General features: G+C 65.9%; 42 protein-coding genes, 12 tRNA genes and 1 other RNA gene (2 of these 55 running past the window's edge). 36 read left to right on the plus strand and 19 right to left on the minus strand.

Annotated features, from left to right (window positions below):
- Positions 1 to 1372, minus strand: partial view of a DUF2235 domain-containing protein gene (locus MRBLST15_RS19155; RefSeq protein ID WP_414716164.1) — the 5' portion only. 101 nt of this gene lie to the left of the window's left edge; the window shows 1372 of its 1473 coding nt (coding positions 1–1372); the start codon lies at positions 1370 to 1372; its stop codon lies off the left edge, out of view.
- 220 nt (positions 1373 to 1592) lie between these two features.
- Between MRBLST15_RS19155 and MRBLST15_RS19160 the strand changes: the two genes are divergently transcribed.
- Positions 1593 to 2846: a zinc-dependent metalloprotease gene (locus tag MRBLST15_RS19160; RefSeq protein WP_367787406.1), complete on the plus strand. Its 1254-nt coding sequence runs from the start codon at positions 1593 to 1595 to the stop codon at positions 2844 to 2846.
- Between the two features lie 87 nt (positions 2847 to 2933).
- On the opposite strand, the gene lpxH is transcribed toward MRBLST15_RS19160, so the two are convergent.
- From lpxH to MRBLST15_RS19205, 9 genes are all read right to left on the minus strand, one after another.
- Positions 2934 to 3680, minus strand: coding sequence for a UDP-2,3-diacylglucosamine diphosphatase (gene lpxH, locus MRBLST15_RS19165; RefSeq protein WP_367787408.1), 747 nt, complete (start codon positions 3678 to 3680; stop codon positions 2934 to 2936).
- A 17-nt stretch (positions 3681 to 3697) separates the two neighbouring features.
- Positions 3698 to 4237, minus strand: a complete 540-nt coding sequence (locus tag MRBLST15_RS19170; protein WP_025878111.1) for a phosphatase PAP2 family protein — start codon at positions 4235 to 4237, stop codon at positions 3698 to 3700.
- Complete coding sequence (locus tag MRBLST15_RS19175; RefSeq protein WP_367787410.1) at positions 4218 to 5363, minus strand: glycosyltransferase family 4 protein; 1146 nt, start codon at positions 5361 to 5363, stop codon at positions 4218 to 4220. Before MRBLST15_RS19175 ends, MRBLST15_RS19170 begins: the two co-directional genes overlap by 20 nt.
- Positions 5364 to 5528: 165 nt before the next feature.
- Complete coding sequence (locus MRBLST15_RS19180; RefSeq protein WP_367787412.1) at positions 5529 to 8498, minus strand: TonB-dependent receptor domain-containing protein; 2970 nt, start codon at positions 8496 to 8498, stop codon at positions 5529 to 5531.
- Positions 8499 to 8813: 315 nt separating this feature from the next.
- Positions 8814 to 10340 (minus strand): exopolyphosphatase, encoded by a 1527-nt coding sequence (ppx, locus tag MRBLST15_RS19185; protein WP_312705687.1) that lies wholly within the window; start codon positions 10338 to 10340, stop codon positions 8814 to 8816.
- 357 nt (positions 10341 to 10697) lie between these two features.
- A complete protein-coding gene (gene ppk1, locus MRBLST15_RS19190; RefSeq protein ID WP_025878118.1) occupies positions 10698 to 12785 on the minus strand; it encodes a polyphosphate kinase 1 in 2088 nt (695 codons plus the stop codon).
- A 4-nt stretch (positions 12786 to 12789) separates the two neighbouring features.
- Positions 12790 to 14121 (minus strand): phosphate regulon sensor histidine kinase PhoR, encoded by a 1332-nt coding sequence (phoR, locus tag MRBLST15_RS19195; RefSeq protein ID WP_025878120.1) that lies wholly within the window; start codon positions 14119 to 14121, stop codon positions 12790 to 12792.
- 105 nt (positions 14122 to 14226) lie between these two features.
- Positions 14227 to 14916, minus strand: a complete 690-nt coding sequence (phoB, locus tag MRBLST15_RS19200; RefSeq protein ID WP_089239076.1) for a phosphate regulon transcriptional regulator PhoB — start codon at positions 14914 to 14916, stop codon at positions 14227 to 14229.
- 116 nt (positions 14917 to 15032) lie between these two features.
- Positions 15033 to 16733 carry a M48 family metalloprotease gene (locus MRBLST15_RS19205; RefSeq protein ID WP_367787416.1) on the minus strand — a complete coding sequence of 567 codons (1701 nt, stop codon included), beginning with the start codon at positions 16731 to 16733 and terminating at the stop codon, positions 15033 to 15035.
- Positions 16734 to 16825: 92 nt separating this feature from the next.
- Here MRBLST15_RS19205 and grxC point away from each other — a divergent pair, with 92 nt between their 5' ends.
- From grxC to MRBLST15_RS19235, 6 genes are all read left to right on the plus strand, one after another.
- Complete coding sequence (grxC, locus tag MRBLST15_RS19210; protein WP_025878124.1) at positions 16826 to 17116, plus strand: glutaredoxin 3; 291 nt, start codon at positions 16826 to 16828, stop codon at positions 17114 to 17116.
- Positions 17113 to 17505: a carboxymuconolactone decarboxylase family protein gene (locus MRBLST15_RS19215; protein WP_265951479.1), complete on the plus strand. Its 393-nt coding sequence runs from the start codon at positions 17113 to 17115 to the stop codon at positions 17503 to 17505. The genes grxC and MRBLST15_RS19215 overlap by 4 nt, the downstream gene beginning before the upstream one ends.
- Before the next feature lie 350 nt (positions 17506 to 17855).
- Positions 17856 to 18860: an isocitrate dehydrogenase gene (locus tag MRBLST15_RS19220; RefSeq protein ID WP_099819170.1), complete on the plus strand. Its 1005-nt coding sequence runs from the start codon at positions 17856 to 17858 to the stop codon at positions 18858 to 18860.
- 182 nt (positions 18861 to 19042) lie between these two features.
- Positions 19043 to 19786 (plus strand): cysteine hydrolase family protein, encoded by a 744-nt coding sequence (locus MRBLST15_RS19225; protein WP_367787419.1) that lies wholly within the window; start codon positions 19043 to 19045, stop codon positions 19784 to 19786.
- Between the two features lie 53 nt (positions 19787 to 19839).
- On the plus strand, positions 19840 to 20748 hold the full coding sequence (locus MRBLST15_RS19230) for a LysR family transcriptional regulator (protein WP_367787421.1): 909 nt from the start codon (positions 19840 to 19842) through the stop codon (positions 20746 to 20748).
- 26 nt (positions 20749 to 20774) lie between these two features.
- Positions 20775 to 21536, plus strand: coding sequence for a sulfite exporter TauE/SafE family protein (locus MRBLST15_RS19235; protein WP_367787423.1), 762 nt, complete (start codon positions 20775 to 20777; stop codon positions 21534 to 21536).
- Positions 21537 to 21540: 4 nt separating this feature from the next.
- On the opposite strand, the gene MRBLST15_RS19240 is transcribed toward MRBLST15_RS19235, so the two are convergent.
- Positions 21541 to 22173, minus strand: a complete 633-nt coding sequence (locus MRBLST15_RS19240) for a flavin reductase family protein (RefSeq protein ID WP_265951475.1) — start codon at positions 22171 to 22173, stop codon at positions 21541 to 21543.
- A 96-nt stretch (positions 22174 to 22269) separates the two neighbouring features.
- On the minus strand, positions 22270 to 23028 hold the full coding sequence (locus MRBLST15_RS19245) for a Bax inhibitor-1/YccA family protein (RefSeq protein ID WP_367787425.1): 759 nt from the start codon (positions 23026 to 23028) through the stop codon (positions 22270 to 22272).
- 181 nt (positions 23029 to 23209) lie between these two features.
- Here MRBLST15_RS19245 and MRBLST15_RS19250 point away from each other — a divergent pair.
- The 17 genes from MRBLST15_RS19250 to MRBLST15_RS19330 all read left to right on the plus strand — a co-directional run bounded on the left by MRBLST15_RS19250 (position 23210) and on the right by MRBLST15_RS19330 (position 34200).
- A tRNA-Pro gene (locus MRBLST15_RS19250) sits at positions 23210 to 23286 on the plus strand.
- 38 nt (positions 23287 to 23324) lie between these two features.
- Positions 23325 to 23401: transfer RNA gene (locus MRBLST15_RS19255), tRNA-Arg, on the plus strand.
- Positions 23402 to 23577: 176 nt separating this feature from the next.
- Positions 23578 to 23654, plus strand: a tRNA-His gene (locus MRBLST15_RS19260).
- A 79-nt stretch (positions 23655 to 23733) separates the two neighbouring features.
- Positions 23734 to 23809: transfer RNA gene (locus tag MRBLST15_RS19265), tRNA-Lys, on the plus strand.
- 149 nt (positions 23810 to 23958) lie between these two features.
- Positions 23959 to 24034, plus strand: a tRNA-Lys gene (locus MRBLST15_RS19270).
- A gap of 255 nt (positions 24035 to 24289) precedes the next feature.
- Positions 24290 to 24619, plus strand: coding sequence for a hypothetical protein (locus MRBLST15_RS19275; protein ID WP_367787427.1), 330 nt, complete (start codon positions 24290 to 24292; stop codon positions 24617 to 24619).
- A 124-nt stretch (positions 24620 to 24743) separates the two neighbouring features.
- A tRNA-Leu gene (locus MRBLST15_RS19280) sits at positions 24744 to 24828 on the plus strand.
- A 191-nt stretch (positions 24829 to 25019) separates the two neighbouring features.
- A complete protein-coding gene (gene tig / locus MRBLST15_RS19285) occupies positions 25020 to 26315 on the plus strand; it encodes a trigger factor (RefSeq protein ID WP_099819176.1) in 1296 nt (431 codons plus the stop codon).
- Positions 26316 to 26391: 76 nt separating this feature from the next.
- Positions 26392 to 27018: an ATP-dependent Clp endopeptidase proteolytic subunit ClpP gene (gene clpP, locus MRBLST15_RS19290; RefSeq protein ID WP_025878142.1), complete on the plus strand. Its 627-nt coding sequence runs from the start codon at positions 26392 to 26394 to the stop codon at positions 27016 to 27018.
- 126 nt (positions 27019 to 27144) lie between these two features.
- On the plus strand, positions 27145 to 28434 hold the full coding sequence (gene clpX, locus MRBLST15_RS19295; RefSeq protein WP_099819177.1) for an ATP-dependent Clp protease ATP-binding subunit ClpX: 1290 nt from the start codon (positions 27145 to 27147) through the stop codon (positions 28432 to 28434).
- Positions 28435 to 28576: 142 nt separating this feature from the next.
- Positions 28577 to 31030: an endopeptidase La gene (gene lon / locus MRBLST15_RS19300; protein WP_265952229.1), complete on the plus strand. Its 2454-nt coding sequence runs from the start codon at positions 28577 to 28579 to the stop codon at positions 31028 to 31030.
- A 218-nt stretch (positions 31031 to 31248) separates the two neighbouring features.
- On the plus strand, positions 31249 to 31521 hold the full coding sequence (locus MRBLST15_RS19305) for an HU family DNA-binding protein (RefSeq protein WP_004146343.1): 273 nt from the start codon (positions 31249 to 31251) through the stop codon (positions 31519 to 31521).
- Positions 31522 to 31532: 11 nt separating this feature from the next.
- Positions 31533 to 31607, plus strand: a tRNA-Val gene (locus MRBLST15_RS19310).
- A gap of 25 nt (positions 31608 to 31632) precedes the next feature.
- Positions 31633 to 31709, plus strand: a tRNA-Asp gene (locus MRBLST15_RS19315).
- 89 nt (positions 31710 to 31798) lie between these two features.
- Positions 31799 to 31875 (plus strand) — tRNA-Asp (locus MRBLST15_RS19320).
- Between the two features lie 107 nt (positions 31876 to 31982).
- Positions 31983 to 32059: transfer RNA gene (locus MRBLST15_RS19325), tRNA-Asp, on the plus strand.
- A gap of 185 nt (positions 32060 to 32244) precedes the next feature.
- Entirely contained in the window at positions 32245 to 34200 is a 1956-nt protein-coding gene (locus tag MRBLST15_RS19330; protein ID WP_265952233.1) for a peptidyl-prolyl cis-trans isomerase, read from the plus strand.
- Positions 34201 to 34384: 184 nt separating this feature from the next.
- Here MRBLST15_RS19330 and MRBLST15_RS19335 read toward each other — a convergent pair whose 3' ends face one another.
- Positions 34385 to 35587 carry a lytic transglycosylase domain-containing protein gene (locus MRBLST15_RS19335; protein ID WP_265952234.1) on the minus strand — a complete coding sequence of 401 codons (1203 nt, stop codon included), beginning with the start codon at positions 35585 to 35587 and terminating at the stop codon, positions 34385 to 34387.
- On the minus strand, positions 35584 to 36348 hold the full coding sequence (gloB, locus tag MRBLST15_RS19340; protein WP_367787432.1) for a hydroxyacylglutathione hydrolase: 765 nt from the start codon (positions 36346 to 36348) through the stop codon (positions 35584 to 35586). The genes MRBLST15_RS19335 and gloB overlap by 4 nt, the downstream gene beginning before the upstream one ends.
- A gap of 11 nt (positions 36349 to 36359) precedes the next feature.
- On the opposite strand from gloB, the gene MRBLST15_RS19345 reads away from it, so the two are divergent.
- From MRBLST15_RS19345 to dnaQ, 3 genes are read left to right on the plus strand one after another with little or no spacing between them, the layout of a single operon-like run.
- Positions 36360 to 37004, plus strand: a complete 645-nt coding sequence (locus tag MRBLST15_RS19345) for a hypothetical protein (protein ID WP_367787434.1) — start codon at positions 36360 to 36362, stop codon at positions 37002 to 37004.
- Between the two features lie 12 nt (positions 37005 to 37016).
- Complete coding sequence (gene rnhA / locus MRBLST15_RS19350) at positions 37017 to 37469, plus strand: ribonuclease HI (RefSeq protein WP_025878155.1); 453 nt, start codon at positions 37017 to 37019, stop codon at positions 37467 to 37469.
- Between the two features lie 4 nt (positions 37470 to 37473).
- Positions 37474 to 38202, plus strand: a complete 729-nt coding sequence (dnaQ, locus tag MRBLST15_RS19355; RefSeq protein ID WP_367787437.1) for a DNA polymerase III subunit epsilon — start codon at positions 37474 to 37476, stop codon at positions 38200 to 38202.
- 199 nt (positions 38203 to 38401) lie between these two features.
- On the opposite strand, the gene MRBLST15_RS19360 is transcribed toward dnaQ, so the two are convergent.
- Entirely contained in the window at positions 38402 to 39106 is a 705-nt protein-coding gene (locus tag MRBLST15_RS19360) for a PP2C family protein-serine/threonine phosphatase (RefSeq protein ID WP_099819184.1), read from the minus strand.
- A gap of 168 nt (positions 39107 to 39274) precedes the next feature.
- Between MRBLST15_RS19360 and MRBLST15_RS19365 the strand changes: the two genes are divergently transcribed.
- Positions 39275 to 39365 (plus strand) — tRNA-Ser (locus tag MRBLST15_RS19365).
- Between the two features lie 359 nt (positions 39366 to 39724).
- Complete coding sequence (locus MRBLST15_RS19370; protein WP_032977378.1) at positions 39725 to 40129, plus strand: DUF6165 family protein; 405 nt, start codon at positions 39725 to 39727, stop codon at positions 40127 to 40129.
- 116 nt (positions 40130 to 40245) lie between these two features.
- Here MRBLST15_RS19370 and MRBLST15_RS19375 read toward each other — a convergent pair whose 3' ends face one another.
- Positions 40246 to 41292 carry a glycosyltransferase family 9 protein gene (locus MRBLST15_RS19375; RefSeq protein ID WP_100463383.1) on the minus strand — a complete coding sequence of 349 codons (1047 nt, stop codon included), beginning with the start codon at positions 41290 to 41292 and terminating at the stop codon, positions 40246 to 40248.
- A 20-nt stretch (positions 41293 to 41312) separates the two neighbouring features.
- Here MRBLST15_RS19375 and MRBLST15_RS19380 point away from each other — a divergent pair, with 20 nt between their 5' ends.
- Genes MRBLST15_RS19380 through MRBLST15_RS19390 form a run of 3 tightly spaced genes read left to right on the plus strand, consistent with a single transcriptional unit; the run spans position 41313 to position 43215 of the window.
- The gene (locus tag MRBLST15_RS19380; protein ID WP_089239126.1) at positions 41313 to 42062 is read left to right on the plus strand and encodes a 3-deoxy-D-manno-octulosonic acid kinase; all 750 of its coding nucleotides are present in this window, start codon (positions 41313 to 41315) and stop codon (positions 42060 to 42062) included.
- The gene (locus MRBLST15_RS19385) at positions 42062 to 42829 is read left to right on the plus strand and encodes an MBL fold metallo-hydrolase (protein WP_265952237.1); all 768 of its coding nucleotides are present in this window, start codon (positions 42062 to 42064) and stop codon (positions 42827 to 42829) included. The genes MRBLST15_RS19380 and MRBLST15_RS19385 overlap by 1 nt, the downstream gene beginning before the upstream one ends.
- Positions 42826 to 43215, plus strand: a complete 390-nt coding sequence (locus MRBLST15_RS19390) for a DUF4440 domain-containing protein (protein ID WP_265952238.1) — start codon at positions 42826 to 42828, stop codon at positions 43213 to 43215. Before MRBLST15_RS19385 ends, MRBLST15_RS19390 begins: the two co-directional genes overlap by 4 nt.
- Before the next feature lie 78 nt (positions 43216 to 43293).
- On the opposite strand, the gene ffs is transcribed toward MRBLST15_RS19390, so the two are convergent.
- Positions 43294 to 43390: signal recognition particle sRNA small type (gene ffs / locus MRBLST15_RS19395), an RNA gene on the minus strand.
- Between the two features lie 299 nt (positions 43391 to 43689).
- Between ffs and MRBLST15_RS19400 the strand changes: the two genes are divergently transcribed.
- Both MRBLST15_RS19400 and MRBLST15_RS19405 read left to right on the plus strand, forming a co-directional pair.
- Positions 43690 to 44007, plus strand: a complete 318-nt coding sequence (locus tag MRBLST15_RS19400) for a DMT family transporter (RefSeq protein WP_265952239.1) — start codon at positions 43690 to 43692, stop codon at positions 44005 to 44007.
- 368 nt (positions 44008 to 44375) lie between these two features.
- A complete protein-coding gene (locus MRBLST15_RS19405) occupies positions 44376 to 53612 on the plus strand; it encodes an autotransporter-associated beta strand repeat-containing protein (protein ID WP_367787441.1) in 9237 nt (3078 codons plus the stop codon).
- A gap of 57 nt (positions 53613 to 53669) precedes the next feature.
- Here MRBLST15_RS19405 and MRBLST15_RS19410 read toward each other — a convergent pair whose 3' ends face one another.
- Positions 53670 to 54113, minus strand: coding sequence for a GNAT family N-acetyltransferase (locus MRBLST15_RS19410; protein ID WP_265952241.1), 444 nt, complete (start codon positions 54111 to 54113; stop codon positions 53670 to 53672).
- 123 nt (positions 54114 to 54236) lie between these two features.
- On the opposite strand from MRBLST15_RS19410, the gene MRBLST15_RS19415 reads away from it, so the two are divergent.
- The gene (locus MRBLST15_RS19415) at positions 54237 to 55031 is read left to right on the plus strand and encodes an isocitrate lyase/PEP mutase family protein (protein WP_265952242.1); all 795 of its coding nucleotides are present in this window, start codon (positions 54237 to 54239) and stop codon (positions 55029 to 55031) included.
- 329 nt (positions 55032 to 55360) lie between these two features.
- Here MRBLST15_RS19415 and MRBLST15_RS19420 read toward each other — a convergent pair.
- Positions 55361 to 55453: transfer RNA gene (locus MRBLST15_RS19420), tRNA-Ser, on the minus strand.
- A 140-nt stretch (positions 55454 to 55593) separates the two neighbouring features.
- Between MRBLST15_RS19420 and dnaX the strand changes: the two genes are divergently transcribed.
- Positions 55594 to 57553, plus strand: partial view of a DNA polymerase III subunit gamma/tau gene (gene dnaX / locus MRBLST15_RS19425; RefSeq protein WP_367787443.1) — the 5' portion only. 119 nt of this gene lie beyond the right edge of the window; 1960 of the gene's 2079 nt are visible here — the first part of the coding sequence; its start codon is at positions 55594 to 55596; its stop codon lies beyond the right edge, outside the window.

Raw genomic sequence — 57553 nt, forward strand, 5'->3', positions numbered from 1 at the left:
CGGCGGTGTAGGTCAGGGCGGTATCGCCCAGCGCATCGAAATTCCAGTGTGCGGACTGCATCAGGTAACGGCGGCGCAGCAGCGCTTCCTGCGTCGGCGTCAGCGGCTGGCCGGCGATCAGGCGGCGCGCGATCGGCTGCAGCGCGCTGGGCAGCTCCCAACCCGCCACCGCGGCGGCATCGGCGGTCCAGGTCACGCCGGCATCGACGGCGTGCTTCTGCATCACCTGCAGCGCAACCAGCTGATAGCGCCAGTCGATGGGCCGGTGCAGCACCACCGCAGCGGTGGCGTACAGCACCGGCGACATCAGCACGCTGCGGCTGCCCGCGCGTCGTTGCTGCTGCCACTGGTGCCAGACATCGACCCACACTTCCTTCGGGCTCAGCCCCAGCTGCTGCCGCCAGCGTTCGGCGTCAGCCTGTGCCTCAGCATAGGCGGTCGTCGCCTGCAGCAGGGCCAGTGGCGGCGTCTGGTAGTCCTCCACGCTGGGCCGGCGCAGCAGCTGCCGTCGCGGCCGGCTGAGCAGCTTGGGCCCTTCTTCCACCTGGTCGTAGCCACCGCCGATGTTGGCGTGCACGCCGGGCAGTGCGATTTCAGGATGGGCCGGTGCCACCGTGGTCAGCGCATAGTGCTGGCGATGCTCGTCGCGCGCGCTGAGCTGCAACACGGCCTCGGCGATGCCTGCGGGCAGGGCGATGCGGGGATGCTCGTCGGTGCGGCCACCGTTGACGGCGACCACCGTGTCGAACAGACCGATGAAGCGCAGTGTCGGCCGCGGCAGGGCGAAGTCGGCGCTGCACGAAAGCCCGGCCTGCTGCAGCAGCTGCCGCCAGCGCGCGGCATCCCACCCGCGCAGGTGGTTGGCCACATCGCGCGCGGAGGCCGCGCCCCGCGAATAGCCGAACAGATCCAGCTGCACGCTGTGCAGCGGCGCGCGCCACTGCGACGCAAGTGCCGACAGTGCCGCCGGCAGCAGCACCTGCAACGCACGCTGCACCTTCGCCTGCACGCCACTGGCGCCAATCCCGAAAGCCAGACCGATCAGGTCGTCCTCGGCGTTGTCGCGGGTGCCGACACCTTCAACATAGATCGCCAGCGAAGGTGCGCTGCCTGGTGTGCGCCGGCTGTCCGGATACAGCTGGTGCAGGCGCGCGATGTTGGTGGCGCCGTTGTCGTAGCTGCTGGTCAGCCGGCTCTGGTAGGTCGAATCGTCATCGGCGCGGAGCAGGGCGGGGCGCGGTCGCGGCACCTGCCGGTGACCCTGCGCCAGGTTGTGCGCGTTGTTGCGGGTGCCGTCGAAGAACAGGCCGATCCGCAGCAGGCCCGGATCAGCCGTCGTGTCACTGCCGTGCTGCGCTGCCGCCATGTGCATCCCCTGTCGTGGCCACGTCACGGTAGCGCGAAAACCGTGTGTTGGCGAAGTGTACTGACGCTTTTGACCTGGCTGAACGTAGATGCGGTCGATCACAGATCGCGATTTCCATTCCCCTGATCTATTGAATTCACACGCCCTGCGCAGGCCTGATGGCCGAACCCGGCACCCCGGGTCGTGCTGCATCAACGCTGTCTACTTCACTCCAAGGAGCGACAAGATGATGTCCAGATCGATAGGTAAAGCGACAGGTGGTCTGTTGTTGGGATTGTCGGTAGCGGCGGCCGCGAGTGCGGCGCCGTTGTTCGAGCCGGTCACCGTGCTCAGTCGTGCATCGGCCACCAACGAGCCGGCACTAGGGCGGTTGCTGGCCACCCCGTCCACCGCCGCCGTGCAGGAAGTGCGTGTCGATGCCGCCGCCACCGCGCAGCCGCAGCTGGAATTCGAGCTGCTCGGGCAGAAGGTGCAGGCTGTGCGCAGCAAGGTCGAGGCACTGCCGGATGGTGGCAGCGTCTGGTATGGCCAGCTGCGCTCGCCCTCCGATCGCCTGCAGGCGGCCACGTCCAATGGACAGGACGATCCGGGCAACTCGCTGATCCTGGTGCGCTCGGGCAACACCCTCACCGGTTCGATCCGCAAGGACGGCAAACTGTATCGCCTGCGTCCGCTCGGCAATCGCCACGTGCTGGTCGAGGTGGATGAATCGCGGATGCCGGCGGACCATCCGGCCGATTACAACCAGTTGCCGAAGATCGCCATGCCGGCCAATGATCGCCTCGGCACCGCGCAGGCCTCGTCGGGAAGTCCGGCGACCATCCGCGTGCTGGTGGTAGCGACCAACGCTGCAGTGACCGCCTACGGTGGCAACATGCAGTCGCTGGTGCAGTTGGCCGTTGCCGAATCCAACCAGGGGTATACCAACAGCAACGTGGGCCTGACCCTGCAGCTGGCCGGTTATGAAACCACCAGCTACACCGAGTCCGGTAATTTCACCACCGACCTGTCGCGCTTCCGTGGCACCAGCGACGGCTACATGGACAGCATCCACACCAGCCGCAACAGCACCGCCGCCGACGTTGGCGTACTGCTGATCAACAACACCAGCTACTGCGGACTGGCCTCGGGCATCGGTTCCACCGCATCGACCGCGTTTGCCGCGGTGTACTGGGATTGCGCCACGGGCTACTACTCGTTCGCCCATGAAATCGGCCACCTGCAGAGCGCACGGCACGATATCGCCAGTGATCCGAGCACGTCACCGTATGCCTATGGCCATGGCTATCGTTATGAGCCGGCCAGCGGATCGCGCTGGCGCACGATCATGGCCTATGACTGCTCGGCCGGCTGCCCGCGGCTGAACTACTGGTCCAATCCGAACATCAGCTACAACGGCGTGCCGATGGGCATCGCCAGCAGTGCCGACAACCAGCGCGTGCTGGTCAACACCAAGGCCACCATCGCGGCCTTCCGCTGAGGCCAAACGCCGATCAAGGTCGGCGTCTACCAGAGCGCGTGCATCTGCTCTGGTAGATGCCAACCTTGGTTGGCACCCAGCGACCCATCAGACGCGCGCGAGCGTATCCAGGGTCCAGCCGTTGGCATCCACACGCAGCACCGAGCCCTGTTCGTACCAGTCGCCCAGCACGATGCGGGTGCAGCTGCGTCCGCCGGCCTGCAGGGTGTGGATCGCCGGGCGATGGGTGTGGCCATGGATCATCGTGTCCACGCCGTGGCGTACGTAAGTGGCTTCCACTTCGGCCGGGGCCACGTCGGTGACGGTTTCGAACTGCGCACGGTCGCCCTGTTTCATTTCCGACTGGCGCGCCTGGCTGGCATCGCGCGCTTTCTGCGCGAAGGCGATGCGCGCGTCAAGCGGCTGCGAAAGGAACTGCGCCTGGAAGACAGGATCGCGGGTCTGGGCGCGGAACTGCTGGTAGGGAATGTCATCGGTGCACAGCAGGTCGCCGTGCTGCAGCAGCACCGGGCGGCCGTACAGTTCGATCATGCACGGGTCGGGCAGGATACGCAGGCCGGCGCGGCGGGCATAGTCTTCGCCCAGCAGGAAGTCACGGTTGCCGCGGATGAAGAACACCGGCACGCCGCTGTCGGACAGTACCTTCAGTGCATCGGCGACCGCATCGGCTGCGGCCGAGGGGGTGTCATCGCCGATCCAGGCTTCGAACAGATCGCCAAGGATGTACAGCGCGTCGGCGCCGGGCGCCTCCTCGCGCAGGAAGCGCAGGAACAGGTCGGTGATGGCCGGACGGCTGGGGTCCAGATGCAGATCGGAGATGAACAGCGTGGTCATGCGGATATTCTAGGGCATCACACTGGCAGCGGCAGCCAGGCCAGGCTGGCCGAGGCCAGCAGTGCAGCGATGCCGGTGGCCGCCAGAACGTCGCTCGGGTAGTGCAGGCCCAGTACGACGCGCGACAGGCCGACGCCGAAGGTGAACGGCACCAGCAGTGGTGCCAGCCACGGGTAGTAGGCCAGCGCGACGATGGTGAACGACACCGCGTGCAGGGTATGCCCGGACGGGAAACTGAACTCATCCAGGGGCGCCACCCAGGCACGGATGCGCAGGTCGGCCGCGTACGGCCGTGGTCGCCGGGTCCAGCGTTTCAGGCCCTTGTACAGCAGCAGTGCGGCCAGGCCGGTGGCGGCCATGTGCACCGATGCACGCAGGCCATCGAAGCCATCAATGAGCACCAGCGCGCCCATCAACACGTACCAGAACACGCCATCGCCGAGCCGGCTGATGATCGAGAAGACGCGGCGCACGCGGCGACGTCGGCAGTAGTGGTTGGCACGGCGACACAAGCGCGCTTCGCGACCGGCCAGCAGCTCAAGCGGCGTGGTGCGCATGTCCGCTCCTCCGCGCGCTGGCCAGTTCCGCCAGAAGGCTTTCGAACTCTGCCACCACCTGCTGTGGGTGCAGCCGCTTCATCGCCCGCGCCGCGTTGCCGCCCAATTCGCGGCGCAGGGCATCGTCGGCTGCCAGTTGAACCGCTGCCTGCACGAACTGCTCGTCGCCATTCACTGCCGCACCGTTCTCGCCGTTGCGCAGGTACTCGCGCGCCGCGCCGTAGTCGAAAGCGACCGTGGCCAGGCCGCTTGCCATGCTTTCCAGGGTCACGTTGCCGAAGGTCTCGCTGCGGCTGGGGAACAGGAACAGATCGCCACTGGCGAAATGGCGGGCCAGGGCATCGCCGCGCTGGATGCCGCAGAAGATGAAATCGGGATTCTCATGGGCCAGCTTCTCGCGCGCCGGGCCATCGCCGACCCAGATGAAGCGTGCTTTCGGACGCACCTGCTGCAGCTTGCGGAAGGCCTTCACAGCCAGGCCCAGGTTCTTTTCGGCGGCGATGCGGCCAACGTAGATCGCCGCCAGCCCCGTACCATCGATACCCCATTCTTCGCGCAGCGCCGGGTCGCGGCGCGACGGGTCGAACTGTTGGCTGTCGACCGCGCGCGCGAGCAGGCGCACACGCTCGAAGCCCTGCTCGGTGAGGAATTCCTGCAGTTCGCGGGTAGGCACCAGGGTCGCATCGGCCTGGTTGTGGAAGCGGCGCATCCAGCGCATTGCCGCCGACTGCAGCCACGCCACCCCATAGTCGGGCAGGTATTCGTCGAAGCGGGTGTGGAATCCGGTGGCCACCGGAATGCCCAGACGGCGCGCGGTGCGCAGTGCCGACCAGCCCAGCGGACCTTCGGTAGCCACGTAGATCGCATCCGGGCGCTGCTGCCGCCAGTGCCGGCCCAGCCGGATCGGTGCGGGCAGGCCGAAGCGCAGGCCGGGATAACGCGGCAAGGCCGCGCCCGGAACCAGCAGGGTGCGCGGTGCCGCCTCCAGCGCTTCACTGGCCTGTCGCGGGCGGATCAGGTCGACCTCGTGGCCGGCGGCGCGCAATCCCTGCTCCAGGCCCTGCACGGTCAGTGCGACGCCGTTGATCTCCGGCGGGTAGGTTTCGGTGACGATGGCATAGCGCATGGCGGGCCTCCGGTTTTACGCATGCTCGGGCCTGGCGATGTAGCCGACATGACCGCTTTGCGACAGCGCGATGACGGCCGGGCAGGACGGGCCTGCGCAGTTCATGGGCACAAAAAAACCACGGCCCCGAAGGGCCGTGGTCGTGGTGTTGCGTCAGCGTATGGATCAGAAGCGCTGCTGGTACTTCATGTACATGAAACGACCGATGTCGTAGCCACCGTAGTAGGAGAACGACGAATTCGGCTTGCTGTACATCACCGGGCCTTCCTTGCCGAACACGTTGTTGGCGCCAACCGACACGGTGGCATCCCACGGCAGGTTGTAACGGAACTGCACGTCGTGGAAGGTGACCGCACCACGCTGGTTGTAATCGCGGGTGCCCTTGATCCACGGAGCCATGAAGCCCGGATCGGAGCACTCATCCGCGTAACGGGTGGCGTTGAGGCAACGCTCCTTCACGCCGGAGTAGTAACGCGCGGTCCAGCTGACGCCGAAGTCACCGATATCCCAACCCAGCACCAGGTTCGAACGCACCCGGAAGGCCAGGCTGGTGCTGGTGCCGATGGTGTTGGCCACGCCGTTGATCGGGGTAGGCACCACGCCGGTATCGTTGGTCGAACGGTACACGTTCTTGCTGACGTAGGTGCTGGTCCAGCCAGCGCTCAGCTTGCCGTAGCTGGTATCGACGCGGTAGCTGACGTCCAGGTCGTAGCCTTCGGTCTCGGCGAAGCCGGCGTTGCGGTTGCCGAACTTCAGGCCAGTGACGATGCCGGTGGCTGCGTCGCGGGTGAAGCGGCTGCAACGTGCTGCGATACCCTGCTCGTAGCAGTCGGTGAGGATCTGGTTCGGGCTGTCATCGACGATGGTGTTGTCGATGCGGATCTTCCACCAGTCCAGCGCAACGTTGAGGTTGCTGACGAAGGTCGGGCTCCACACCAGGCCCAGCGTCTTGCTGGTCGAGGTTTCCGGGGTCAGCTGCGGGTTGGAACCGGATACGAACGGCGTCGGCGTTGCATCCTGCGCGGTGGTCACCGGCGTGTTGCCCTGGCGCAGCTGACGGAAGTTGCCGGCATCGGCGATATCGCGTGCGCAGCGTGCGCGGACTTCAGGACTGTTCTTGGAAGCGCCGAACACGGTGTCGCAGGGATCGCTGAACTGCGCGAAGGTTTCCGAACCGCCGCCGTACAGGTCACTGATGGTCGGTGCGCGGAAGCCTTCGGCCCAGGTGCCGCGGACCAGCAGCTGGTCGATCGGCTTCCACTTGAAGCCGAACTTGCTGTTGAGGGTGTTGCCGAAGGTGTTGTACTCGGAGAAGCGCGTTGCGGCGCTGATGCTCAGTTCCCTGGCACCCGGCAGGTCGGCCAGGATCGGCACGTTGAGCTCCAGGTAGGCTTCCTTCACCGTGTAGCTGCCACCGGTCGGGCCAGCGGCCAGGTTGGTGGTGGCACCGGTCTGGGCCAGCGCGTCAGGCGTGTACTGGCCATCTTCCTTGCGGCTTTCGACGCCGAAGGCAAAGCCCAGGTCGCCGGCCGGCAGGGTCATGATGCTGCCCGACAGATTGGCGAACGCGTTCTTGGTGGTGGTGCGGCCGGTGGTTTTTTCGGCCGGGAACAGCCAGGCCAGCAGCTCTTCGTTGCCGGTCAGGCCGTTCGGGTCATTCTTGCCAAACGGCACCAGCGGGTTCCACGGTTTGCAGCCATCGATGACCGCGCCCTGGCGGCCGCACATCACCTTGCCGGTGGCCGGGTCGAGGAACGACGGGCCCACGGCATCACGCACGCGCTTCTTGTGCAGGTTGCCGGTGGCGGTGGCGGTCAGCTCGTTGCGGTTGTACTGGTAGCCCACGTCCCAGTCGAAGTAGCGCTGGCCAATCTCGAAGGTGCCATCCAGCGACACCACCGCACGATAGGTCTTCAGTTCGCTGGTGCTCACGCGCGGCACTTCCCACGTGCGGCGGTTCCAGGACACTGCGGTCGGGTTGGCGTAACCATGCTGGCTGCCGAACGGGTTGAAGTAGCTGTCCCTGGACATCTGGCCCGTGGCGTTCGGGTCATTGGGAATCGACACCGAGCTGGACTGGGTCGGGTAGCCGGCGATCTGGCGCTCGGAAGAACGCTTGTTGTAGCCGAACTCGGTACGCAGGTTGATGTCGTCGGTCAGCTTGAAACGGCCATCGAAGTACACCGAATCACGCTTGATCGGGTACATGACGTGCATCTGGTCGTTGGCATTGCTGACGTCACCGGTGAACGGTGTCGCATCGGTCAGGTGGTAATTGGCCGGGTTGGTCGGGTCGGCACCGCGGTTGAGCGAGTAGCCGCAGCCCAGCCGGGTATCGGTGCAACCCGGGCGACCCTTCAGGCCGGTGATCTGGCCGTACTGGCTCAGCGTGGTCCAGTTGGAGGGGTCATTGGGGTTGTGGTCGCTGGTACCGTACTTGCTGAACCAGCGGTCACGTGCCCACACGCTCTTTTCTTCGGAGTGTTCCAGCGCCAGCGTCAGCGACACGCGGTCGTTGCTCCAGCCGCCCACCACGTCGAAGCGGTCGCGCGCGCCGTCGCCTTCGCTGTACTGGCCGTGGTAGACGTTGGCGGTCACGCCGTTGACGTTGGAACGGGTGATGATGTTGACCACGCCGGCCATCGCATCGGAACCGTAGATGGCCGAAGCGCCATCCTTCAGCACTTCGATGCGCTCCACCGCCGACACCGGCAGCGAGGACACGTCCTGCAGGCCCGAGGTGCTGATGCCCAGGCGCTTGCCGTTGACCAGCACCAGGGTGCGCTGCGCGCCCAGGTTGCGCATGTCGATATAGGTGCCGCCGGTGTTCTCGCCCGAGCTCAGCGCGTTTGCGCGGCTGATCGCCGGGCTGCCCATCGCGGTCACGTTCTGCAGGATGTCGGCAACGGAGCTGAAGCCCTGGCGTTCGATATCGGTACGGCTCAGGGCCAGCACCGGCTGCGCCGTTTCAACGTCCACCTGGCGGATGCGCGAACCGGTGATCTCGATGCGGTCCAGGTTGGTCGGCGAGGCGGTGCTGCTGCTCTGGGCGAACGCCGGCAGCGCTGCCAGCGTCGCGGTGGTTGCCAGGGCATAGCGGATGGCCTGCCCCAGTGCGGTGGTGCGTGAAGTCATGACGAGCTCTCTCTCTCGGGTCGTGCAAAGGACGCCAAAACGGGCGTCGAAGGAATCGGCAGGTCCAGGACCGAGCCGATGACCCGATAGTAGTCTCGTTGGTTAATGCTATGTAAAGAGCGCGTGTCGGTTTGTGTCGTTACACATCACGTGTTTTCACCAAACGTGAACAAAAGCAGGGGTTTACGTCCAGGCGGGTCGCACGCCGCCAAAGCCTGCTGCTGCGTTGCAGCAGGAATTGGCGGTCGATTGCGCGGACTGTAACGAAATGTAATCGGGCGCCGACGGCGATGCGTGGGCGCCCCGGCGTCCTGCTCAGACCACGAACGGACGGAACTGGATGCCCAGCCCGGCGATGCCTTCGGTCTCGCCGATCAGGTCGGCGCGCAGCAACGGGCGTGCATCAATGAAGGCCTGCGGCACGATCAGCGACAGGCGGCCGTCGTCGGCGGTCAGTTCCAGCGCCGGCAGCGGTGCGTCTTCATGCGCGCGGTTGAGCAGTACCGCCAGGCGCAACAAGGCAACCAGGCGTCGTGCCGTCAGCAGCAGGCGTTCGGGAATGGCATCGAAGGCAGTCTTGCTGATGCCGCGGCGGTGATTACGCACGAGTGTCGCCAGCATCTGCTGTTCCTGCCGCGAGAAGCCGGCGATGTCCGAGTTTTCCAGCACGTAGCTGCCATGCACGTGGTAACCGCTGTGGGCGATCATCAACCCCAGTTCATGCAGGCGCGCGGCCCAGCCGAGCATGCGTGCGTCATCGGCGTCCAGCTTCCAGCGTTCCTGCACCTGCTCCAGCAACGACAGTGCGGTGTCCTGCACGCGACCGGCCTGCACCGTATCGATACCATAGCGATGGGTGAGGGCGGCCACCGATTCATCGCGCGGGTCGTTGTCGCCGGCGCGGCCGAGAATGTCATAGAGGATGCCTTCGCGCATTGCAGCCTTGCTGACCAGCAGCTTCTCCAGGCCCAACGCCTGGAAGGCGGCCTCCAGCACCAGGATGCCGCCAGCGATGATCGGCCGGCGATCGCTGGACAGGCCAGGCAGCACGATGTCGTCGATCTTCTTGGCCTTCAGCAGCTCATCGCGGAGCTGCGGCAGGGCCTCGGCGGTGATCGCGCCCTTGCTCAGCTTCATCGTCGCGCAGATCTCGCTGATGGCCTTGTGGGTGCCGGACGACCCCAGTGCCTCCTGCCAGCCCAGCGCGCGGTACTTGCTGGCGAAGGGCTGGAACTCGCGGCCGATCTCGGCCAGTGCATCTTTCCAGCGCTTCTTGCTGAGTTTGCCGCCCGGGAAGAAGCGACGGGTGCTGGCAATGCAGCCGGCCTGCAGGCTCTCGCGCTCCAGCGTCTGCATGCCCTTGCCGATGATGAATTCGGTGGAGCCGCCACCGATGTCGATCACCAGGCGATGCTGGTCGGGCTTGGGGGGCTGCGCATGGGCTACGCCCAGATAGATCAGGCGCGCCTCTTCGCGGCCACTGACCACTTCGATGGCATGCCCGAGCGCGGTTTCGGCCGGCATCAGGAAGGCCTGCGGCGAACGCAGCTGGCGCACCGTGTTGGTGGCCAGTGCACGCACGCGATGGGGAGGGACGTTGCGGATGCGCTGGCCGAACCGGGCCAGGCACTCCAGCGCGCGCTGCCGCGCTGCTGCGGAGAGTCCGCCCTTGCCGTCCAGACCGTCGGCCATGCGCACGGTCTCGCGCAGGCGGTCGATCACCCGCAGCTGGCCAAGCGTGTAGCGCGCGATGACCATGTGGAAGCTATTGGAGCCAAGGTCGATGGCGGCCAGCAGGTCGCCATCCTGCAATGCGGGCGGAGTCGTGGTGGTATGCGGCATGGGCGAATGTTAGCCGAAGGGGCGGTGAACTCGTCACCGCGTGGCCTTCACATTTTGTGGGGGGAGTGCGGCAGGGCTGCGCCCTGCACCCGCAGAGTCAACATCAACATCAACATCAACGTCAAAAGCGGGGTATCCGTGGGATGGCGGGGTGGGTCCGGTTGCGGGGGACGCCGTGAACCCATCCTTGGGGGCTTGGCCGCGGCATCCATGCCGCGGACACCCCCGCAACCGGACCCACCCCGCCTTCGACAGGTTCACGCAGCTGTTGGTAGGTGTCGACCTTGGTCGACACGGTAGATCCACGCCATGCGTGGATGCATCCAAACGTGCCGACCAAGGTCGGCATCCATCGGGTCAGAGTCCCTGCATCAACGCCATCTGTGCCGAATGCGGCGCTTCGTCGTGGGCCGGTGCGCGCTTGTGGTAGATGCCCTCGGCATCCAGTTCCCAGGCGTTGAGATTGTCGTCCAGGTAGTTCTGCAGCACTTCGCGATAGACCCGCTTGGCCAGTGCCGGGTCGAGGATCGGGAAGCAGGTCTCCACCCGGCGCAGCAGGTTGCGTTCCAGCCAGTCGGCGCTGGCGCAGTACAGTTCCGGTGCGCCGTCGTTGCCGAACCAGTAGACCCGGCTGTGTTCCAGGAAGCGGCCGACAATCGAGCGCACGCGGATGTTGTCCGATACGCCAGGTACGCCCGGGCGCAGGGTGCAGGCACCGCGGATGATCAGGTCGATCTGCACGCCCGCCTGCGAGGCGGCGTACAGCGCACGGATCACCTGCGCTTCGTTGAGGGCGTTCATCTTGGCGATGATCCGCGCCGGTCGCCCGGCGGCGGCGATGCGTGTCTCGCGCTCGATTCTCGCCAGGATCCCCGTGTGCAGGGTGAAGGGCGACTGCAGCAGGCGCTTGAGCTTCATCTTCGAGGCCAGCCCGGACAACTGCTGGAACAGCAGGTGGACGTCGTTGCCGATGTCCGCATCGGCGGTGATCAGGCTCAGGTCGGTGTAGGCGCGTGCAGTGCCGCTGTGGTAGTTGCCGGTGCCCAGGTGCACGTAGCGACGCAGCTTGCGGCCTTCGCGGCGCACGATCAGCAGCATCTTGGCATGGGTCTTGTAGCCGACCACGCCGTACACCACCTGCACGCCGGCCTCCTGCAGCCGATCGGCCAGGCCCAGGTTGGCTTCTTCATCGAACCGCGCGCGCAGCTCGACCACCACGGTCACGTCCTTGCCGGCACGTGCCGCCTGGATCAGTGCATCGACGATCAAGGAGTCCTTGCCGGTGCGGTACAGGGTCTGCTTGATCGCCAGCACGTTCGGATCGAGCGCGGCCTGGCGGATCAGGTCGAGCACCGCTGCGAACGCGTCAAAGGGGTGGTGCAGCAGCAGATCCTGGCGGGCCACGGTCTCGAAGATGCCGTCGCTGTCGCGCAGGGTGCGCGGGGTCATCGGCGGGTACTTCAGGTCCGGCTGCGCGATCAGGTCGTACAGCTGGATGATGCGGTTGAGGTTGACCGGTCCATCGATGCGGTACACCGCGTTCTCGGTCAGGCCGAAGTTCTGCAGCAGGGTGCGGACGATGTCGCGCGGCATGTCGTGGGCGATTTCCAGGCGCACCGCAGGACGGTAGCCACGGTCCACCAGCTCATCACGCAGCGCCAGCGCCAGGTTTTCCACTTCCTCCTCGTCCACCACCAGCTCGGAGTTGCGGGTGACACGGAACTGGTAGGCGCCCAGCACTTCCAGGCCCGGGAACAACTCGTCCACGAAGGTGGACAGCACCGAGGACAGGAACACGAAGTTCTGCGGGCCGCCGAGTTTTTCCGGCAGCTGGATGATCCGCGGCAGCGAACGCGGCGCACGCACGATGGCCAGGTGGCCGCTGCGGCCGAACGCATCGGTGCCCTTCAGCACCACCACGATGTTCAGCGATTTGTTGAGGATCTTCGGGAACGGATGCACCGGATCCAGGCCGAGCGGCGACAGCACCGGCATGATCTCGTTGCGGAAGTAGGCACGCAGCCAGCGCTTCTGGCGGTGGGTCCAGGAATTGCGGCCGAGCACACCGATGCCGGCCTCCATCAGCGCCGGACGCAGCGTCTGGTTCCAGCAGCGGTACTGCTGGTCCACCAGCTCGGCGGCGCGCTCGTGGATGGCATTGAGGATGGCCTGCGGGCTCATGCCGTCCGGGGCCGGCGGCAGGCCGAACTCCTGCGCATGACGGACCGCAGCGGCACGGATCTCGAAGAATTCATCCAGGTTGGTGCAGGAGATGCACATGAAGCGCAGGCGCTCCAGCAGCGGCACCTGCGGGTCCATCGCCTGTGCCAGCACGCGGAAGTTGAAATCCAGCTGCGACAGTTCGCGGTTGATGTACAGCGCCGGGTCGCGCAACGGATCGCTGTCCGTGCTCACGGGGAGGGGGAGGGATCCGAGGCTGCTCATGGCGTCATTCTTCGAAGGAGGTCAGGGGGGCGGACTCACGCGGTCGTACGTGGTCGGCATCGAAATGGCAGGCGAACACCGAGCCCTTGCCGACCTCGCTGTCGATTTCCAGGCGTGCGTGGTGCAGACCGAGGATGTGCTTGACGATCGACAGGCCCAGGCCGGTGCCGCCGCTTTCGCGCGAGCGGCTGCTGGAGACACGGTAGAAGCGTTCGGTCAGGCGCGGCAGGTGGGTGGCAGGAATGCCGTAGCCGGTGTCACGCACTGCCAGCACCACGCCGTCGCCCTCGCGGCGGAACTCCACCGCGATGCGGCCACCGGCCGGGGTGTAGCGCACCGCGTTGGTGACCAGGTTGGAGAACGCGCTGTGCAGTTCCTTGGTCGAACCCTGCAGGTCCACGCCGGCCAGGTCATCGATGCTGATCTGGTGGCGGCCCTGGCTGTGCGCTTCAGCCTCGCGGCGCAGCGTGGCCAGCATGGGCTGCATGGCCACCGTCTCGGCCTCGCTGTGTTCCTGCGATTCCAGCCGCGACAGGGTCAGCAGGTCTTCCACCAGCTGGGCCATGCGCTGGCTCTGCTTGCGCATCTCTTCCAGCATCGGTCCGGTTCCCGGGAAATCCTCCGGGTCCATCATGTCCAGGTAGCCGTGGACCACGGTGAGCGGGGTGCGCAGTTCGTGTGAAACGTTGGCCACGAAGTCGCGGCGGACCTGTTCCAGGCGCAGCAGCTTGCTGACGTCGCGGGCGATCAGCAGCCAGTAGTCGGACGAATAGGGAATCAGGCGCAGGTTCAGGCGGATCGCAGGATCGACCGGCGAGGGCACGTCCAGGATCGGTTCGGCGTTGCGGCCACCGGCCAGCCAGTGGGCCAGCGGCATCGGCTGCAGGCGTTCGACCAGGGCCTCACCCAGATCGCCGGGATGGTGCAGGCCGAGCAGCGCCGTGGCCGCTTCGTTGAACCACTGTACGCGCTGGCTGTTGCGGTCCAGCACCACCACGGCATCGGGCAGCGCGGCCGCTGCAGCGCGATAGCTGCGCAGCATGTCCAGCAGGCGTCGCTTGCGCACGCGCATCTCGACCTGGTTGCGGTACAGCAGGCGGTCCAGCTCGTTCCAGACGCCGGTGCCTTCGGCCGCGGTATCCCAACGCTGGCGCGCGGTCAGCCGGCGCAGCACGCGGCGCAGCCGCCAGTAATGCCAGACCAGCGTGGCCAGTGCCGCCAGCGCGATGCACAGCCACAGGTGGCCAGTGAACCATCCGACCAGACCGGCCAACAGCAACACGGTGGCCACGGTGGCCAGTGTCTTCAACCAGGCAGAGCGGATGTGGCGGGGCATTGCGGTCTCGTCGTGGGTTGCGGCGGTTCACGCAGGTGAACCGAGGGTTATAGCAGAGTTGCCGACGCCGGCACCGTGGGGTGCACGGCGCCGGCACGACGAGGCTCAGGTTGCGGTGGAGAAGCGGTAACCGGCGCCGCGCACGGTCTGCACCATGTTCTCGGCGTTGAACGGTTCCAGCGTCTTGCGCAGGCGACGGATATGCACGTCGATGGTGCGTTCTTCCACATACACGCTGCCGCCCCACACATGGTCCAGCAGCTGCGCACGGGTATACACGCGCTCGGGGTGGGTCATGAAGAAGTGCAGCAGGCGGTATTCGGTCGGGCCGATCGGCACCGGCTGGTCGTTGGCGAACACGCGATGGGCGGCGCCATCGATGCGGATCGAACCCACCGCCACGCTGCCGTCCTCGTCATCGTCGCGGGCGCGGCGCATCACCGCACGGATACGGGCCAGCAGTTCGCGCGCCGAGAACGGCTTGACCACGTAGTCGTCCACACCGGCTTCGAGACCGCCGACGCGGTCGTTCTCTTCACCGCGCGCGGTCAGCATGATGATCGGCACTTCGCGGGTGAGGGTTTCCTTGCGCCAGCGCCGGGCCAGGTCCAGGCCGCTGGTGCCGGGCAGCATCCAGTCCAGCAGGATCAGGTCGGGGACGCGGTCGGCGATGGCGGTCTGGGCCTCGCGGGCGTCACCGGCGTGGACAGGTTCGTAATCGCCCTTGCGAAGGGCGAAGGCGACCATTTCGCGGATCGCGGGCTCGTCATCGACGATCAGGATGCGTTTCTGCACGAGGGCACCGTAGGGCTCAGTTACTGGAGTGGTGCCAGTAGACTACGGTTTGATGACATGTTTGTGACTGCCTGGCCGGCATCTGGCATTGCTGCCATCTGCCGGTCATGCCGTGCTCAGCGCCGGTCCAGGTCCGGGTCCTGTACACCCTGCCGGCGCAGCTCGAGTACGGTGGGCGTGATCGACTCGATCCGCGCATCCACCCGGGCCCGGCCGACATAGTCCAGGGCGGGGTTGCGCTTGAGTGCCTGCAGCTGCATCAGGGCCTGTTCGGGTCGCCCGCCCAGGAACGCTGCCTCGGCATAGGCCTCGCTGGCGCGGACACTGTCACCGGCCAGTTCACTGGCGCGGGCGTAGCGCTGCTGGAAGACCGGATCGTTACCGCTTTGCGACAGCAGCGGACGCAGCATCGCCTGCGCGCGCTGACCCGCGGCCTGGCCGCCCTGCTCATTCAGGATTTCGGCATAGGTCAGGGCCACCGGCCGGCTGTTGGGGTGTTCGTGCAGCAGCTGCTCGAAGCGCGCATTGGCCTGGGCGGACTGGCCGGTGCGCGATTCCGCCTCGGCCAGGGCCAGGGCGACCCAGAGGCTGTCCGGGTGGGTCTTCAGCAGCTCGGTCAACGTCTGCCGGGCCTCGCTGGCGCCGCTGCGGCCACCGCGCATGTTGGCCAGTGCCTGGCCGTAACGCTGGGCGTCGTCCAGGCCATCCTTCTGCCGCCGCGCAAGATCGGCGTACTCACGCTGCAGTTCGGCCGGGCTGTCGGCGCTGAGTACGCGCAGGCGTTCGCGGGCCCAGTTGAAATCGCCACTGGCGCCGCGGCTGAGCTGGCCGATCGGCACCCGCAGCACGCTGCCGGGCAACAGCGGGTTGATGCCGCGCAGCAGCGGATCGCCCAGGGTCGGGTCGGCCGGATCCACCCGTTCCCTGCGCTCGCCGCTGGGCGTGCGGGTGGTCAGCAGCACCGTGTCCTTCTTCATCTGTTCGGCGCGGGCCTTGGCCTCGCTGATACGGGTGGTGTTGACCGGGTGCGTGCGCAGGAAGTCGGGAACGCTGTAACCGCCGTCGTTGCCGCGCATCGCCGAGGACATGCGCTCGAAGAAGCCGGCCATCGCATCCACGTCGTAGCCGCTGCGCGACAGTGTGCGGATGCCCAGCCGGTCGGCCTCGGATTCGTTGGAGCGGGTGTAGTCGATCTGCCGTTGCTGCATCAGGCCCATGCCCGAGCTGATCGCCGCCATGGTGGCGTTGCCCGAGGAGGAGCTGTTGCTGGCCTGGGCGGCAACCACCGCCGCCAGCATGCCCAGCAGGATCGGGATCTGGTCGCGCTGGGCGCGCTCGACCCCGCGCAGCACATGCTGCTGGGTGACGTGGGCGATTTCGTGCGACAGCACCGCCGCCACCTCGTCCTCGCGCTCGGCCGTCAGCACCAGGCCGGCGTTGACGCCGATATAGCCGCCGAGGGTAGCGAACGCATTGATCTGGCGGTCCTTCATCACGAAGAACGTGTAGGGCTGGCGTGGCTGGTCGCTGTTGGAACCGAGGCGGGTGCCCATGGTCTGCAGCCAGTCGTTGACCAGTGGATCGTCCAGCAGGTAGCCGTAGTTGCGCAGCTCGCGCAGCATCATCGCGCCGTACTCGGCCTGGCGGGCCGGAGTCAGCAGTTCGCCCGCCGAGGAACCGATGTCCGGCAGCTTCTCCTGGGCCTGCGCCAGCGGGGCGGCCAGGGCTAGGGTCAGGGCAACGGTGAGCAGCAGGGGTCGCAAGCGGTCGATCCTCGGGCAGAGTCTGCCCAGCGTGGCAGGGCAGGGGGCAACCATTCGTTAATCAATCCACAGTGTTGCGGGCGTGGCGTGGAAATTCCAGCGCACCGGTACCATATATGGACCGTCGATCCATCGTGGAGTTTCCCGTGACAGCCCAGTCCGCCGGCGCTACCCCCGCCATCACCATCTATTCCACCGCCGTCTGCCCTTACTGCGTGGCCGCCAAGAACTTCCTCAAGAGCAAGGGCCAGCAATGGACCGAGGTCCGCATCGACCTGGACCCGGTCGAGCGCGAGAAGATGATGGCCAAGACCCGCCGTACCAGCGTCCCGCAGATCTTCGTGGGCGACGTCCACGTGGGCGGCTACGACGACATGATGGCCCTGCATCGTGAAGGCAAGCTCGAGCCGCTGCTGGCCGGGCAGGGCCAGGCATGAGCGCGGCTGACGACGGCAGCAAGGACCGGATCGCCGAGTTCACCGATTTCCGCAAGCGCATGAATGAACGCATCCTGGGCGAGCCGAACCAGGTGGTGCGCCGCTTCTTCGCGCTGGACACGCAGACCTACCAAGCCGGCGCGCTGGACGTGAAGACCAAGGAGCTGCTGGGCCTGGTGGCCTCGATGGTGCTGCGCTGCGACGACTGCATCAGCTACCACGTGGCCCAGTGCAAGGACGCCGGCGTCACCCGTGAGGAGTTCTTCGAGACCTTCTCGGTCGGCCTGGTGGTCGGCGGCTCGATCGTGATCCCGCACCTGCGCCGCGCCGTGGACTTCCTCGACCAGCTGGAAGGCGGCGCCACCGCCCCGGCCGCGCACGAGCACTGAGCCCGGCCGCTACCGCGAACCAGGCTCTCTGGTAGTGCCGGCCGCTGGCCGGCATCCAGTGGACCCGAATTGGCAGAGGTTGCCGGCCAGCGGCCGGCACTACCCGGGCATGCGCCGGGCCTTTCCCGCAACCCAACAGCCCAGGAGCCCCCTTGTTGTTCAAGGGGGCGCGCCGAAGGCGTGGGGATAAGGTGGGATGCGCGGGCAATTCTGCCTTACCCGGCTCGGACTAATTGCCTATTTGGGGTCTCCGAGCCGGGTAAGGCATAATTGCGGGTGAAACTTCCTTTGCGCCGGCGTTTCCGGGCACGTCCGGACGGCGTTTTTCCCCCTGTTCGGAACATCGATCAATGACGCAGAAAATTACGGTCATCCGCGGCGACGGCATTGGCCCGGAAATCATGGACGCCACCCTGTTCGTGCTCGACCAGCTCAAGACTGGCCTGGAGTACGAAGACGCCGACGCCGGCCTGGTGGCGCTGGAGAAGCACGGCGATCTGATGCCGGCGGTGACCCTGGAATCGATCGCGCGCAACAAGGTCGCGCTGAAGAGCCCGCTGACCACGCCGGTCGGTGGTGGCTTCACCTCGATCAACGTCAGCCTGCGCCGCCACTTCGACCTGTACGCCAACGTGCGTCCGGCCCACACCTTCCCGAACACCAAGTCGCGTTTCGAGAACGTCGACCTGATCACCGTTCGCGAGAACACCGAAGGTGCGTACCTGGCCGAAGGCCAGGAAGTGTCGGCCGACGGCGAGACCGCCTTCTCCGGCACCCGCATCACCCGCAAGGGCTCCGAGCGCATCGTGCGTTATGCCTTCGAGCTGGCCAAGAGCACCGGCCGCAAGAAGGTCACCGCCGTGCACAAGGCCAACATCATCAAGTCGACCTCGGGCCTGTTCCTGGCCGTGGCCCGTGAAGTCGCCGCGCAGTACCCGGACATCGAGTTCCAGGAAATGATCGTCGACAACGCCTGCATGCAGCTGGTGATGCGTCCGGAACAGTTCGACATCATCGTCACCACCAACCTGTTCGGCGACATCATTTCCGACCTGTGCGCGGGTCTGGTCGGTGGCCTGGGCCTGGCTCCGGGTGCCAACATCGGCAAGGACGCGGCGATCTTCGAAGCCGTGCACGGCACCGCGCCGGACATCGCCGGCCAGGGCAAGGCCAATCCGTGCGCCCTGCTGCTGGCAGCGGCACAGATGCTGGACCATGTCGGTCAGCCGGAAAACGCCGAGCGCCTGCGCAAGGCCATCGTGGCCACGCTGGAAGCCAAGGATTCGCTGACCGGCGACCTCGGCGGCACTGGCAACACGATGGGCTTCGCCAAGGCGATCGCCAGCCGCCTGTAAGCGACGGCTCGACCCCGGTCGGATCCACAGCGGGGCGCCTTCGGGCGCCCCGCTGCGTTTCACCACCTCCGCAAGAATGGATCTGTGCATGTTTCGCACAGATCGTGTGCTCGAAGGTGGCTGGTTCGTGCATTCAATGCTCCTCATCCTGTGCCCACTTTCCACCGCACAGGAGCTTGACCATGAACCTCACTGCTTTCGGCCTGGCCGGCCTGATCGGCATGGCTGCCACCGCCCCGGTTGTCGCCGCCGAGCCGGTCCATCCCACCATCCGCCATATGGCCGGCGCTCCGGCTGCCACCTCGCTCGACGCAACGAAGACCGCCGTGCTGGTGATCGATTTCCAGAACGAGTACTTCGATGCCGGCGCCGCCCCGGGTTTCGCCGGGGGCCGCATGGTCATTCCCGATGGCGTGGCGGCCCTGCGCCAGACGCGCCGCGTGGTCGACTTCGCTGATGCCAACGGCATCCGCGTGATCCACGTGCAGCACGTGCTGCCGGCCGGCGCGCCGCTGTTCGCAGAGGGCAGCGTCAACGCCGCCTTCCACCGTGACATGCAGCCGCGCAAGGGCGAGACCGTGGTGCAGAAGGACAACGTCAGCGTGTTCGCCGGTGCCTCGGCAGCGGTATTGGACAAGGCGCTGAAGGATGCCGGTATCGACACCCTGATCGTCACCGGCCTGCAGACCCATGCCTGCGTTGCCGGTGCTGCACGCGATGCCGCTGCGGCGCCGCGCGGCTATCGGGTGATCGTGGCCTCCGATGCCTCTGCCAGCCGCGATCTGGATCTGGCCAGTGGCGGGAGCATCGGCCACCGTGCATTGCATGAAGCGTCGCTGGCGCAGATCGAGGATGCCTTTGGCGATGTCATGACCACCTCGGCGATCCTGGCCCTGCCGGTGCGCATGGCCGGCGACGACGCTTGATAAGCTGGCGGGGTCCGCAGCGAGCGGGCCCCGCCGACCGGAGTCACCGCCCGATGGATCATTTCGCCGCCCTGCGGGCTTTGCGCGCGATCGTCGATGCAGGCAGTTTCACTGCCGCCGCCGAGCGGCTGGATACCACCCATTCGGCGATGTCGCGGCAGTTGCGTCAACTTGAAGAGCACCTGCAGGTGCGGCTGCTGGATCGCAACAGCCGGCGACTGTCGCTGACCGAGGCCGGGCGCGACTACTACCGCGAGGCGGTGGCGCTGCTTGACCGGTTGGAGGCCGCCGATGACCGTGCGCGGGCCGGCCAGGCCCAGCCCAGCGGGCGCGTGCGGGTCAGCGTGCCGCAGGTGGTCGCCAGCCAGGAGTTGCCGCATTGGCTGCCTGGCTTCCTGGCGCGCTATCCGCAGGTGGCACTGGAACTGTCGGCCGACGATCAGCTGGTCGATGTGGTCGGCGGGGGCTTCGATCTCGCCCTGCGCATCGCGCCGTCCTTGCCTGACAGCCAACTGGTCGCCCGTGAACTGGCGCGCTGCCCGCGCATCCTGGTTGCGGCACCGGCCTACCTCGCCCGGCACGGACTGCCTCGACAGGTGGCCGATCTGCACAGCCACGCGCTGTTGGGTTTCAACCCGGTTGCGGCGATCACGCCGTGGCAGCTGCACGGGCCGCGTGGTGCCATCGTCAGCGTGGAAGCCGGTCAACGACTGCGCGTGGACGCCACGCCGGCACTGTATGCGGCCGTACTGGCCGGCATGGGCATCAGTCTGTTCACCGCGCTCACGGTGCAGGAAGACCTGCGCGCCGGCCGGTTGATCCGCGTGCTGCCCAGCTGGCACGGTGGCACGCGCTGCTATTTCGCGCTCTATCCCCATGCGCGTGCGCTGGCGCCGAAAGTGCGCGCGCTGGTCGATCATCTGGCCGCGCATTACGCTGCAGCGTCGGGTGCGGCAGGGTAGTTGCACGGCAGCGGTGAGGAGTGGGGATGGAGTCGGTGTATCTGCTGGTCGCGCTGGGCGCGATCGTCGCGGGGTTCGTACAGGGCCTGTCCGGTTTCGCGTTCGGCATGGTCGCGATGTCGTTCTGGGCGTGGGGGCTGGATCCTCGGCTTGCGGCGACGCTGTCGGTGTTCGGCGCGCTGGTCGGCCAGTTGCTGGCGGTCTTCACCGTGCGCCGTGGCTTCAACCTGCGCCTGCTGCTGCCGTTCGTGCTCGGTGGGTTGGCGGGCATTCCGCTGGGTGTGATGGTGCTGCCGCAGCTGGACATGGTCTGGTTCAAGGCGCTGCTGGGAGGATTCCTGGCGCTGTGGTGCCCGGTGATGCTGATGGCGCGTTCGCTGCCGCCGGTCACCGTGGGCGGCCGGTTCGGCGACGCGCTGGCCGGCATGGCTGGCGGTGTGCTCAGTGGCATCGGTGGCTTCGCCGGGCCGGTGCCGACGCTGTGGAGTACGCTGCGTGGCTTCGGCAAGGACGAGCAGCGCGCGGTCATCCAGAACTTCAACCTGGCGATGCTGGCGGTGACCATGGCCACCTATGTCGGTACCGGCATGGTGACCCGGCAGATGCTGCCGTACTTCGCCATTGTCGCGCCGGCAATGCTGGTGCCAACGCTGCTGGGGGCCAAGCTCTATATCGGCATCAGTGAAGCGCGTTTCCGGCAGATCGTGCTGGGTCTGTTGACCGCCTCCGGAATTGCCATGCTGGCTTCGTCGTTGCCGTTGCTGCTGTCCCGTGGGGCGGCGGGATGAGGGCTCAGGCGGGCCGCAGCATGCGGAAGCGCTGGTCGGCGGTGATCCGGAAATAGTCGGCCGGTCCGCCGCCGCGCAGGATGGTGTCGCTCGCTGCAGTGTCGTAGATGCCGTCGACCAGCAACCGCGTATCGATATGCACGGCGACCACTTCTCCCAGTACCAGCCAGCCATTGGTGTCGTTACCGGCCGCATCGCGCAGGCGTACGATCTGCGTGCAGCGGCACTCCATGCTCACCGGGCTCTGCGCCACGCGCGGCGGTGCAACCTGCTCCGAGGCCAGGGGTGTCAGACCCGCCAATGCGAACTCGTCCACTTCAGGCGCGACGGCGCGGCAGCTTTCGTTCATTGCCTGGGCCAGATCGAATGTGGCGAGGTTCCAGACGAACTCGCCGGTGGCTTCGATGTTGCGCAGCGAGTCCTTGCGCCCCTGGCTGCTGAAACCAATGATCGGCGGCGTGTAGTTGAAGGCATTGAAGAAGCTGTAGGGCGCCAGGTTCACGTTGCTGTCGGCATCACGACTGGAGATCCAGCCGATGGGGCGCGGGCCGATGATGGCGTTGAACGGATCGTGTGGCAGGCGATGGCCATCGGCCGGGCGATAGCTGTGGAAGTGGGGAGGGGAGGTGTCTGCCATGGGGCGTGATTCCGTGGGAGTCGAGCGCGCTCGACGCTACAGAAAAGGCCGCGATCCCGACGGACCGCGGCCTTGTCGTTTACGGCATGAATTGGATCAGCGCTGCTGGATCTTCGACAGCAGGCGCAGGAACTCCACATACAGCCAGACCAGGGTCACCATCAGGCCGAATGCGCCATACCATTCCATGTACTTCGGTGCGCGCTGGGCCACTCCGGTTTCGATGAAGTCGAAATCCAGCACCAGGTTCAGCGCGGCAACCACCACCACGAACAGGCTGAAGGCGATGCCCAGCCAGCTGGCGTCATGGATCACCGGCACGTTGATGTTGAAGAAGCCCAGTACGAACGACGCCAGGTACAGCAGGGCGATGCCGCCGGTGGCGGCGACCACGCCGAGCTTGAAGTTTTCGGTGGCCTTGATCAGGCCGCTGCGGTAGGCGAACAGCAGTGCGAACAAGGTGCCGAAGGTCAGCAGCACCGCCTGGAAAACGATGCCCGGGAAGCGCAGTTCGAACAGCGCGGAAATTGCGCCCAGGAACAGGCCTTCCACCAGCGCATACATCGGCGCGGTGACCGGCGACCACTCCTTCTTGAAGACGGTGATCAGGGCCAGCACCAGGCCGCCGATCGCGCCGCCCATGGCGTACAGCTTGGCGCCGGCCATCACCTGGCCGTAGTCGTCCACGGTCTGGTTCCAGGCGAACGCTGCTGTCAGCACGGTCAGCAGCAGCAGGAAGCCGGTCTTGTTGACGGTGCCGTTGAGGGTCATGGCCTGGTCGGGGCTGGTCACCACCGAGCCACTGGCCAGATCGAGGAAGGTCGACTCGGAAAGAGCCGGGTTGCCGCTGCGCATGCGAGGTCTCCGTGCGAAAAGGGGGCGATTCGGCCATCCGGCCGCTGGCTGCGAGCATAGCCGATGACTGCGTAAGCTGTGGTCATGGCGGGGCAGGGCAGGAATTGCGCGTTGACAGTTCGCAGGACGCTTGGCCACAATGGTCAGCTCCCCGGGCCCAGGTCCGAGGAGATTGCAACACCGGGGTATAGCGCAGTCTGGTAGCGCGCCTGCTTTGGGAGCAGGATGTCGGGGGTTCGAATCCCTCTACCCCGACCAATCCACATCACGTCGGATTGGACGCCGTTCCGGTTCGGGCGCCCGTAGCTCAACTGGATAGAGCACCGGCCTTCTAAGCCGGCGGTTACAGGTTCGATTCCTGTCGGGCGCGCCATTGGCTGGTGCGACACCGGAACGTAGCTGGCGGATGTGAAGAAGTGCTTGCAAAACCCTGGCGACTCCACCAGAATGTCGGACTCGCTTCGGCGGACCGGAACTTCGGTGACAGTCCCCGGCAACGTATCAAGCATCAACGTCGGCAGCATCGACGGTGAAGCGAAAGTTTCAGTGGTGGCTGTAGCTCAGTTGGTTAGAGTACCGGATTGTGATTCCGGTGGTCGGGGGTTCGAATCCCCTCAGCCACCCCACTGATTCAACCGCCTCGGCAGCGCCGAAACGGTATTGCAATAAACAGAGTGCACGCTACAATGTGCGCCTGAGTTTCAAGGGCTGTTAGCTCAGTTGGTAGAGCAGTTGACTCTTAATCAATAGGTCCAAGGTTCGAATCCTTGACAGCCCACCAAGACAGAAGCCATCGGGTCCACTCGATGGCTTTTTTCTTCAGATGTAACCCTTCGCGATGGATCGCCGGTTGCAGTGCTTGTTTCAACCAGGTTGAAGAAAGTACTTGCAACGCCCCCGCGGATCGGGTGATAATTCGCCCCCGATTTCGGGCTGTTAGCTCAGTTGGTAGAGCAGTTGACTCTTAATCAATAGGTCCAAGGTTCGAATCCTTGACAGCCCACCAGACGAAAGCCACTTGGTCCGCCAAGTGGCTTTTTTCTTGCCCGCGACAGCGTCGGTAGGTCCGTGCCCTGCGTGGATGAGGACCGCACGAAGCGCGCAACCCACGCATGGCGTGGATCTACTGAAGCGCGGCTGAAATCAGCGCCAAATGCGTCATCGACATGTTCAATGCTGTGAGCTGCTTCTCACCGGTTGCCATCGGCATCGCTCCCAATAGGTGTTCCGCGCCGAAGGCGCATGCATGAGGAGTGCTCTGATGGCCATTAACAGGATTGTGGGTCTGATGCTGTCCGGCCTGGCGGTGATCGTGCTGTCAGGTTGCAGGGCGGACGACGCCGCCACTGCCGGGGCCGCGCCGGATCACGCGCAGACGGTGGAGCGCGCGGCCGATGCCGAGCATGTCCCCGCGCAACCGGTCGACGCGGCGACGGCAATGCGTCCAGCCCGGGCGACGGGGGAGGGGGTGCCTGCGGATGCGGTTGAAATGAGGCGCTCTGAAGACGGCGCGACGCTTGAGGCCCACCAGCGCGATGCTGCGGTGGGCAGCGATGGTGCGGCGTCGGGGCAGGCGCAGCCCGCGCATTGATCCGGCGGCCCGGACCGGCACCCGCCGCCCCGGGCTGTTTTCATTCTCTTCAGGCGTATTCAGTTTTGTGGAAGCCTTCCGCTTTCCGCCCCCGCCTGCAACAATGAACGCCTGAGCCGGCCACGCGAAAGTGGCGGAATTGGTAGACGCCCTGGATTTAGGTTCCAGTGCCGCAAGGCGTGGGGGTTCGAGTCCCCCCTTTCGCACCAGGCCGGCCCGTCCCCCGCCCAGTCGGGCATTCCGCGTCAAGCCCTGCGCCCGGCCATGCTGGCGGCGCCGCCCGAATTGGGCGAAACTAAAGGGCTGCGGCAAGCAGGCGCGTCATCGACGTCGTGTCCTTACAACCGTTTCATCCATCATCGAGCCGGGGGCCAGGGCGCCACCGGTGGCAGGAGTCAACATGCAAGCTTCGATCGAAACCATCGGCAACCTGGAACGCCGCCTGAGCTTCTCGCTGCCGGAAGACCGTCTGCAGAGCCACATCAACGGCCGCCTGGGCGAAATCGCCCGCACCACCCGCATCAAGGGTTTCCGTCCGGGCAAGGTGCCGGCCAAGGTGATCGAGCAGCGCTTCGGCGCGCAGGTCCGTGGCGAGGCGCTGGACGGCCTGCTGCGCGAGACCTTCGATGCCGCCGTGCGCGAGCACGACCTGCGCATCGTCGGCAGCCCGCGCATCGACAAGGGCGACGAGGGTGAGTTCTCCTTCGTGGCCACCGTCGAAGTGGTGCCGGACTTCGGTGACATCGACGTCAGCAAGCTGACCGTCGTGCGCCACACCGCCGAGATCACCGACGCCGACATCGACCAGATGATCGAGAACCTGCAGACCCAGCGTCGCAGCTGGTCGCCGGTCACCCGTGCCGCGCAGGACGGCGACCTGGTCGCACTGGAAACCTGGTCGCAGGCCGGTGACGAGCGCCTGCCGGCGGAAGGCACCGAGAAGGGCAGCATCGTGCTCGGTCAGGGCATGATGTTCGAAACCATCGAGCAGGGCCTGGTCGGCCTGGCCAAGGACGAAGAGAAGACCTTGGACGTCGAGTTCCCGGCTGACTGGCGCGTGCCGGCGCTGGCGGGCAAGACCGTGCAGGTCACCGTCAAGGTCACCGACGTCTCCGAGCCGGTCGTGCCGGCGGTCGATGAAGCCTTCATCAAGAGCTTCGGCGTGAAGGGCGGCGACGTCGAGCAGTTCCGCAGCGACATCCGTGCCAACCTCGAGCGCGAGCTGAAGGGCGCATTGATGAATCGCCTGCGTCGTGAAGTCGGCGAGCAGCTGATCGCGGCCTACGCTTCGGTGGAAATGCCGCCGCGCCTGGTCGAGAACGAAGCCCGCGCCATGCTGGCCCAGCAGGTCGAGCAGATCCGCCGCAGTGGCCGCAACCCGGGCGAGATCCCGGCCGACGCCCACGAAGGCTTCAAGGACGCTGCTGCCAAGCGCGTGCTGGTCGGCCTGGTGGTCGGCGAAGTGGCCCGCAGCAACGACCTGCGCCTGGAGCCGAAGCGTCTGAATGAAACGATGCGTCTGATCGCTTCGACCTACGAAGAGCCGGAGCAGGTCATTGAGATGTACCGCAACGACCCCCAGCTGATGTCTGGCCTGCAGAACCGCGTGATGGAAGAGCAGGTGATCGACTGGATCGCCGAGCGCGCCCAGCACACTGAAGAAAAGCTGTCGTTCCAGGACGCGATCCGCCAGTAATCCCTGGCCGATTGCCGGATACCCCGCGCCAGCCCTGGCGCGGGGGTGTTTCCCCCCAAGATAGGTACCTCACGAAATGGACAACCGAACCAAAGCCCTGAACATGGTTCCCATGGTGGTCGAGCAGACCAGCCGCGGCGAGCGTGCCTACGACATCTATTCGCGCCTGTTGAAGGAGCGCCTGATCTTCCTGGTTGGCCCGATCGACGATCACATGGCCAACGTGGTGGTGGCGCAGCTGCTGTTCCTGGAAGCGGAAAACCCGGAAAAGGACATCAGCATCTACATCAACTCGCCGGGTGGCGTGGTCACCGCCGGCATGGCGATCTACGACACCATGCAGTACATCAAGCCGGACGTGAGCACCATCTGCGTCGGCCAGGCCGCCTCGATGGGCGCGCTGCTGCTGGCTTCCGGTGCAGCGGGCAAGCGCTATGCGCTGCCGAACTCGCGGGTGATGATCCACCAGCCGCTGGGCGGCTTCCAGGGCCAGGCCACCGACATCGACATCCACGCCCGCGAGATCCTGACCCTGCGTGCGCGCCTGAACGAAGTGCTGGCCAAGCACACCGGCCAGTCGCTGGAGACCATCGCGCGCGATACCGAGCGCGACAACTTCAAGAGCGCGGTCGACGCGGTCGCCTACGGCCTGGTCGACCAGGTCCTGGAGCGTCGTCCGGAAGAGTCGATCCAGGCCGGCTGACCGGCATCCACGGGGCCATGGCAGGCCCCGTTCCTGCAGGGTCGGGTGGACTGATGTCCCTCCGGCCCTGTGTTATTCTCGAATCGAACCCCCGTTCAGCGGGTGGCGTAACTGGGTAAGCGAAGCATGAGCGAAGACCGCCAAGGTCGTTCCACGGACACCGGCAAGATCCTCTACTGCTCTTTCTGCGGCAAGAGCCAGCATGAAGTGCGCAAGCTGATTGCCGGTCCGAGCGTGTTCATCTGCGATGAGTGCGTGGAGCTGTGCAACGACATCATCCGTGAGGAGCTTGAGGAAAAGGCGCAGTCGGCACGCAGTTCGCTGCCCAAGCCGCGCGAGATCCTCGAGGTGCTCGACCAGTACGTGATCGGCCAGAACCGCGCGAAGCGGACGTTGGCCGTGGCCGTGTACAACCACTACAAGCGCATCGAGAGCCGCCAGAAGAACGACGAAGTCGAGCTGGCGAAGTCGAACATCCTGCTGGTCGGTCCGACCGGTTCGGGCAAGACCCTGCTGGCCGAGACCCTGGCCCGCCTGCTCAACGTGCCGTTCACCATGGCCGACGCCACCACGCTGACCGAAGCCGGTTACGTGGGCGAGGACGTGGAGAACATCATCCAGAAGCTGCTGCAGAAGTGCGACTACGACGTCGAGAAGGCACAGCAGGGCATCGTCTACATCGATGAAATCGACAAGATCTCGCGCAAGAGCGAGAACCCGTCGATCACCCGCGATGTGTCCGGCGAAGGCGTGCAGCAGGCCCTGTTGAAGCTGATCGAAGGCACCGTGGCCAGCGTTCCGCCGCAGGGTGGGCGCAAGCATCCGCAGCAGGAATTCCTGCAGGTGGACACCAAGAACATCCTGTTCATCTGCGGCGGCGCGTTCGCTGGCCTGGACAAGGTGATCCAGCAGCGTTCCAACGACGCCGGCGGCATCGGTTTCGGCGCCAAGGTGAAGAGCAGCGAGCGCAAGCAGGAAGTGGGCAAGGTGCTGGCCGAAGTCGAGCCGGAAGACCTGATCAAGTTCGGCCTGATTCCCGAGTTCGTGGGCCGCCTGCCGGTGGTCGCGACCCTGGAGGAGCTGGACGAGCCGGCCCTGATCCGCATCCTGACCGAGCCGAAGAACGCCATCACCAAGCAGTTCAAGAAGCTGTTCGAGATGGAGAACGTCGAGCTGGAGTTCCGTCCGGACGCGTTGTCGGCCATCGCCAAGAAGGCGCTCAAGCGCAAGACCGGCGCCCGTGGCCTGCGTACCATCGTCGAATCGGTCCTGCTGGACACCATGTACGATCTGCCGTCGCAGGAAAACGTCAGCAAGGTTGTCGTGGATGAATCGGTGATCGAGCACAAGTCCGAGCCGTACCTGATCTACCAGACCCCGCCGGCCCCTGAACAGAAGGCCGCTGGCGCCGAATGATTCTTTCAACTTGTTGAATAGAAAGAATTTTCTCGGAACGTCTTGCATCTGAAAGCCGATGGCCCCATAACGGGGCCATCGGCTTTTTTTGTCTCCGGAAGATGCCCTCCCGGAGACGGTTTTCCCCTTCCCTGGAGCCCCCATGGCCCGTTCCCCAAGTGAGACCCTCGACCTGCCGGTCCTGCCGCTGCGCGACGTAGTGGTATTCCCGCACATGGTCATCCCGCTGTTCGTCGGCCGCGACAAGTCCATGCATGCGCTGGAACAGGCAATGGAAGCAGACAAGCGGATCCTGCTGCTGGCGCAGAAGTCGGCCGAGACCGATGACCCGCAGGCCGCCGACCTCTACCAGGTCGGCACCCTGGCGCAGGTGTTGCAGCTGCTGAAGCTGCCCGACGGCACCATCAAGGTGCTGGTCGAAGGCCTGTCGCGCGTGCAGGTGACCAGCGTCAGCGAGCGCGATGGATCGCTGCACGGCCAGGCCGTCGAAATCGACGCCACCGATGCACGTGAGCCGCGCGAGATCGAGGCCATCGCCCGCTCGCTGATGTCGCTGTTCGAGCAGTACGTCAAGACCAACCGCAAGCTGCCGCCGGAGCTGCTGCAGACCCTGGCCGGCATCGATGAGCCGACGCGCCTGGCCGACACCATCGCCGCGCATATCAGCGTGCGCTTGTCGGACAAGCAGCGCCTGCTGGAAACGCTGGCCGTGGGCGAACGCCTGGAGATGCTGGTTGGTCTGGTCGACGGCGAGATCGACGTGCAGCAGATGGAAAAACGCATCCGCGGCCGCGTGAAGTCGCAGATGGAAAAGAGCCAGCGCGAGTACTACCTCAACGAACAGATGAAGGCCATCCAGAAGGAGCTGGGCGACCTTGACGACGCGCCGGGCGAACTGGAAGAGCTGGCGCGCAAGATCGCCGAAGCAGGCATGCCCAAGCCGGTGGAAACCAAGGCGCGCAACGAGCTCAACAAGCTCAAGCAGATGTCGCCGATGTCCGCCGAAGCAGCGGTCGTGCGCAACTACCTGGAGTGGCTGCTGGGCGTGCCGTGGAAGAAGCGCAGCAAGGTGCGCAAGGACCTCAAGGCCGCGCAGGATACCCTCGATGCCGATCACTACGGCCTGGAGAAGGTCAAGGAACGCATCCTTGAATACCTGGCGGTGCAGTCGCGGGTGAAGCAGATGAAGGGCCCGATCCTGTGCCTGGTCGGGCCGCCGGGCGTGGGCAAGACGTCGCTGGGCCAGTCCATCGCCAAGGCCACCAACCGCAAGTTCGTGCGCATGTCGCTGGGCGGCGTGCGCGACGAAGCCGAGATCCGTGGCCACCGTCGTACCTATGTCGGTTCGATGCCGGGCCGCATCGTGCAGAACCTCAACAAGGTCGGCAGCAAGAACCCGCTGTTCGTGCTGGACGAGATCGACAAGATGTCGATGGACTTCCGCGGCGATCCGTCCTCGGCGCTGCTGGAAGTGCTCGACCCCGAGCAGAACAACGCATTCAACGACCACTACCTGGAAGTGGACCTGGACCTGTCCGAAGTGATGTTCGTGGCGACCTCCAACTCGCTCAACATCCCCGGCCCGCTGCTGGACCGCATGGAAGTGATCCGCATCCCCGGTTACACCGAGGATGAGAAGCTCAACATCGCCACCCGTTATCTGGCTCCCAAGCAGATCAAGGCCAACGGCCTGAAGCCGGAAGAGCTGGAGATCGGCAGCGATGCGATCCAGGACATCGTGCGCTACTACACGCGCGAATCCGGCGTGCGCAACCTGGAGCGCGAGATCGCCAAGATCTGCCGCAAGGTGGTGAAGGAGATCGCGCTGGGTGGACCGCAGCCGGTGGCGAAGGCAAAGAAGGGTGCGCGCAAGTCCAAGGCGCTGGTGAGCGTGTCGAGCAAGAACCTGGACAAGTACCTGGGCGTGCGTCGCTTCGACTTCGGCCGTGCCGAAGAAGAGAACGAGATCGGCCTGGTCACGGGCCTGGCCTGGACCGAAGTTGGTGGCGATCTGCTGCAGATCGAATCGACGCTGGTGCCGGGCAAGGGCCAGCTGATCCTGACCGGCCAGCTCGGCAACGTGATGAAGGAATCGGCGTCGGCGGCGTTGTCGGTAGTGCGTTCGCGTGCGGTCGGCTTCGGTATCGATCCGGAGTTCCTGCAGAAGCACGACGTGCATCTGCATGTACCCGATGGTGCGACGCCGAAGGATGGCCCCAGTGCCGGTGCGGCGATGGTGACATCGCTGGTGTCGATGCTGACCAAGGTGGCCGTGCGCGCCGATGTGGCGATGACCGGCGAAATCACCCTGCGTGGTCGCGTCACCGCGATCGGCGGCCTGAAGGAGAAGTTGCTGGCGGCACTGCGCGGCGGAATCCGCACGGTGATCATCCCCGATGAGAACCGCAAGGATCTTGCCGACATTCCCGCCAACGTCACCCGCGATCTGGAGATCGTGCCGGTGAAGTACATCGAGGAAGTGCTTGATCTGGCGCTGGAACGTCCGCTGGCGCCGAAGAAGACGCGCAAGAGTGCGCAACGCGTCACGGTGCGCAGCAAGGCCAAACCGAGTGGAAACGCCCGCGTCAAGCATTGATGCGTCCTGTCGAAATGCTTGAAACCCGCGTCGTTGCTGGCTTTCCAGCTTGCGTGGGGGTAGGGCCGCTGGTATAAAAGCAGCACTCGCGAATGAGTGATCGCAGTCAGCGCTCACTGAATTCGGCGAACCGTTTCCACATGGCAACCGCATGCAGACGTCGTGCGGTTGCTTCCCTGTCGAATACGCGGAACCCACCGCCAAAGGAGTTGTAAAGAATGAACAAGACCGAATTGATCGATGCCGTTGCTGAAGCTGCCGACCTGACCAAGGCCGAGTCCAGCCGCGCTGTCGATGCCGTCGTTGCTGCCGTCACCAAGGCGCTGAAGGACGGCGATGCGGTCACCCTGGTTGGCTTCGGTACCTTCCAGGTCCGCGACCGTGCTGCCCGTACCGGCCGCAACCCGAAGACCGGCGACACCATCAAGATCGCTGCTTCGAAGAATCCGTCGTTCAAGGCTGGTAAGGCCCTGAAGGATGCTGTAAACTAAGCGGCTCGCTGGGGTGCTTAGCTCAGCGGTAGAGCGTCTCCTTTACACGGAGAGGGTCGGGGGTTCGAAACCCTCAGCACCCACCACAGCACCGCGGTAAGTTTGAAATGTGGAGCGGTAGTTCAGCTGGTTAGAATGCTGGCCTGTCACGCCGGAGGTCGCGGGTTCGAGTCCCGTCCGCTCCGCCATTTTCAACGAGGCCCCCGGCCGAAAAGCTGGGGGCCTTGTTTTCTCTCCAACCATCCGGTTGTAGAGAAAACAAAGAGGTCTGCAATACGGAGCGGTAGTTCAGCTGGTTAGAATGCTGGCCTGTCACGCCGGAGGTCGCGGGTTCGAGTCCCGTCCGCTCCGCCATTGCAAAACTCTTAAATCCTCGTGAAAAAACTTTGAAAAAAGTGTTCAGCGGGGTAGGTTTTCAGGAAGTCTTCGGATATACTGAGCGCCTGCAAAGTTTCAAGCGCGGAGCGGTAGTTCAGCTGGTTAGAATGCTGGCCTGTCACGCCGGAGGTCGCGGGTTCGAGTCCCGTCCGCTCCGCCAACTCTAAGAGCCCTCGACGCAAGTCGGGGGCTTTTTCTTTGTGTTGTTTTTCATCTTTCGATGCACGCGATCGTGTCGATCGCCGGGGCAGGGGGGCGCCAGACCCCGCCGGCACTGCTTTTGGTCCACGCCGCGAAGCGGGTTACACTGCCGGGCTCGCCAATCAAGCCTTGTGATTCCTCACCATGCTGCAGAAACTCCGCGACAAGACCTCAGGCTGGATCGTTACCGTGATCCTGGGGCTGCTGATGATTCCGTTCCTGTTCGTCATCGACAACAGCTACCTCGGTGGCGTCGGCGCACAGAACGTCGCCAAGGTTTCGGCACCGCCGACCTGGTGGCGCTCGGCACCGTCCTGGTGGCCGGTGCGCATGATGTGGCAGCACCATGAGATCAGCGCACAGGACTTCCGCACCCGTTTCGAGCAGGAGCGCATGCGCGAACGCCAGCAGCAGGGCGAGAACTTCGACCCGCGCGCGTTCGAAAGCACCGAGAACAAGCTGGCCGTGCTCGACCAGTTGATCGACGAGCAGGTCGTGCGCCTGGTCGGTGAGCAGGCCGGTGTCGTGATTGGCGACGGCGCTGTGCGCGAATACATCACCACCATTCCCGGCTTCCTGGGCGCCGATGGCAAGTTCAGCGAAAGCAACTATCGCCTGGCCCTGGCCGGTGGCAATCCGCCGCGCACGCCGACCCAGTTCCAGGAACTGGTGCGTGAGAGCCTGCAGCAGTCGGTGATCCCGTCGGGCCTGCAGAATTCCGGCTTTGTCACCCAGGCAGAGACCGAGCGTCTGTTGAAGCTGCTGGGCGAGACCCGCGATGTGGAACTGGCCGCGCTGCCGGAAGTTCCGGTTGATACCGCGCCGGTGACCGATGCGCAGATCAAGCAGTGGTACGACAGCCATGGCAAGGATTTCCGTCAGGCCGAATCGGTGTCGCTGGAATATGTCGAGCTCAATGGTGCGAACCTGCCGGCGCCGACCGCGGCCGACGAGGCGACCCTGCGCAAGCGCTATGAAGACGAAAAGGCCAAGTTCACCACGCCGGAACAGCGCCAGGCGGCGCATATCCTGATCACCGGCGACGGTGCTGAAGCCAAGGCTGCCAAGCTGGCGGTTGAAGCAAAGGCGGCAGGTGCCGACTTTGCCGCGCTGGCCAAGGCGAACTCGGAAGATCCCGGTTCCAAGGCGCAGGGCGGTGACCTGGGTTGGGTGGAACGTGGCGCGATGGTCAAGCCGTTCGAAGACGCACTGTTTGCTGCCAAGGCGGGTGAGGTGATCGGCCCGATCAAGACCGACTTCGGTTACCACATCATCAAGGTTGCTGCGGTTCGTGGCGGCGAGGGCAAGTCGTTTGAAGAAGTGCGTGACACCCTGGCAGCCGAGCAGCTGAAGGCCGACGGTGAGCGTGGCTTCAACGATCTGGCAGGCCGCCTGGTCGATGCCATCAACAAGAGCCCGAGCGACCTGGCCGCAGCCGCCAAGGACGTCGGCCTGCCGATGCAGACGCTGGGCCCGATCACGCGCACCACCGCCACCGGCATTGCCGCTGATCCGGCCGTGCTGCGTGCTGCCTTCTCCGACGTCCTGGTGCAGGACGGTACCGCCAGCGATCCGATCGCCCTGGGTGGCAGCAGCAACCACAGCGTGGTGATCCGTGTTGCCGCGCATACCCCGGAGCAGGCGATGCCGCTGGACAAGGCGCGTGAGCAGGTGATCGCCGCGATCCGTGCCGACCGTCAGCGCCAGGCCGGTGACAAGGCCGCTGATGCCCTGCTGGCCAAGCTGAAGGCGGGCGCGACCCTGCAGTCGCTGGCTGCCAGCGAGAAGCTGCAGCTGAGTCCGATGCCGGGCCTGCCGCGCAGCCAGCCGGTGCCGACCCCGGAGATCAACCGCGCGATCTTCAGCGCCCCGCTGCCTGCCGAAGGCAAGCCGAGCTACGGCAAGATCGACGTCAACGGTCATGCGCTGGTGTTTGCGGTGAACAAGGTCAACCCGGGCGACATCAAGGAAGTGACCGCCGAACAGCAGAAGCAGTTGAAGGACCAGCTGAGCCAGATCGACGGCATGGCTGCTGCCAAGGCTTACATCGATGCGATGCGCAAGCGCTTCCTGGTGCAGACCACCGAAGCGAACCTGTAAGCCCTCTGGCGAGCAGGAACGAAAAGGCCCGGCATTGCCGGGCCTTTTTTGTGCGAGAGCGCTGCTGGAGATTGAACTGTAGAGCCGAGCCTATGCTCGGCTTGTCATGAACCCCGGCAGGTCGCAGGCAAGAAAAAGCCGAGCACAGGCTCGGCTCTACACGGGGAGGCGCTTGGCCTGTCCGTCAGTCTTCGACGCGCAGTACCGCGCCTGGCTTCAGCACGCTGCTGCCGCTCAAGCCATTCAGCGACAACAATGCCTTCACCGGCATGCCGTAGCGACGGGCGATGGTCCAGGCCGATTCGCCGTTGCGCACGGTGTGGCGACGGTTGCGCGGGCGATCGGCAGCCGACGCGACCACCTTTGCCACCTGCGGGCTCGGCGCCGCGCTGGCAGTGCTGGCCAGTGCGGTGGCAACGGCCGTGCTGGCGATGTCGGCTACGTTCGCGCTGGATGCCGAAACCGGGGCCAGTACGCGGGCCGTGCCCGACGGGCGGTTGCCGGCGGCCAGGGCCGGGTTCAAGCGGGCGATCTTCGCCGGGTCCAGGGCGCGCTGTGCGGCCCACTGCTGGACGCTGGTGCCCGCCGGCAGGGTGTGGTCCTTCAGCACCGGGACGGTGCGGTCCAGCGAGGCCATCACGCCCGGCTGGTCTTCCACGTCTTCCAGCACGCAGGCCAGGGCATGCAGCTTCTCGACGTAGGCATGGGTGACCGGCGACAGCCCCGGCAGGCCGGCCGGCTTGGCGTTCTGCGCATTCATGCCGGCCTTGCGCATGGACTGCAGCACACGGTACTCACCGGCGTTGTAGGCCATGGTGGCCAGGCGCCAGTCGCCGCCGAACATGCCATGCAGGGTCTTCAGGTAGCGCACGGCGGCCTGGGTGGACTCCACTGCCGACAGCCGTCCGTCGTAGTTGTTGCTCATGGGCACGCGATGGTTGCGTGCGGTCGTGGCGATGAACTGCCACAGGCCGGTCGGGCCGCTGCCGTTGCGGGCATTGGGCCGGTAGCCGCTCTCGACGAAGGGAATCAGGGCGAATTCGGTCGGCAGGTTGGCTTTGCGCAGCTCTTCGACCACATAGCCGAACAGCACCAGCGCGTCGTCATCCTGGTTGGCCAGCCGCGAAGGGGCGTGGGCGAACTGCTTCTGCCAGCGCGGGCTGGTCGCCTCGGCGTCACAGGTGGGTTCGGCCAGGCCGTCGCGGAAGCTGGAGAAGATCTCCTGGCCGTTGCGTACCGATGCGGCCGGCAGCGTCGACGGATCCAGCGGCAGGGCCGACGCGGCGGTCAGGTTCTGGCTGATGCCGGCGCCCAGCGATTGTGCGCCGGCAGTTCCGGCCAACCCCAGGACGAGACCCAGGGCCAGCGGCAGACTTCGGCGACTCATGCGCGGAAGCCGTCTTTCCAGTGCCGGAGACCGGCCATGACGTCGACGTCGTCCACGACCTCGCGCCCCAGGTGCGCCGACACGGCCGCGCGGATGGGCGCCGTGTGGGTACGCAGGAACGGATTACAGGCAATTTCATCGGCCAGGGATACTGGCAGGGTGGAACGGTCATCGCGGCGCATGGCCAAAGCCTCCTCTTGGCGCTGCAACAAGGCAGCGTTGGCGGGGTCGACATGCCGCGCGAAGACGGCATTTGACACGGTGTACTCGTGAGCGCAACACAGCAGCAGTTGCGCGGACAGGGCACCCAGCTTGCGCATCGATGCCAGCAGCTGGGACGGCGTACCTTCGAACAGGCGTCCACAGCCCAGGCTGAACAACGAATCTCCGCTGAAAAGCTGTTCAGCGGTGTGAAACGCGATGTGGCTGCGGGTGTGCCCGGGGACGGATAGTACGTGGAACATCCGGCCCAGTGCCTGAACACGTTCACCTTCGCCGACCCGCTCGGTGGCCATCGGGATGCGCTCTTCGACCGGTGCGACCACGCGCACGCCAGGGAAACGCGCCTGCAGCGCCGGTACCCCGCCAATGTGATCGTCGTGGTGATGGGTGAGCAGGATGGTGTCCACGCGCACGCCTTGGTCGGCCAGCGCCAGGACCGGCGCAGCGTCGCCGGGATCGACGACCACGGCAGCACCGTCGTCGGCGATCAGCATCCAGATGTAGTTGTCCGCAAATGCGGGCAGGGCAGTCAGTCGCATAGAATTGGACCATGCCCGCGCTGCAGAGCACCCGTCAAGCGAGCCAGGCCCCGTGGTTCGACAGCGAACCGGCGGAGGCCTTGCGCGTGCTCGAACGGCAGCTGCTGCTGCCACAGCTGTCGCTGCTGCCGGCCCGGCCCTGGTTGTGGATCGCTCCGAGTGCTGCCTGGTTGGGCGATGCGCAGCTGGGTGGGCGTGGACTGCGGCTGCATCGGGAGGGCACCGGTTACGCCGGCGATACCCGCTGCGCGCTGCCGTTGCCGCTGCCCAACGAAAGCGTCAACGCCATCGTGCTGCAGCATGTGACCGTCGGTGATGCCGACCACCTGCTGGACGAATGCGAGCGCGTGTTGATGCCCGGCGGCCATCTGTGGCTGACCAGCCTCAATCCCTTCAGCCCGTTCCGCACGCGCTGGCGCCAGCACGGGCTGGTGGTGCGCACGCCGCAGCGGATCCGCCAACTGCTTGAGCGCCATGGGCTGGAATGCGAGGACGTGCGTTACCTGGGGCCGATGTGGCAGGGTGCCGGCAGCCGTCGTCGCGGCGGCTGGGCACCCCTGCGCGCGGCCTGCCTGTTCCATGCCGAAAAACGCACGCTGGCCCTGCCTGGGCCGACCCCGTTGCCCGTGCGCTGGCACGGCACCGTTGCTACCTGATCTGGAGTTGTATTGAAAACCATCGAAATCCACACCGACGGTTCCTGCCTCGGCAATCCCGGCCCCGGCGGCTGGGCGGCGCTGCTGCGCTACAAGGGGCACGAGCGCGAACTGAGCGGTGGTGAAGCGCATACCACCAACAATCGGATGGAGCTGATGGCGGCCATTTCCGGCCTGGAGTCGCTGACCGAGCCCTGCGAGATCGTTCTCTACACCGATTCGCAGTACGTACGGCAGGGCCTGACCCAGTGGCTGCCGGGCTGGATCCGCAAGAACTGGAAGACCGCCGGCGGTGACCCGGTGAAGAACCGTGAACTGTGGGAGCGCCTGCAGGCCGCCACACTGCGGCACCAGATCGACTGGCGCTGGGTGAAAGGCCACTCCGGCGACCCGGACAATGAACGCGTGGATACCCTGGCCCGCAATGCGGCGATCCAGATCCGCGACGGCAGCCCGGTAAACTGAGCCCATGCGTCAGATCATCCTTGATACCGAAACCACCGGCCTGGAGTGGAAGAAGGGCAACCGCGTCGTCGAAATCGGCTGCGTCGAGTTGTTCAAGCGCCGCCCGACCGGCAACACCTATCACCAGTACCTGAAGCCCGACTGCGAATTCGAGCAGGGCGCGCAGGAAGTCACCGGCCTGACCCTGGAATTCCTGGCCGACAAGCCGGAGTTCGCGCAGGTCGTGGAGGAGTTCCTGGCCTTCATCGACGGCGCCGAACTGATCATCCACAACGCGGCGTTCGATCTGGGCTTCCTCGACAACGAGCTGTCCCTGCTCGGCGAGCAGTACGGCAAGATCACCGATCGCTGCACGGTGATCGATACCCTGGCGCTGGCGCGCGAGCGTTTCCCGGGTCAACGCAATTCGCTGGATGCGCTGTGCAAGCGTCTGGGCGTGGACAACTCGCACCGCGCCCTGCATGGCGGTCTGCTGGATGCGCAGATCCTCGGCGATGTGTACATCGCGCTGACCTCGGGCCAGGAGGAGATCGGTTTCGGGCTGAGCGATGACGATGCCGGTGGCGCTGCGGCGTTGCAGGCGTTCGATGCGTCCAAGCTGCTGCCGCGCCCGCGCGTGGTGGCCACGCCCTCGGAACAGGAAGCGCATGCGGCGCGCCTGGAGCGGCTGCGCAAGAAGGCCGGCCACGCGTTGTGGGATGGCCCGAAGGTGGAAGAAGCCGCGAGCGCGTAAGCGACCGCGGCAGCCACGCATGGCGTGGGTCAGTGGCAGCGCACCAGGATCACGGTGATGTTGTCCGATGACGCGCCAGCGCAATCGCGCTGCCGCCCCACAATTTGCGCTGCAAATCGTGGGCCCCGTCTCACCAGCATCCATACCCCCGCCGCTTCGCGGCCGCCCCCTGACTCAGGGGGCTTCCCTCCAGCCGGCTTCAGTGGCAGCGCACCAGGATCACGGTGATGTTGTCCGAGCCGCCGCCGTCGAGGGCGGTGGCGACCAGGCTGTCCACGCATTCCTGCGCGCTGGCATCGTCGAAGGCGAGGGTGCGGGCGATGCCGCGGTCATCCACTTCCTCGGTCAGGCCATCACTGCACAGCAGCAACTGCATGCCCGGGCGCAGCTCGCCGCTGGTGGTCGCCACGTTCAGGTGGGCCGGGTCGGTGACGCCCAGTGCCTGGGTGACCACGTTGCGGTGCGGATGGGCGCGCGCCTGCTCGGCGGTGAGGTTGCCCTGCGCGACCAGTTCCTGCACCACGCTGTGATCCTGACTGAGCTGGGCAAGCTGGCCGTCGCGCCACAGATAGGCGCGGCTGTCACCAACCCAGGCGACTTCGTAGCGGTTGCCCTGCACCCGTGCAGCGACCACGGTGGTGCCCATCGGCAGGCTGTCGTTGCGCCGGCGCGAGGCGCGGATGATCTCTTCGTCGGCCGTGCGGATCGCCTGCGCCAACGGCGCGCCACGGCGGATCTCGCGGACAATGGTCTCGCGCGCCAGAGCGCTGGCCACCTCGCCGCAGGCGTGCCCGCCCATGCCGTCGGCCACCAGCCACAGGGCCAGCTCACCGTCACCGTAATAGGTGTCCTCGTTGAGCTCGCGGCGCAGGCCGGGGTGGGTGAGATGTCCGAATTCGATCATGGCGGGTGCTGGGAGAGGGGTAATGCCGGGGAGAACGGCATCATCACGGCCAAGCGGACATCCGGCAAGCCATGCAGTCAGGAAAATTTCACTTCATCGGGCGCAATGACTTGTCGTCAGCCGCGCTTCCTCGTATGATGCGCGTCCCCGGTTCGCCGGGGCACATCTGGAGAGGTGGCAGAGCGGTTGAATGTACCTGACTCGAAATCAGGCAGGCGTTTATAGCGCCTCGGGGGTTCGAATCCCCCCCTCTCCGCCAGATAAAGAAAAAAGCCGTCCCATGGGGCGGCTTTTTTCATGGCCCGCGTTCGAGCAGTGCACGCGCATGCAGCAACGATCTGCGCCGACCCTGCGGGGGGATGAGAAGCCCCGACGGGGTTCGACGGTTCTGCAGGAGCAGAACCGGACAGCCGCAGGCTGGCCCTGGAGCGCGCAGCGCGCAAGGGCGGGGGACGCGATGCGCGCTTTGCGCGCTTCGCCCCATACGTTGCTGCGCAACGAATGGGCCCTCCCTTTGCCGGCCTCTCCCCGCGGATGCTCCAGTAGATCCACGCCATGCGTGGATGCCGTTCGCATGCGGCGGGTTACCATGTGCCATCACTTGCTGGAACGCCCCCCATGACCGCTGAAATCCTTGTGCCTGTTTCCTTTGGCGAGCTGCTGGACAAGATCTCGATCCTGCAGATCAAGTCCGAGCGCATCAGTGACGAAGGCAAGCTGGCCAACGTACGCAAGGAGCTGTCCGCGCTGGAAACCACGTGGATGGCGCACCCGGCGGCAGTGAAGGACATCGCCAAGCTGCGTGCCGAGCTGAAGGCGGTCAACGAGCAGCTGTGGGAGATCGAGGACGACATCCGCCTGAAGGACAAGGCGCAGGCCTTCGATCAGGGGTTCATCGACCTGGCGCGCAGCGTGTACCTGCGCAACGACGAGCGCGCGCGGATCAAGAAGGCGATCAACCTGGCGCTGGGCTCGGCCTATGTGGAAGAGAAGTCCTACCAGGATTACACGCAGCGCGCGTAATCCCGGGCAGCCTGGTGCAATGGATCCACGCCATGCGTGGATGAAGGCGCGGGCTGCGGGACGGTGCGGACCAGTGGCCGCACCCACAGGCGCCGCTCAGCCGCTTGGCCCGTCACTCACCCCAGGTGGTCGGCCACGTAGCGCTCGAATGCGGCAATGCCGTCCTCGACGGTGATCAGCTCCATCACGTCGTCGAATTCGATCTTGGTGCCCCACTTGAGGTCGGCGGCCTGCTTGCCCAGGTACTTGCGCGCTGCGTCGTCGTAGCGGTCTGCGCAGTAGCGGCGGTCCGAATAGGGGCCGCTGCGGTTCGGGTTGCTGGCCGCATGCAGGCCCAGCACCTTGGTGCCCATCGCATTGGCGATGTGCATCGGGCCGGAGTCCGGGGTCATCACCAGGTTGGCGCGGGCCAGCAATGCCGGCAGCTGCTTGAGCGTGTCCTTGCCGACCAGGTCCAGCGCCGGAACATCCAGCTGGGCCTGGATGGCGTCGGCCATGCTGCGCTCCAGTTCGCTGCGGCCGCCGCACAGCACGATCCGCCAGCCGCGCGTGACGGCATGGTTGGCGACCTCGGCATAGCGGTCGGCGTACCAGTTGCGGCGCACGTGGCTGGAGCAGGGCGAGATCATCAGCACCGGCCGGCCATCGTCCTGCCATTGCGCAGCGGCCCAGTCATAGGCTGCCTGCGGCACGGCCAGGTCCCAGCTGACGTCGGTCTGGCGCAGGCCCAGCGGCTCGCAGAAGCTGCCGATGGCATCGAGCACATGGATGCCCGGGCGATCAGCGATGCGCTCGTTGATGAAGAGGCCGTGCAGGTCCTTGGAGCGGCTGCGGTCGTAACCGATGCGGCGCTCGGCGGGAATGAAGGCGGACAGCACGTTGGCGCGGAACGCCACCTGCATCTGCAGCAGCGCCTCGAAACGCCCGGGCGGCAGCTGCTTGCGCAGTTCCTTCACCCCGGCCATGCCGGTTTTCTTGTCGTAGGCATGGAAGGTGACGCCCGGCAGGCCATCAAGCAGCTTCTGCCCGACCTTGTCGATGATCCAGTGGATCGGCGTGTCCGGGCGCGCGGCCTGCAGGGTGCGCACCAGCGGCACTACGTGGGTCACATCGCCAAGAGCGGACAGGCGCAGAAGACACAAGGAGGAGGACGCTGATGCCATGTGTTGTTAGACTCAAAGGAATGGTCGCATTCGACGCCAATGAAGCGCTGACGCCATGCCGCGAGGGTCGCGGCATCGGGGCCATTCTGTTCGACCGCGAGCGGCTGCGGCAAGCCGACATCGGTCTGTTCTCGCCACAGCACTGGGCCGGCAAGGCCCGGCCGGTGGGTGAGGGTGGCCGTGGCAGTGCCTGGTTCGTGGATGCGCCGTTCGGTCCCAGCGTGCTTCGGCACTACCTGCGTGGGGGGCTGGCGGCCCGGATCAGCCACGACCAGTACATCTGGCGGGGGGCGGACCGGACCCGAAGTTTTGCCGAATTCCGGCTGATGCGCGCGCTGCGCGAGAAGAAGCTGCCGGTGCCCAGGCCGATTGCCGCCTTCTACATGCGTGAGGGCCTGCGCTACCGCGCCGCGATCCTGATGGAACGGATCGAAGGGGTGCGTTCGCTGGCCGACCGCGCGCTGGTGGCCGGGCGCGGTGCGCCGTGGGAGGAAACCGGGCGGATGATCGCGCGCTTCCACCGTGCCGGGCTGGACCATGCCGATCTCAATGCGCACAACATCCTGTTCGACGGCAACGGCCATGGCTGGCTGATCGACTTCGATCGCGGGGTGATCCGCATCCCGGCCACCGCCTGGCGCGAACGCAATCTCAAGCGCCTGCTGCGCTCGCTGATCAAGCTGCGCGGCGAGCGCAGCGTGGAAGACGTGGAAAAAGACTACGCGCGCCTGCGTCGCGCCTATGACATGGCCTGGAACCGGGGCACCTGATGGACTGGTCGTTGCGTTTCCTCGGCGTCGGCAATGCGTCGGCGGTCGAGCTGGGTTCGCCGATGTCGGTGATCGAGCGTGATGGCCGGCCGTGGCTGACCATCGACTGTGGTGGTGAAGGCCTGACCGCGTTCAAGGCGCACTACGGGCATATGCCGCAGGCGCTGTTCGTCACCCATGTACACCTGGACCACGTGGCGGGTTTCGAGCGGTTGTTCGTGGACACCTTCTTCAGCGCGCAGCGACGCGGCAAGGTGCGCCTGTACGTGCCGGCCACCGTGGTGCCGCTGCTGCACAAGCGCATCGGCGATTACCCGAACGTGCTGGCCGAGGGTGGCGCCAACTTCTGGGATGCCTTCCAGCTGATCGTGGTGGGCGATGCGTTCTGGCACGAGGGCGTGCGCCTGGAGGTGTTCCCGGTGCGCCACCACTGGCCGGAGACGGCCTATGGCCTGCGCCTGCAGGGCGCGCTGACCTGGAGTGGCGATACCCGGCCGATTCCGGAAATGCTGGCGCGCTTTGCCAACGATAATGAACTGATCGCCCACGACTGCGGGTTGCACGGCAATCCTTCGCATACCGGGGTGGATGACCTGGAGCGTGAGTACAGCGCCGAGCTGCAGGCACGGATGATGCTGTACCACTACGCCAGCGAGGCCGATGGCCAGGCCTTGGCGGCGCGCGGGCACCGGGTGGCACAGCCGGGCCAGTGCGTTGTGCTGGCCACGCCGACCGCCCCGCACGTACTGGCGCAGGATCCGCCGTGAGCAGCATTGGCCACGCCGCAACGCCGGCGCTGGCTGCCGAGCTGGAGGGGCTGGAACGCGCACTGCACTCCCCGCAGGTGCGCGCCGATCATCAGCGTCTGGCGGCATTGCTGGATGAGGATTTCAGCGAGATCGGCAGCTCCGGCCAGTGCTACGGCCGTGAGGTCGCGCTGGAAGAGATCCCGCTGGAGCGTGCGCAGGTGCTGATCGAGTCGGACCAGTACGCCGTGTGGATGCTGGCAGAGGGTCTGGCCCAGGTGCGTTACCGCAGTCGCTACCACGTCGATGGCCAACCGCAGTGCTGGGTGCTGCGCAGCTCGCTGTGGCGTCTGCACGCAACGGGCTGGCGGGTGGCGTTCCATCAGGGCACGCCCGAGGCGCGGTAGCGCCCGGCCATGCCCGGCGAAGGACGCCAGCCAAGGTTGGCATCCATCAGGGGCGGGGTATCGCCTGAAAAGGCGGTGGCCCCGCCGGCTGACCTCGGCGCCCGCGTCGATCGATACCGTTGCTGCCTTCCGGCCCTGGCGGAGTTTTCGACCTAGCGTCGCGAGGGGCCGACGGGGCCACCATAGAGACGATGGCCGCCCGGAGGCGGCCGATTCACGGATCAGGGGAAGCAGCGCATCGTGCGCCGGAGACCACAGCCGGACTGCGCATCAGCTGGCCGATGGCAGACGCGCATTCTAGCGCAGGCATGGGTGCTGACGCCAGCTTCACGCGCTGAATCCGATGTAACCCGTTGGCTGCGGCATCGGCCCCGGGCTGCTGCCGTTGCTAGAATCCGGCCGCAGGAGGAACGACCTCCCCCACATCGGGATTCAATGACCAGGACGGCCTGGCCCTACCATCGGAGGGCTGTCATGGCCTGGATCTATCTGTTGTTTGCCGGCCTGCTGGAAATCGTCTGGGCCGTGTCGATGAAGCAGTCTGAAGGCTTCACCAAACCCACCCCCACCGTCATCACCATCGTCGGCATGATCGCCAGCTTCTGGCTGCTGGCCGTCGCCATGCGCAGCCTGCCGCTGGGCACCGCTTATACGATCTGGACCGGCATCGGCGCGGTCGGCGCCTTCGTGGTCGGCATCGTATTCCTTGGCGAGCAGGTCAGCCCGATGCGGATTGGCGCAGCGGTACTCATCGTGGCCGGCCTGGTGCTGATGAAACTCTCCAGCAGCTGAGGTTGATTGCGGGTGCGGCGGGAATATGGATATTCCCGTCTTGCCAAAACAAGAGAATATGCATTTTCGGCAAAGTCGTGATGGCTGCCGTGATTATTTGACGGCCATCATGGAAATAACGTGCCGGATTCACGTGGTGCTGGCGGTGACGGCCGCACAGTGCGCCCATTCGTCAAGCGAAACCGGGGAGTTTTCGCGATGACGGACGTGCAGGGGCACGCAGTCCCTGCAGCGCTCTGACGTGAAAGTGTGATTGCTTTCCAGGGTTGATACCGCAGGTCTTGTTCCCGGTGTGGAGCAGGGCGGGACGACATCACCTCAAAAAAGCCTGCCTGCTGTGCCACCGGTCATTTCATGGAGATTTACCGATGAACCGCATTTACCGTCTGGTTTTCAATCGTGCTCTTGGCGTGATGCAGGTGGCTTCGGAGGTCGCCCAGAATCCAGGTGGAAATGCGGGTTCCACGGTGCGGGTGCCGCGATTGAGAATGCATCAGCTGGCCGTTGCATTGGCTGCCACGCTGGCCAGTGGTTCGGCGTTCGCGGCGTGCTCCACGCCGGGTCCGGCAATTACCTGCACCGGGACCACCAACAATTTCGTGGACGCCACCAATGGTGTCCAGGTAACCGTAGCAGCCGGAGCGAATGTCGGGAGCACCGCTGGCCTGGGCAACTCGATGACGTTGAGCGGTAACGGCATCCAGCTCACCAACAACGGCACGATCGGTACCAATGTCGGTATTTTTGCCGCCTCCGGTGCGGTGCTCGGCAACGCGAGTGGCCAGACGATTACCGTCGACAACACCGCCACCGGCACGCTGCAGGGCTTCATCGATATCGGTTCACTACTGGGCGCAAGCGGTCGCGCGCTGTCCGTACAGAATGGCGCAAGTGGTATCACCACGATCAATAATGCCGGCACCGTCAACATGAATTTCCTGCTGGGCGGGCTTGGTACGGCCGACGCGCCGGCCATTGTCAGCTACGGTGGCGCGCAGACGGTTCTGCGCAATACCGGGGGAATCACTGGGCGTGTCGGATTGGCTGGATCGGCGGCAGGCAATTCGGTCACCAACAGTGGCACGATCACTGGCAGCGTCCACCTCGGCGATTCGACGCAGGGAAATACGTTTACGGCCGTATCCGGGTCCAGTGTGGCGACCGGCGTCGGGGCATCGGCGGGAATCGATGTGCTGGGCGGCATCTCGGTCTCGCTGGCGGCAGCCGGTACGGTCAACGCAGGTGTGGGCGCTGGGGCAGCCAGCAACACGTTGGTGTTGCAGAACAATGCCGTCGGCCCGGGGTCCGGTACGGGGGGGGCGGTGACCACGCTGGGCTGGAACCAGTATCTCAACTTCCAGAAGGTGACCGTCAACAGTGGCACCTGGAACCTGCAGGGTGCCTGGGCCGGAACCGGCGCCACGATCAATGATGGCCTGGTCAATTTCAACAACGCGGCGTCATTTGGTACCGGCATCTTCAACGTCAATGGCGGTGCCATCGCAGCATCGACGGCTGGGCTCACGCTTGCAAATCCCTTCTCACTCAACACGGGCAGACTGACGCTGGGCGGCACCAACGCCTTTGGTTTGAGTGGCGTGCTTTCGGGGGCGGGCGGCCTGACCGTCAACAACACCGGTGTGGTCACGCTGGGCGGCGCCAATCTGTTTTCCGGGGGCGTCAACCTCGACACCGGCGGCTTGCTGTTGGGCAACGCAGGCGCGCTGGGCAGCGGCAACCTGACGGTAGGCGGCAGCGCATCGCTGGATACCAGCGGGGCCTTCAACCTCGCCAACAACATCGTCGTCAACAGCGGTGGCAACCTCAATCTGCTCGGCAGCAATGCGGTCACCCTCAATGGCTCGTTGTCGGGTGCGGGCAACTTCATCAAGAGCGGTACGGGCACGCTGACCCTGGGCGGCGCGAATTCACTGACCGGTGGCTTCTCGATCACCGGGGGGGCGCTGGCGCTCGGTGCGGGTGGCAGTCTGTCGCCCACCGGTGCGTTGACGCTGGCCACCGGCACGACGCTGGACCTCACCGCTGCAGCCAACCAGACGGTGGGATCGCTGGCCGGGCTCGGCGGCACGGTCAATCTGGGCACTCGCTCATTGACCCTGGGCGGGCTCGGCAATACCAGTTTCGCCGGCAACTTCACCGGCACCACCGGCGGCTTGATCAAGGTGGGTACCGGCATACAGACCCTGTTGGGCAGCAACGCGCTTACCGGCGGCGTGGCCCTCAACGGCGGCGGGCTGCTGCTGGGCAACAGCAACGCGCTGGGTACAGGTACGTTGAGCGTCGGTGCTGAAGTCACCCTGGATGGCACCACAGCGCTTTCGCTTGGCAACAACGTCTCGCTTGGTACCGGGGGTTCGCTGGCGCTGCAGGGCGGGCAGCCGTTGGTGTTCAACGGTGTGATTTCCGGCAACGGCAGCGTGATCAAGAACGGCGCCGCACTGTTGACGTTGAATGGCGCCAACACCTTCGGCGGCGGTGTGGTCGTCAATGGCGGCAACCTGCTGCTGGGCAACAACACGGCGCTGGGCACCGGCCTTCTGGACATCAACAATGCGGCCACGCTGGACACAAGTGCGGCGTTGAACGTGGGCAACAACATCAACCTTGCCGCCGGTGGCTCGCTGAACGTGCTGGGCGGCCAGCCGCTGACCCTGGGAGGCGTGCTGGGTGGCAACGGCAGCCTGATAAAAAGTGGCGCTTCGACGCTGACGCTGACCGGTGCCAATACCTTCACCGGCGGCTTGAACGTTGCAGCCGGCACGGTGGCGCTGGGCGGTGGCGGCAGCCTGGCCGCAACCGGCGCGGTCAGCCTGTCCGGCGCTGGCGCGGCGTTGGATCTTTCCCTGGCTGGCAACCAGACCATCGGTGCGCTGTCCGGCGTGGCCGGTAGCAACGTAGCCTTGGGCGCCAACACGCTCAGCTTTGGAAGCGCGACCGACCAGACGTTCGCCGGTGTGATCAGTGGCGTCGGCGGAGGACTGGTAAAGACCGGCAGCGGCGTACAGACATTGTCCGGTGCAAACACCTTTACCGGCGGCGTCGCGCTCAATGCCGGCGGCCTGCTGCTGGGCAACAGCGGTGCGCTGGGAACCGGTGCGCTGAGCATCAACGGTGCCGCGACGCTGGATGGAAGTACCGCGCTCAATCTGGGCAACGCGGTCAATCTTGGTGCCGCGCTGACACTGGGCGGCAGCAACAACATCACCCTGACCGGCGACATCACCGGTGTCGGCAGCCTGACCAAGAACGGTGCCTCGCAGCTGATCTTGAACGGCACCAATGGCTTCAGCGGCGGTCTGAACCTCAATGCAGGCAGCGTGCTGCTGGGCAGCAGTGCAGCGGCCGGCACCGGCGCGCTGAACATCGGCGGCAACGTGTCTCTGGACGGATCGGCCGCGCTGAACCTGACCAACAACGTTGCCTTGGGTGCCGGTGCGCTCCTTACGCTCCCCGGCAGCCAGAACATCACACTGGGGGGCGTGGTTTCCGGCAACGGTGGCCTGGTGAAGAATGGCACGACGGTGTTGACGCTCAATGGTGCCAATACCTTCGGTGGTGGCCTGAGCCTGGCCGGCGGCGGCCTGCTGCTGGGCAACAGCGGGGCGCTTGGAACCGGCGCGCTGAACGTTGCTGCGAACGCCAGCCTGGACGGCAGCGTTGCGCTTGGCCTGACCAATGCGGTCAACCTTGGCGCAGGCTCGGCACTGACGCTGATCGGCAGCAACGCACTCACGCTCGGTGGCGTGGTGTCCGGTACCGGCAGTCTGGTCAAGAACGGCGCCGGTGCACTGACGCTCAACAGCGCCAATACCTTCAGCGGTGGACTGGCGCTCAATGCGGGCAGCCTGACGCTGGGCAACGCAGGGGCGCTGGGTACCGGTTCGCTGAGTGTGGGGGGCAATGCATCGTTGGACGCCAGTGCCGCGCTCGCCATCGGCAACAGCATCGGGTTGGCATCGGGCGCCACGCTGGCGATACAGGGCAGCAATGCGCTGACGCTGGCGGGGGTGCTGTCCGGCGCAGGAGCGCTGACCAAGAACGGAACGGCCACGCTCACGTTGAGCGGTGCCAATACCTATACCGGCGGTACTCTGGTCAATGCGGGCACGCTGGCACTGGGGGCGGGGGGCAGTCTTGCCGCGGGCGGCAACGTGACGCTCGGCGGCCTCGGCGCAGGCCTGGATATCTCCGGTGCTGGTGGCAACCAGACCATCGGTGCGCTCGCGGGCGTGACCGGCAGCAGCCTTTCGCTGGGCGGAAATTCACTGACCTTCGGTACGGCAGCCGATGCAGTGTTTGATGGTGCCATCAGCGGGGGCGGTAGTCTGGTCAAGGTAGGCGCAGGCGTGCAGACCTTGTCCGGTGCCAACACCTTCGGCGGCGGCTTCAGCCTCAATGCTGGTGGCCTGGTGCTCGGCAATGACGCGGCGCTGGGCAGCGGTGGGTTGACCGTCGGTGGCGCGGCCACGCTCGACACCAGCCTGGCGGCGACGCTGGTCAACAACATCGCACTCAACGCCGGCTTGACCGTGCTGGGCAGCAATGCGCTGACGCTCAACGGGGTAATCTCCGGCACCGGCGGCCTGACCAAGAACGGCGCTGCCACGCTCACCTTGAACGGCGTGAACACCTATACCGGCGGCACCAACGTCAACGCCGGCACGCTGGCCCTTGGCGCAGGTGCAAGCCTGGCCGCCAGCGGCATCGTCAACCTGGCCACCGGCGCCATCCTGGATCTCTCCGCGGGCAGTGGTACCCAGACCTTCGGCACCCTGACCGGCAATGGCACGGTCAACCTGGGAGCGAACTCGATCACCGTCGGCGGACCGACCAACGGTGTCTTCAGCGGCTCCATCGCCGGTACCGGTGGCCTGATCAAGGAGGGCACCGGCACTGAAACACTGACCGGTACCAACACCTTCACCGGCGGCACGCTGATCAATGCGGGCACGCTGGCGATCGGTGCCGGTGGCAGCCTGGCGGCAACGGGCGCGGTTACGCTGTCCGCGCCGGGCACCGGCTTCGACATCTCGGCCGCGGGCAACCAGACGATCGGCGCGCTCAACGGCGTCGCCGGCAGCACCGTGGCGCTGGGGGGCAACACGCTGACCTTTGGCGGCACCGACAACGGCACCTTCGATGGCGTGATCGGTGGGACCGGCGGGCTGGTCAAGAACGGCACGGGCATCCAGACGCTGGGCGGTGCCAACCTCTTCACTGGCGGGGTTGCACTCAACGGTGGCGGCCTGGTGGTCGGCAACAATGCCGCGCTGGGTACCGGCGCGCTGACCGTGGGCGCCAACGCGTCGCTGGACAGCAGCGCCGCGCTGAACCTCGGCAACGACATCGGCCTGTTGGCGGGCGCTACGCTCAATCTGCTCGGCAGCAATGCACTGACGTTGGGCGGGGCGGTCACCGGCGACGGTGGCCTGATCAAGAACGGCGCAGCAACGGTGACCCTGACCGGCAGCAACACCTTCACCGGCGGTACGGTCATCAACAGCGGCACGCTGGCGATCGGCGCGGGCGGAAGCCTGTCGCCGACCGGTGCGGTGAACCTGGCCGGTACCGGCACGTTCGATATCTCTGCCGGTGGCAACCAGGGCATCGGTTCGCTGGCGGGCGTGGCCGGCAGCACGGTGTCGCTGGGCGGCAACAGCCTGACCCTGGGAGGCACCACCGACGCGACCTTCAACGGCGCTCTGACCGGCAGCGGTGGACTGGTCAAGAATGGCAGCGGCGTGCAGACGCTCAACGGTGCCAGCACCTTCGGTGGCGGCGTCACCCTCAATGCCGGCGGACTGGTGGTGGGCAACAACGCGGCGTTGGGTACGGGCACGCTGACGGTCGGCGGCGCTTCCACGCTTGATTCCAGCAGTGCGGTGACCTTGGCCAACAACATGGTGCTCAACGCCGGCCTGACCGTACTGGGCAGCAACGACCTCACGCTCAACGGCAACCTGTCGGGCACCGGCAGCCTGACCAAGGATGGCGTGGCCACCCTCACCTTGAACGGCACCAACACCTACACCGGCGGGACCAACATCAACGCGGGCACGCTCGCCCTCGGTGCCGGCGCCAGCCTCAGCGCAAGCGGCATCGTCAATCTCGCCACTGGTGCCACCTTCGATCTTTCAGCGGGCAGTGGCACGCAGGTGTTCGGCACGCTGATCGGCAACGGTACGGTCAACCTTGGTGCGAACACGTTGACCATCGGTGATTCCACCAACGGCGTGTTCAGTGGTTCGATCGGCGGCACCGGTGGCCTGATCAAGGCAGGCACGGGTACCGAGACACTGACCGGTGCCAACACGTTCACTGGCGGCACCACGATCAACGCCGGCATGCTGGCGATCGGCGCTGGTGGCAGCCTGGCCGCAACAGGCGCGGTGAACCTGGCCAACGCCGGTACCGGTTTTGATATCTCCAGCGGTGGCAACCAGGCCATCGGTACGCTGTCCGGCGTTGCCGGCAGCACCATCAGCCTTGGCGGCAACACGCTGACCACCAACGCAGCGGGCAACAGCACGTTTGCCGGCGACATCAACGGCACCGGTGGACTGGTCAAGAACGGTGCGGGCGTGCTCGGCCTGACCGGCAGCAATACCTTCGGTGGCGGAGTGGTCCTCAATGCCGGTGGTCTGTCGCTGGGCAGCAATGGTGCCCTGGGTACCGGCGCGCTGGCCGTGGGCGGCGATGCCACGCTGGATGGCAGTGTGCCGCTGACCCTGGGCAACAACGTGCAGCTGGCAAGCGGCACGCTGACCCTGCTGGGTGGCACGCCGCTTACGCTGGACGGGGACATCGCCGGCGCGGGCAACCTGCTCAAGGATGGCGCAGCGACGGTGACCCTGGGCGGTGCCAGCAGCTACACCGGAACTACGACGATCAACAGCGGCACCCTGGCAGTCGCGGCCGGTGGCAGCCTGTCCTCGGCCAGCACGGTGAATCTGGCCGGCGCCGGAACGCTGGACATCAGTGCGGCGGGCAACCAGAGCATCGGTGGCCTGGCCGGTGTTGCCAGCGGCAACGTGGTGCTGGGCGGCTCCACCCTGACCACCGGCGGCAGCAATGCCAGCACCACCTTCGGCGGCACCATCGGTGGAAGCGGTGGGCTGGTGCAGACCGGCACCGGCACGTTGACCCTGACCGGCACCAACACCTACACCGGTGGCACCACCATCAACGGGGGCAGCACGTTGCAGATCGGCAATGGCGGCGCGTCCGGTGCGATCGTCGGCGACGTGACCAACAACGGCGCGCTGGTGGTCAACCTGTCGGCCAACACGACACTCGGTGGGACTATCAGCGGCAGCGGCGGCCTGACCCAGGCAGGCAGCGGCACGCTGACCCTGACCGGCAACAACACCTATACCGGCGGCACCACCATCAACAGCGGTGGCACCCTGCAGGTGGGCAACGGTGGCGCCACGGGGGCGATCATCGGCGACGTCGGCAACAACGGCAGCCTGGTGTTCAACGTCGGTGGCAACACCACGGTAGGTGGTGTGGTCAGTGGCAGCGGCGGGCTGACCCAGGCCGGTGCCGGCACGCTGACCTTGACCGGCAACAACACCTACACCGGCGGTACCACCATCAACACCGGGGGTACGCTGCAGGTCGGCAATGGCGGCGCCAGCGGTGCGATCACCGGCAACGTCAGCAACAACGGCAGCCTGCTGTTCAACGTCGGTGGCAACACCACGCTTGGCGGCGTGGTCAGTGGCAGCGGCGGGTTGACCCAGGCGGGCAGCGGCACGCTGACGCTTACCGGCAACAATACCTACACCGGTGGTACCACCATCAACGCCGGCGGTACCGTGCAGATCGGCAACGGCGGCGCCAGCGGCGCAATCACCGGCAACATCACCAACAACGGTGGTCTGGTGGTCAACACCGGCGGCACCACGACACTGGGTGGCAGCATCGGTGGTACGGGCAGCATCGTGCAGGCCGGCCCGGGCTCTCTCAACCTGGGGGGCAACAGTGGCGGATTCAGCGGTACCGGGCAGGTCACCGGCGGAGGCCTGAATGTCACCGGCACCGTCGGTGGCCAATGGAACATCGGCAGCGGCACCACGTTGTCGGGTACCGGCACCATCGGCGGCAGCGCTGGCGGCGTCACCGTGAGCAGCGGCGGTGTGCTGTCGCCGGGCAACGGCCCAGGCAATGGCAGCAGTGGCGGCAACGGTACCGGCACGATCACCGTGGGTGGCAACCTGACCCTGGCGCCGGGCAGCACCCTGTCGGTCGACCTGGGTGCTACCGGCAGTGACGTGGTGCAGGTGGGTGGCAGCGCGAACATCGGTGGTGCATCGGTGGTGGTCAATGCCATCGACCCGAACACCAGCTACCAGCAGGGCCAGCAGTACACGGTCATCAACGCAGGCGGCGGGGTCAGCGGGCAGTTCGTGCCGCCCACCACCACCTCGGCCTTCCTCTCGCTGACCCCGGTCTACACACCGAATGCAGCGCAGCTGAAGATCGACGTGAGGCAGACTGCAGCCTTCGTCACGGCGGCGCAGACCCGCAACCAGCTGGGTGTGGCATCGGCGCTGGACAGCCTGCCGCAGACCGGCGCGGCGCTGGGCCTGTACAACACGGTGCTGGCCTACGACACCGCCACCGCGCGCAACGCGTTCAACCAGCTCTCCGGTGAAGTGCATGCGGCCAGCCGTGCAGTGCTGCTGTACGACAACTACCTGGAAGAGGGCATCCGCCAGCGTCTGGGCAGCGAGTTGCCGACCGTGCGGGGTGAGCGTGCTTCGGCATGGCTGGCCGGTAGCGGCAAGGTGTTCAAGCAGGACGGCGATGGCAACGGTGACGAGATCCGTGCCAACCGCAATGCACTGATGGCCGGCGTCGACTGGAAGCTCGGCGAGCATGTGGTGCTGGGTGCGGCGGCGGGCAGTGAGCGTCTGGATACGCGGCTGTACGATCGCCAGTCGCGTGCACGCCTGCGTGGCAACACCTATGGACTGTATGCGCAGGGCGAGTGGAACAACGGGTTTGCGGTCGGTGGCAGCGTGTCGCGCGGCGATTACCGCACGCGCACCACGCGTGAAGTGCCGCTGCTGGCACAGACGCTGCACAGCCGCCAGGATTCGGATGTCACCATCGCCCAGATCGAAGGCAGCTGGACCTGGACCCATGGCCGGACGCAGCTGCAGCCGTACGTGCAGTTCACCAAGCACTGGGTGGACAGCGATCGCGCGGTGGAGCAGGGCGGTAGCGCAGCGCTGGTACTGGAGGGCGGCAAGGACACGCTCAATGTCAGCACCGTCGGCGTTCGCGGCCGCTGGGATGTGGGCAGCGGCGAGCGCTATCCGGCACAGCTGACGGTCGGGCTGGGCTGGCAGCACGCGTCCGGTGACACCGACGTAGCCAGCCGGCAGAGCTTCGCCGTCGGTGGCAATGCGTTCGACGCCTACAGTGCCGTGATGGCGCGCAATGCGCTGGTCAGCCAGGTCGGTGTGGCCGTCGGCCTGGGACGCAGCAGCCAGCTGTCGCTGTTCGTGCAGGGCCAGCATGGCGACGGTCGCAACGATATCGGTGGCCAGTTGAACCTGCGCGTCGGCTTCTGAGCTGACGCATGCCAACGGTAGATCCACGCCATGCGTGGGTCCGTCGGGAGCGGGAAGCTACAGCACCCGCTCCATCTCCACGGCGTCGATCCCGGCGCCGTGGCCGTCGGCCACCACGCGTACCACCTGGAAGCCGAGGCCGGCATAGAAGCCCTGCGTGTGCTGGCTGGCACTGAGCGTGATGCGCTGGATCGACGGGTCTGCTTCAGCCTGGTGCAGCCGGGCCACTGCCAGCGCGCGTCCCAGCCCCTGTCTGTGGCGACCTCGTTCAACCATGCCCCAGCAGAAGCTGGTGTTGCCATCGCCGCAGTGCCAGAGGCCACCGCAGGCCACCACCTGGCCCTCGACCTCGATTACCTGAAAGGCGCGCTGCACGGCATGTTCGTGCAGGAAGCGCTCGAAGTCTCCTCGCTCCTGGGGGGCGAAATAGGTGGGCACGTTGCTGTCGAAGATCGACAGGCAGGCGCTGATGTCGCTGCAGTGGTAGGGGCGGAGTGTCATGAATGCACGTCATGGTGGTGGCGGGCACATTGTGCGCGAGGCCCGCGCCATTGATGTCCGAACATGGCGAGCCCGGAAACCGGTTCGGGCGCAGACTGCAGGTCCCCGTCATCAGGAGGTTCCATGTCGAATGCTCATGCCCGTTTCGTAAAACTCCACCAAGGCGCCGATCTTTACGTGCTGCCCAACGTATGGGATGCCGGTGGCGCCCGCCTGGTCCAGCAGCAGGGGGCTCTCGCGGTGGGAACATCGAGTGCTGCGATGGCGTGGTCCTGCGGTCATGCCGATGGCGGTGCGCTGCCTGATACCGCGCTGCTGCTGCGGGTTTCCGAAATCGTTGGTGTGACCTCGTTGCCGGTCACGGTCGATATCGAGGACGGCTACAGCGATGCCCCCGACGTGGTCGCTGCGAGGGTGCTGCGCCTGGTGGAAGCGGGTGCGGTCGGGATCAACATCGAAGACGGCGCTGGCAGCCCGGAGGTGCTGGTGGCGAAGATCAGCTCCATCCGTTCTGCGCTTGGCGGGCGATCGCTGTTCATCAATGCGCGCACCGATGTGTATCTGCGCGGCCTGGCCGAAGGCGATGAGGCGGTCAGGATGAGCATCGCTCGGCTGCAGGCCTACGCACGCGCCGGTGCCGACGGCGGCTTCGTGCCGGGGCTGCGCGCGCTGGACGAGGCCGCTGCAGTTGCCAGCGCCGTGCCACTGCCTCTGAATCTGATGTGGCTGCCCGGGATGGCGTCGTTTGCTGCGCTGTCGCAGGCGGGCGTGCGCCGGCTGAGCGCAGGGCCTGCGTTGTTCATGCACGCATGGACGGCGATGGCTGCGGCGACCACGGATTTTCTCGGCGGCGCGATGGTGATGCCCGAGGGGGCACCGGGGTATGTGGCCTTGAACCAGCTGTTCAGCGAAAGGTGAGGGCGCTGGGGACGGGGGCAGCGGGAGGCTGGGCCACGGGCGGATAGTCACTCGACCGGGCCGAGACCTCCACGCATGGCGTGGATCTACTGATGCATCTGGAGGAACAAGCCCCTCTGTTGAGGGGCTGCCCCGACAGGGGCGGGGAGAGGGGGATTGCTGGGTGCATCCCTGCACCCAGCCCTTCCGCGCTGCGCGCTGCAGGGCCAGCCTTCGGCTGTCCGGTTCTGCTCCTGCAGAACCGTCGAACCCCGGCGGGGCTTCTCTCGCCCGATGCTCTCCACCAGACAAATAAAAAAGCCGCCCAGAGGGCGGCTTCTTCATTTGTCTGGCGGAGAGAGGGGGATTCGAACCCCCGAAGCGCGGTTTAGACGCTTACACACTTTCCAGGCGTGCTCCTTCAACCACTCGGACACCTCTCCGGATCCCTGCCATCGGCAAACGCCTCAGCAGGGGCGCAGATTCTAGCGGGCGCAGCGGCAGGACACAAGCACTGGTTTGCAGGGCGAGAGGGCTGGACAGGCGTGGCACAATGGAACATCCGATGGAAGACGGTGGCCTGATGTCCTATCTCGTCCTTGCCCGCAAGTGGCGTCCGAAGCGTTTTGCCGAGCTGGTGGGCCAGGAACACGTGGTCCGTGCGCTCAGCAATGCGCTGGACAGCGGCCGGGTCCACCATGCGTTCCTGTTTACCGGTACCCGCGGCGTGGGCAAGACCACGATCGCGCGCATCTTCGCCAAATCGCTGAACTGCGAGCAGGGCACCAGTGCCGATCCCTGCGGCCAGTGTGCGGCTTGCCTGGACATCGACGCCGGTCGTTACATCGACCTGCTGGAAATCGATGCCGCGTCCAATACCGGCGTGGACGATGTCCGCGAGGTGATCGAGAACGCCCAGTACATGCCCTCGCGCGGCAAGTACAAGGTGTACCTGATCGACGAAGTGCACATGCTGTCCAAGGCGGCGTTCAATGCGCTGCTGAAGACGCTGGAAGAGCCGCCGGAGCATGTGAAGTTCCTGCTGGCCACCACCGACCCGCAGAAGCTGCCGGTCACCGTGCTCAGCCGCTGCCTGCAGTTCAACCTCAAGCGCCTGGACGAAGATCAGATCCAGGGGCAGATGACCCGCATCCTCGCCGCCGAGGAGATCGAGTCGGACCCGACCGCCATCGTGCAGCTGGCCAAGGCGGCCGACGGCAGCCTGCGTGATGGCCTGTCGCTGCTTGACCAGGCCATCGCCTACGCCGGCGGTGCGCTGCGCGAGGACGTGGTGCGCACCATGCTGGGCACGGTCGACCGCACCCAGGTGGCGGCCATGCTCGATGCCCTGGCCGATGGCGATGGCCCGCGCCTGCTGCAGGTCGTTGCGGCACTGGCCGAATTCTCGCCGGACTGGAGTGGCGTGCTTGATGCGCTGGCCGAAGGCCTGCACCGCATCCAGGTGCAGCAGCTGGTGCCGGGCGCGTCCGCCCCTGCCGAAGGACTGGATGCCAGCGTATTCGCCGAGCGCCTGCGCCCGGAAGTGGTCCAGCTCTGGTATCAGATGGCCTTGAACGGCCGTCGTGATCTACCGTTGGCCCCCAGCCCGCGCGCCGGCTTTGAAATGGCTGTGCTGCGCATGCTGGCGTTCCGGCCGGCGGCTGCCGTGCCATCGGTGCCGCGTACGCCTGAATCCACCGGTGGCAGTGCGCCAACCGGTACGGGCCAGACCGGGGGCGGCGTTGCTGGCAGCCGCGAAGGCGCTGCCCCGGCAGCGGCTGCGGCGCCAGAAGCCGCGGCCGTCGCCCAGACCATTGCGGCCCCGGTGCTGGCAGAGGCCATCGCGCAGACGCCGAACCCGGCGCCACAGCGCGAGCCTGAGCCGGAGCCCGTGCCGACCCCGGAACCGGATCCGACGCCTGAACCTGAACCGGTTCCGATCGAGGAACCCGGGTCGCCGCCGCCGATGAAGACGCAGTTGGCTCCCGAGGCAGCCATGCCCAAGGCACCTGCCGAGGCAGACGATCTGCCGCCGTGGGCGACCGACGAGGCTGGCGCCCGCGATGAAGCGCTGGCGGCCGAGATGGCAACGCCTGACGCGGCCATGGTCGCTCCATGGCATGAGCCGCCAGCACCGGCGTCGCAGCCGGTTGCAGAGGCTGTTGCCGTGACGGAGCGTCCGTTCCGTGCCGAAGGCATTTCGATCGCCCCGGCCGTCGCGGTTGTCGCCTCCGACCGCGCCCCGGCAGGCGGCGTCAGCGAGCTGGCCTGCGCCGAGGACTGGCTCGACCTGGTCGCCAACAGCGGCCTGAGCGGTCCATCGCGACAGCTTGCAGCCAATGCGGCCTTCATCAGTTGCCAGCAGGGGGTCTTGAAACTGGGCCTTTCGCCCGGATTTGAGTACCTGCGCTCCGAGCGCGCGCTGGCAGCGCTGGGCGAGGTGCTGGAAAAGTCCCTCGGCCATGCGCTGAAGATCGTGGTCGAAACCGTGGAAACCGAGCAGGTCCCGGCTGAGACCCTGCACCAGCGCGCCGACCGCCAGC

The sequence above is a fragment of the Stenotrophomonas sp. LST15-1-1.1 genome, from assembly GCF_040815575.1.
In the GTDB taxonomy this organism is placed as follows: Bacteria; Pseudomonadota; Gammaproteobacteria; order Xanthomonadales; family Xanthomonadaceae; genus Stenotrophomonas; species Stenotrophomonas lactitubi_B.

Excerpts from the sequence above, each read along its gene's own strand:
- MRBLST15_RS19405 (WP_367787441.1), top strand. The coding sequence starts at position 44,376 with ATGAACCGCATTTACCGTCTGGTTTTCAATCGTGCTCTTGGCGTGATG.
- clpX (WP_099819177.1), top strand. The coding sequence starts at position 27,145 with ATGAGCGAAGACCGCCAAGGTCGTTCCACGGACACCGGCAAGATCCTC.
- MRBLST15_RS19160 (WP_367787406.1), top strand. The coding sequence starts at position 1,593 with ATGATGTCCAGATCGATAGGTAAAGCGACAGGTGGTCTGTTGTTGGGA.
- MRBLST15_RS19385 (WP_265952237.1), top strand. The coding sequence starts at position 42,062 with ATGGACTGGTCGTTGCGTTTCCTCGGCGTCGGCAATGCGTCGGCGGTC.
- dnaQ (WP_367787437.1), top strand. The coding sequence starts at position 37,474 with ATGCGTCAGATCATCCTTGATACCGAAACCACCGGCCTGGAGTGGAAG.
- MRBLST15_RS19175 (WP_367787410.1), bottom strand. The coding sequence starts at position 5,363 with ATGCGCTATGCCATCGTCACCGAAACCTACCCGCCGGAGATCAACGGC.
- MRBLST15_RS19400 (WP_265952239.1), top strand. The coding sequence starts at position 43,690 with ATGGCCTGGATCTATCTGTTGTTTGCCGGCCTGCTGGAAATCGTCTGG.
- MRBLST15_RS19375 (WP_100463383.1), bottom strand. The coding sequence starts at position 41,292 with ATGGCATCAGCGTCCTCCTCCTTGTGTCTTCTGCGCCTGTCCGCTCTT.
- lpxH (WP_367787408.1), bottom strand. The coding sequence starts at position 3,680 with ATGACCACGCTGTTCATCTCCGATCTGCATCTGGACCCCAGCCGTCCG.
- MRBLST15_RS19180 (WP_367787412.1), bottom strand. The coding sequence starts at position 8,498 with ATGACTTCACGCACCACCGCACTGGGGCAGGCCATCCGCTATGCCCTG.
- ppx (WP_312705687.1), bottom strand. The coding sequence starts at position 10,340 with ATGCCGCATACCACCACGACTCCGCCCGCATTGCAGGATGGCGACCTG.
- MRBLST15_RS19370 (WP_032977378.1), top strand. The coding sequence starts at position 39,725 with ATGACCGCTGAAATCCTTGTGCCTGTTTCCTTTGGCGAGCTGCTGGAC.
- MRBLST15_RS19380 (WP_089239126.1), top strand. The coding sequence starts at position 41,313 with ATGGTCGCATTCGACGCCAATGAAGCGCTGACGCCATGCCGCGAGGGT.
- MRBLST15_RS19240 (WP_265951475.1), bottom strand. The coding sequence starts at position 22,173 with ATGGCAGACACCTCCCCTCCCCACTTCCACAGCTATCGCCCGGCCGAT.
- MRBLST15_RS19220 (WP_099819170.1), top strand. The coding sequence starts at position 17,856 with ATGACGCAGAAAATTACGGTCATCCGCGGCGACGGCATTGGCCCGGAA.
- clpP (WP_025878142.1), top strand. The coding sequence starts at position 26,392 with ATGGACAACCGAACCAAAGCCCTGAACATGGTTCCCATGGTGGTCGAG.
- MRBLST15_RS19245 (WP_367787425.1), bottom strand. The coding sequence starts at position 23,028 with ATGCGCAGCGGCAACCCGGCTCTTTCCGAGTCGACCTTCCTCGATCTG.
- MRBLST15_RS19170 (WP_025878111.1), bottom strand. The coding sequence starts at position 4,237 with ATGCGCACCACGCCGCTTGAGCTGCTGGCCGGTCGCGAAGCGCGCTTG.
- MRBLST15_RS19275 (WP_367787427.1), top strand. The coding sequence starts at position 24,290 with ATGGCCATTAACAGGATTGTGGGTCTGATGCTGTCCGGCCTGGCGGTG.
- tig (WP_099819176.1), top strand. The coding sequence starts at position 25,020 with ATGCAAGCTTCGATCGAAACCATCGGCAACCTGGAACGCCGCCTGAGC.
- MRBLST15_RS19415 (WP_265952242.1), top strand. The coding sequence starts at position 54,237 with ATGTCGAATGCTCATGCCCGTTTCGTAAAACTCCACCAAGGCGCCGAT.
- ppk1 (WP_025878118.1), bottom strand. The coding sequence starts at position 12,785 with ATGAGCAGCCTCGGATCCCTCCCCCTCCCCGTGAGCACGGACAGCGAT.
- lon (WP_265952229.1), top strand. The coding sequence starts at position 28,577 with ATGGCCCGTTCCCCAAGTGAGACCCTCGACCTGCCGGTCCTGCCGCTG.
- phoR (WP_025878120.1), bottom strand. The coding sequence starts at position 14,121 with ATGCCCCGCCACATCCGCTCTGCCTGGTTGAAGACACTGGCCACCGTG.
- MRBLST15_RS19330 (WP_265952233.1), top strand. The coding sequence starts at position 32,245 with ATGCTGCAGAAACTCCGCGACAAGACCTCAGGCTGGATCGTTACCGTG.
- MRBLST15_RS19230 (WP_367787421.1), top strand. The coding sequence starts at position 19,840 with ATGGATCATTTCGCCGCCCTGCGGGCTTTGCGCGCGATCGTCGATGCA.
- MRBLST15_RS19360 (WP_099819184.1), bottom strand. The coding sequence starts at position 39,106 with ATGATCGAATTCGGACATCTCACCCACCCCGGCCTGCGCCGCGAGCTC.
- gloB (WP_367787432.1), bottom strand. The coding sequence starts at position 36,348 with ATGCGACTGACTGCCCTGCCCGCATTTGCGGACAACTACATCTGGATG.
- MRBLST15_RS19225 (WP_367787419.1), top strand. The coding sequence starts at position 19,043 with ATGAACCTCACTGCTTTCGGCCTGGCCGGCCTGATCGGCATGGCTGCC.
- MRBLST15_RS19410 (WP_265952241.1), bottom strand. The coding sequence starts at position 54,113 with ATGACACTCCGCCCCTACCACTGCAGCGACATCAGCGCCTGCCTGTCG.
- MRBLST15_RS19335 (WP_265952234.1), bottom strand. The coding sequence starts at position 35,587 with ATGAGTCGCCGAAGTCTGCCGCTGGCCCTGGGTCTCGTCCTGGGGTTG.
- MRBLST15_RS19305 (WP_004146343.1), top strand. The coding sequence starts at position 31,249 with ATGAACAAGACCGAATTGATCGATGCCGTTGCTGAAGCTGCCGACCTG.
- MRBLST15_RS19215 (WP_265951479.1), top strand. The coding sequence starts at position 17,113 with ATGAGCGCGGCTGACGACGGCAGCAAGGACCGGATCGCCGAGTTCACC.
- MRBLST15_RS19205 (WP_367787416.1), bottom strand. The coding sequence starts at position 16,733 with ATGGTTGCCCCCTGCCCTGCCACGCTGGGCAGACTCTGCCCGAGGATC.
- MRBLST15_RS19235 (WP_367787423.1), top strand. The coding sequence starts at position 20,775 with ATGGAGTCGGTGTATCTGCTGGTCGCGCTGGGCGCGATCGTCGCGGGG.
- MRBLST15_RS19345 (WP_367787434.1), top strand. The coding sequence starts at position 36,360 with ATGCCCGCGCTGCAGAGCACCCGTCAAGCGAGCCAGGCCCCGTGGTTC.